This window comes from Rathayibacter sp. AY1D5 (assembly GCF_002932515.1).
Taxonomy (GTDB): domain Bacteria; phylum Actinomycetota; class Actinomycetes; order Actinomycetales; family Microbacteriaceae; genus Rathayibacter.
The window spans coordinates 1-54,582 of sequence record NZ_PSVU01000018.1 but is presented as its reverse complement, the minus strand read 5'-3'; the positions used below and the strand labels follow the sequence as shown (position 1 = coordinate 54,582).

Below are 54,582 nucleotides of genomic sequence, written 5' to 3'. Positions count from 1 at the left end.
CCACCTCGGAGGCGCTGCTCGGCCTGTCCGCCTACCTCGAGGCCGCTCCCGACGACTCCGCGGTGCGCACGAGCACGGCCGAGCTCGCCGAGGGCGTCGCCGCCTACGCCCGCACCACGACCACGGAGGCGGACACCACCGCCTGGCCGTACGGCGCGATCCTGCCGTGGACGAAGTCGCGCACGCTCTGGCACTCCTGGTCGTCGCAGATGGCCGGCGGCCTGGCGGCGTCGTCCGCGGCGCTCGACGACTCCTCCCTCCTCGAGCCCGCGCTCGTCGACGGCGCCCGCTTCGCCCCGGAGCTGCTCACCGCCGGCGGCCCCGACAACGGCTGGAACCCCACTCCGACCGACCGCGTGCAGATCGCGTACGGAGCCGACTCCCGCCTGCAGAACTCGCTCGCCCTGGCCGACGCCACCGGCTCCAGCGCCTTCACCGACCTCGCGGGCGTGCAGGGCGCCTGGTTCTTCGGCCTGAACCGCAGCCGCGCTCCGGTGTACGACCCGGCCACCGGAGTCGTCTTCGACGGAGTCCAGGCCGACGGCACCGTCAACCGCAATAGCGGCGCCGAGAGCACCATCCACGGTTTGCTGGCGATGCTGGCGCTCGACGCACACCCGGACGTCGCCGACCGTGCCCGCTCTGTCGCCACCGAGCGCTCGCGCGACGGGCTGACGCTGGTCGAGGCCGAGAGCGCGCGCAGCGGCACCGTCGTGACGCCCGAGTCGTCCTGGACTGGGGAGGCCGGCTGGAGCGGCTCGTACCTCTCGCTGACCGACCCGCGCCGCGCGGTGTCGATCCCGATCGGCTCGTCCACGCAGGACCGCGTGGTGGAGGCCGTCATCGACCAGCCGCAGCGCGGCACGGAGCGCACGCCGCTGAGCGTCTGGACGTCCGGCAAGCGCCCGCTCGACCTGCTCCGCTCGACCGTCGGGTCGCAGGGGGTGACGGAGGCGTCGGGCGCGCTGCTCCCGGAGAAGCTCCGCCGCACCGTGCCGGCCGGCTCGTCGAGCGTCGAGGTCCGCCCGCTGAGCGGCGAGACGCGCCTCGACGCGCTGCTGGTGCGCCCGCTGGTGACGCGCCTCGTGGTCGGAGGAGAGGGCGGCCGCACCGAACTGATCCGCAACTCCACCGACGGGGTGCGCACCACGGCGATCGGCGTCTCGGGCGGCTCCGGCACCCTGCGCGTCTACTCGCAGGACGGCGCGCTCGTGAGCGAGACGTCGCCGTCCGGAGCCGTCTCCGTGCAGCTGCCCGCGCAGGGCTTCGCGGTGCTGGTGGGCTGAGGTCGGCCTGCTGGTCGAGTAGCCGCTACTCGATCGGCAGGGGGCGGTGAGTCCATGGAAGTCGCGGTACTCGCGTTCGAGTACCGCGACTTCTGCGTTCTCGTGGGGCGAGGGCGGCGGGGAGGCGCGCGGCTGGGCGCGGACCATCAAATCGATGAGAGCGCTCTCTCGAAAACGCTTGACCTCTCCGCGGGGGCGTGCGTAAGCTCGCCGCACACCTCGTGAGAGCGCTCTCACATACGCGGAACAGCACGCGTGAGAGCGCTCCCAGGGGTGCCCCACCACCATCACGAAGGAGTGACCGTGCCCTATTCACGACGCACCAGGATCGCCGCGGCGATCGCCGGCGCCTCGGCCCTCGCCCTGATCGTCACCGGATGCTCGTCGGGATCCGACGCCTCCGAGGGCGGCGAGATCGAGCTGACCGTCACCACGTTCAACGCCATGGGCTTCGACGAGCTCTACGGCGAGTACGAGGACGCCAACCCGGGGATCACCATCGTCCCGAACAACATCGACACCGGCGGCAACGCGCGGACCGACGCGTTCACCAAGCTCGCCGCCGGGTCCGGACTCGCCGACGTCGTCGCCATCGAGGAGGGCTGGCTCGGCTCCGTCATGGAGGTCTCGGACCAGTTCGTCGACCTGCGCGACCACGGCATCGAGGACCGCAAGGCCGACTGGGTCGACTGGAAGTACGAGCAGGCGACCGACCCCGAGGGACGCGTCATCGGCTACGGCACCGACATCGGACCCGAGGGCCTCTGCTACAACACCGCCGCCTTCGAGGCAGCGGGCATGCCCACCGACCGCGCCGCAGTCGCCGAGATGCTCGGCGGACCGGACGCGACCTGGGACGACTACTTCGCCGCCGGCCAGAAGTACCACGACGCGACCGGCAAGGCCTGGTTCGACCACTCCGGATTCGTCTGGAACGCCATGGTCAACCAGCTGCCCGAGGGGTACTACACCTCCGACGGCGAGCTGAACGTCGAGGGCAACCCGGAGCTCGAGGAGCGCTGGGGCCAGCTGACCGACGCCACCGCCTCCGGCCTCTCGGCCGCGCAGAAGGCGTGGGACTGGAACAAGGGCAAGTCGTTCACCGACCAGACCTTCGCCACCTTCGTCTGCCCGGGCTGGATGTTCGGCACGCTGAAGAGCAACGTCGAGGCCGGCGGCGGGAAGGCCGAGGCCACCGGCTGGGACTTCGCCGACGTCTTCCCCGGCGGCCCCGCCAACTGGGGCGGCTCGTTCCTCTCGGTTCCGACCCAGTCGAAGCACCCCGCCGAGGCCGCCGCGCTGGCGTCGTGGCTCAGTGAGCCGGAGCAGCAGCTGAAGGCGTTCGAGGCGGCCGGACCGTTCCCGAGCACCCTCGACGCGCAGAAGGAGCTCGCCTCGGCGGCCGCTCCCGACCCCGGCATGAACGACTCCCCGACCGGCGCGATCCTCGCGCAGCGCGCCGAGGGCGTCGTCGCCCAGTACAAGGGCCCGGACGACTCGCTGATCCAGGAGAACGTCTTCGGACCGGTCCTGCAGAAGGTCGACCGCGGCGAGATCGACGGCAAGGAGGGCTGGAACGAGGCGCTCCAGCTCCTCGGTGAGCTCGTCGACTGATCCTTTCGGGCCGACGCCCGGGGGCTGACGCCTCCGGGCCGACGCCCGGGGGCTGACGCCTCCGGGCCGACGCCCACCCGATCCGGGAGGTCCGGTCGCCACCGGACCTCCCGGTCCCCGTGCGGCCGGGCCGTCCGCATCCCGGGCCACCTCGCCGCCGGGAGAAACGCTGCCGCCCGCCGGCCGAGGCCTCTCCGGCCCCGCTGCCCGCGACTCCTCCCGGCCGGCCCCGCCGCACGAGAGACTCCGGCCCCGCCGCATCCCCTCCGACTCCGACTCGACCTCGAAGAGAGCGCCATGACGAGCACACTCACCCCGCCGACCACGGCGACGCCCCCCGCGGGGAAGCGGCGCCCGGCGCCCCGACTCCCGCTGACCTTCCGCCAGCGCGCGAGCCGCTTCGACGTGAAGGCCTCGCCCTACCTCTACATCTCGCCGTTCTTCCTGCTCTTCGCGCTCACCGGAGCGTTCCCGCTGGTTTACACGCTCGTCGTGTCGCTCTACGACTGGCAGCTGCTGCAGGGCCAGGGCGACTTCGTCGGGTTCGCGAACTTCGCGGCCGTGCTCGGCGACCGCTTCTTCTGGAACTCGATCGTCAACACGCTGAGCATCTTCCTGCTCTCCACGATCCCGCAGCTCGCCGTCGCGCTGCTGCTCGCAGCCGCCCTCGACCAGGCGCTGCGGGCCAGCACCTTCTGGCGGATGAGCGTCCTGCTGCCGTACATCGTCTCGCCGGTCGCGGTCGCGCTGATCTTCTCGAGCGTGTTCAGCGACCAGGAGGGCCTGATCAACAACCTGATCGGCCTGGTGGGCATCAGCCCGATCGAGTGGACGAACGACCGCCTCGCCAGCCACGTCGCGATCGCGACGATGGTCAACTGGCGCTGGACCGGCTACAACGCCCTCATCCTCCTCGCCGCCATGCAGGCCGTGCCGCGCGAGCTGCACGAGTCGGCCGCGATCGACGGAGCGAACGCGTTCCGCCGCTTCCGCTCGATCACGATCCCCAGCATCCGGCCGACCCTGATCTTCGTGATCATCACCGCCACCATCGGCGGCCTGCAGATCTTCGCGGAGCCGCGCCTGTTCGACGTGTCGAACGCGGGCGGCATCGGCGGCTCGGACCGGCAGTTCCAGACCACCGTCCTCTACCTCTGGGAGATGGCGTTCTTCCGCCAGAACTTCGGTGAGGCGGCCGCGATCGCGTGGCTGCTGTTCCTCCTGATCGTGCTGATCGGCCTGCTGAACTTCGCGATCTCGCGGCGGATCGCCTCCGTCGAGAACCGGATCTCGCAGCGCTCGAAGCGGCGCTCCGCCCGCCCCGCGACCGCCGACGAGATCGCCGCCGCGGACCCCCTGCTCACCACCACCGGCCTCGGCCAGAACGAGAGCGAGCGATGACCACCTCCGCCGCCTTCCCGGTGCGCCGCGTCCGCGCCTCCCGCGCCGGCCGCGTCGACCGGCCCGGCTTCCTCACGTACGGGCTGCTGAGCGCCTTCATCCTCGGCTCGACCTATCCGCTGTGGTGGTCGTTCGTCGTGGCGAGCGGCTCGAACGCGACCCGCAGCGAGACCCTGCCGCTCGTCCCCGGCGGCAACTTCCTCGCCAACGCCTCGCAGGTGCTGACGGCGATCCCGTTCTGGACGGCGCTGCTGAACAGCGTCATCGTCTCGGGGATCATCACGCTGTCGGTCGTGTCGTTCTCGACGCTCGCCGGCTACGCCTTCGCGAAGCTGCGGTTCCGCGGGCGCGACGGCCTGATGATCGGAGTGGTCGCGACCATGGCGATCCCGACGCAGCTGGGCATCATCCCGCTGTTCATCCTGATGCGGCAGCTCGGCTGGACGGGCTCGCTCGGCGCCGTGATCGTGCCGACGCTGGTCACCGCGTTCGGCGTGTTCTTCATGCGGCAGTACCTGGTCGACGTGATCCCGGACGAGCTGATCGAGGCGGCGCGCGTGGACGGAGCGAACCAGTTCCGGACGTTCCTCACCGTCGCCGTCCCGGCGGCACGACCGGCGATGGCGATCCTCGGGCTCTTCACGTTCATGATGGCGTGGACCGACTTCCTCTGGCCGCTGATCGTCCTCAGCCCCACGAATCCGACCCTGCAGACGGCGCTCGCGCAGCTGCAGTCGGGCTACTACGTCGACTACTCGATCGTGCTGGCCGGCGCCGTGCTCTCGGTGATCCCGCTGCTGGTGCTGTTCCTGCTCGCCGGACGCCAGCTCATCGCGGGCATCATGAGCGGAGCGGTGAAGGGCTGAGGCCCGGAGACTCCCGCGGGACCGGGTCGGGGGACATCGGACCGCGGGACGGGGGCCTCGGGCCCGGGGCCGTGGTGCTCCGGGTCCGGGGGTCGGGAGCTGCGGGGAGGGATCGGGCCGTGGACTGAGCGGTCGGCGGGTTCTCGACCCGGCCGGTCGTCGTGCTCGGAGCATCCCGACCACTGCCGCGCAGGATTCCGCCGATCACGCCCCGTTCGGGCCTCCTGGCCCGACCTGCCGCCACCTAGGCTGGCGCGGAGGAGGCGACATGGAGCCGAAGGACCGGCGCGACGAGGACCCCTCGAGCGGGCCGTCGGAGCCGCGTCCGGGGGACGGGCCGACGCCGTCGGAGCAGGCGCTGCGCGCCATCCGCGATGTCGCGAACGGGGCGGACCCGACGAACGAGGCGTTCCGGCTGTCGAACGACTTCACCGACCGGCAGGCCGAGCGGCTCCGGAGCCTCCTCGCGCGCTTTAGCCGCGGGCGCTGACCGTCACGGGGGCGGCCTGCTGCCGGTGGCGGGCGATCGATCGCTGCGCGCCGGTCGTGTCGGCCATCGCCGAGGCGGCGCCCCCGACCGCCCGGCGTCACCCCGGACGGTCGCTATCCGAGCCCTCGCACGCCGCGGACTCGCTCCGCCGGCCCGGTCCGCCGCCCCGCATCACCCCCGAATGGCCGCGATCCGCGCCCCTTCACGCCGCGGACGCCCCGCACGAGCCCGCTCCTCCGGCGCTCGGCTAGCCTCGGAGGCACCCGCGAGGAAGGCCTGCATGACCCACGACACCGCCTCGGCCGCCCCGACCCTCGAAGCCGTCGCCGCGCTGGCCGGAGTCTCCCGCGCCACGGTCAGCCGGGTCGTCAACGACTCCCCGCGCGTGAAGGACGGCGCCCGGACGGCCGTGCTCGCCGCGATCGAGCAGCTCGGCTACGTGCCCAACCGCGCCGCGCGCTCCCTCGCCAGCCGCCGCACGCAGACCGTCGCGCTCGTGGTGCCGGAGTCGGCGGCGAAGGTGTTCGCGGATCCGTTCCTCGCCTCGGTCGTGCAGGGCGCCGCGATGGCCTTCGCCGGCACCGAGTACACGCTCACCATCGTGATCGCGTCGGAGGCGGCGCCCGAGAAGACGCGGCGCTACCTGCTCGGCGGCAACGTCGACGGCGCGCTCGTCGTCTCGCACCACAGCGGCGACCACTCCTACGCGCAGCTCGGCGCCTCGCTCCCCGTGGTCTTCGGCGGGCGGCCGCTGACGGAGGAGGGCGGCAGCTACTTCGTCGACGTCGACAACACCGGAGCGGCGCGCACGGTCACCGAGCACCTCCTGGGCCTCGGCCGCACGGCCCCCGCGATGATCGCGAGCCGCCAGGACATGCCCGCCGCGATCGACCGCCTGTCCGGCTGGCGCTCGGCCGTCACCGCCGCGGGCCTCGACGACTCGCTCGTCGAGTACGGCGACTACTCGCCCGAGGACGGCGCGACCGCGATGCGCCGCCTGCTCGACTCCGGCCGGCCGATCGACGCGGTCTTCGCCTCCAACGACCAGATGGCGTCGGGCGCCCTGACGGCGCTGCGCGAGCGCGGCCTCACGGTGCCGGGCGACATCGCGCTCGCGGGATTCGACGGCGACTACTTCGCCGAGGCGAGCGAGCCGCGCCTCACCACGGTGCGCCAGCCCTCCACGGGCCTCGGCGAGGCGATGGCGGACGTGCTGGTGCGCCTCCTGGCCGGCGAGGAGGTGCAGCGCGTGACGCTGCTGCCGACCGAGCTGCTGGTGCGCGGCTCCACGGTCGCGGGCGCCTGAACCCGGGCCGAGTGCGCTGACCCGTTCGCTGAGTCACGCGGATCGGCTCCCCGCTGCGGTGTGTCGCGAGCCGATCCGGGCGACTCAGCGCGGGACGGGGTCGTCGGGGATCTCGAGCAGGTGGAAGGGGCCCCGGGGGAGCGGGCCTGTGCTCCACAGCGCGACGACGGCCCAGCCGAGGTCGGCGTGCGCGACGGCGCCCTCGGGCAGAGTCCGGGTGAACAGGGCGTAGTCGATCCCGTCGAGGGGGAGGGCGCTCACGTCCCACGCGGGCCGGTCGGCGGCCAGCTCCTGGGCCCGCGCCTCCGCCGCCACCATCGCCGCTCGCGTCCGGTCCCCGGGCAGGCCGGCGGGGATGGCCGAGAGGAGGAGCGAGCCGATCGCCAGCGCGGCCGTCGCGACCGGGTCGGTGACCACTCCGTGCACCGAGCCGCGCGGCCCGAGGCGGACACCGGTCAGCCGCAGCGTGCGGACCGAGTACGAGCGGCCGTCCCGCTCAGCGCGGACCGAGAGGTCATCGACCGGCCCGTCGTCCGTCCGCCCGCTCCCGTCGACGGACCACGGATCGGAGACGGGGACCAGCGCGCGCACGCCCTCATCCGACTCCCTGCTGCGCCGCCGGTCAAGAGGCGCAGCTGGAATGCGGCCCCGGCAGGCCAGCCGGTCGGTGGGGACGCGTCAGGCGCGGAGCGCTCGCAGGACCCGGTCGACGTGCCGCTCGACCCACGTGCCGGTGAAGGGGCCGCTCCGCAGGAGCCATCGGTGGAGGATCGGGCCGAGCAGGAGCTCCGCCGCGCCGGAGGGGTCGGCCGCTCCTCCACTCGCGAGACGCGCGGCGATCGCGCTCAGCTGGGGCTCGAGCAGCAGGGTGCGGTACTGCGCGGCGAGCTCGGTGTCGGTCTGGATCGCAGCGGTCACCGCGCGCAGGAGCGGCTCGGCCACTGGGTCGCTCAGCTCGGCGGCAGTGCCGGTGACCAGGAGGAGCAGGTCGGCGCGCAGATCTCCGGAGTCCGGGACGGCGACGGCCCCGTCAGGAGTCAGGCTCCGCGCGAGGAGTGCGTCGAAGAGGATCGCACCGGTGGAGGGCCAGCTGCGGTAGAGGGTCTGCTTCCCGACTCCGGCGCGGGCGGCGACGCCCTCCATCGTCAGGCGCGGAAGCCCCTCGGTCCCGACGAGGTCGAGCACGGCGGCGTGCACGCGCTGCCGTGTCCTGCTGGTGGCCATTCTCCGATCCTACTGCGAAACGAGACGGAGCGTCTTGTTCGGAGTAGCGTGCAGGCATGACCACTCGACAGACCTGGCTGATCACCGGAGCCTCCCGCGGGCTGGGGCGTGCGCTCGTCCTCGCGGCGCTCGCCGAGGGCCACTGCGTCCTGGCCGCGGTCCGGGGCGCGCACTCCCTGCCCGAGCACGAGCGGCTGCAGGTCCACCGGCTCGACGTCGCGGACTCCTCCGCAGCCGCCGGCGCCGTCGACGCGGCCACGGCGATCGAGGGGCGCCTCGACGTCCTCGTCGACAACGCGGGCTACGGGCTCATCGGCACGGCGGAGGAGGTGGGCGAGGACGAGGTGAGGGAGCTGCTGGACGTCGACCTGCTCGGTCCGCTCTGGCTCTGCCGGGCCGCGCTGCCTGTGATGCGGCGGCAGGGGTCCGGACACATCGTGCAGATCTCGACCGTCGGCGCGGTGGGGACGATGCCGACGCTCGGGGTCTACAACGCGGCGAAGTGGGGCCTCGAGGGCTGGACGGAGGCGATGGCCGCAGAGGTCGCCCCCTTCGGCGTCCGCGTGACGCTCGTGCAGCCCGGGGAGATCGCCACCGACTGGGCCGGCGGCAGCATGCGGTTCGCGGCGCCGATGCCGGAGTACGACGACCTGCGGCGGGAGCTCTTCGGAGCGGCCGAGGTCCCCTGGCCGACCGACGGTCCGCAGGGAGGCACGCCTCCGGCCGAGGTGGCGGCGGAGATCCTCGCGCACGTCGCTGATCGGAGCGACGCCCGGTTCCGTCTGCTCGTGGGCGACGACGCTCCCGGTCAGGTGCGCGCCGCGCTCGAGAAGCGCCTCGCGGACTACGCCCTCGACCCGCGCTGGGCTGCGTCCGCGCTCTGAGGGACGGCCGCTGAGGTGCCGGATCGGCTGGCCGCTCCGGCGTGTCGTGAGCAGATCCGGGCACCTCAGTGCGGAGGCGTGAAGGCCCGCAGGCGCGGCTCAGAACTCCTCGTAGTTGTAGGGCTCCGGGTCCTCGTCGATCACGGGGCGCGCGATCGTGGCGCGGTTGCTCTTGATGCGGGAGCGGATGTCCTCGACGGCGGCCTCGACGGCGCCGGTGGTCGACTCCTCGTCCTTGATGGAGACCTCGACGGGGACGGCGACGAGCTCGCTGCTCGCGTCGAGCGTCATCTTCGCCTCGATGAGCTCGCCGTCCTCGGTGAACGCCGGGACCGTGACCGCCTCGGAGTGCTCCTGGCGGTCGATCGCGGTCACCAGGTCGAGGAGGGCCTCGGTCACGGCGTCGGTCGTCACGAAGCTCTTGGAGGCGTAGGTCAGCTGCTGCATGCCTCCACTCTCCCGAACGGGAGCGCCCCTCGCGCGGGGTTGCGCCTCGTCGGCCCAGCCCGTAGCGGAGGGGCAGCACGACCGGCGCGGGCGCGAGGAGTCAACCCTCTAGGCCGCGATCCGGGCGTCCGCTTCCCTGGTGGCGGGGCCTCGGGAGGAGGCGCGGGGGTCTCGGGATCCCGGGGCCCCGGCACTCGATCGGGAGGGGACCGGATGCGGCGTCGGGGACTCCGCGGCGACCGGGCGTTCCAGGGCGGCCTCCTGATCGGAGTCGGCCTCATGGCGGCCGTCGACGAGATCGTCTTCCACCAGATCCTCGCCTGGCACCACTTCTACGACCGCTCCACTCCGGCGATCGGCCTGCTCTCGGACGGGCTGCTGCACGCGGCCGAGATCCTCGCGCTCGTCGGCGGCGGCTTCCTGCTCGCCGACGCCCGGCGCCGATCCGCTCTGCGTCCGCGCACGGCGTGGGCCGCGGGGCTCACGGGGGCGGGGCTGTTCCAGCTGTGGGACGGAGTCGTCGACCACAAGCTGCTCCGGGTGCACCAGGTCCGCTACGACGTCGACCTGCTGCTCTACGACTCCGCCTGGATCGCCTCGGGAGCGGTGCTGCTCGCGGCGGGGCTCCTCCTCCTGCCTCGGCGACGGCGCGCGACGGCGTGACCCCGCACGCCGACCACTCCCTGCTCGACCCGGGCCTGCTGCTCCTGGTCCCGCTGGCCGCGGTGGCGGCGCTCGGAGGGGGCGCCGCGGCCCTCGAGCGGCGGCGCGGACGGCCGTGGCCGCTGCACCGGACCGCCCTGCTCCTCGGCGGGCTCGTGACCGCGGCGCTCTGCTTCACGGGTCCGCTCGCGGAGTGGTCGCACGCGGATCCGCGCGGGGCGATGCTGACGCACCTGGTCCTCGGGATGCTCGCGCCGCTCCTCCTGGTGCTCTCGGCCCCCGTCACCCTGGCCCTGCGCGCGCTCGACGTCACCGCGGTCCGACGGCTCTCGCGGCTGCTCCGGAGCCGCCCGGCCCGTCTCCTCGCCCACCCGATGACGGCGCTCCTGCTCTCGACGGGCTCCCTCTGGCTCGTGCACGCGACCGGGCTGCTCGCCGCCGCGCACGCCGACCCGCTGCTGCACCTCGCACTCGGCCTGCACTTCCTGCTCAGCGGCTGCCTGCTGACGGCGGCGCTCGCCGGAGTCGATCCGAACCCGCACCGCGCCCCGTTCGGCCTGCGCCTGGGCGTGCTCGGAGCGGGCATCGCCACGCACGCGCTGATCGCGACCGTGCTCTACGCGGAGGCGCCGGACGAGACCGGACGCCAGGCGGCGCTCCTGCTGTTCTACGGAGGCGACCTGCTCGAGACGGCGCTCGCCGTGGTCGTCTGCGCCCGGCGCTACGCGGCGACGGCGCCCCGGCAACCCCCTCCGTCGAGCGCGCCCTGCTCCCTACGCTCGGACGCATGCTCCTCATCTTCGGGACCCGAGCCGTCGAGGACCTCCTCCGGACGCTCGTCTTCGTCTGCCGCGTCTGCGGGCAGCGCGACGAGCAGCGGATCCTCCGCCGCCGGACGCGCCTCTCGCTCTTCTTCGTCCCCGTCCTGACCGTCTCGACCCGCTACCTGCTCGAGTGCTCGCACTGCCGCACAGTGTCCCCGATCAGCAAGGAGGAGGCGCAGGGCTCCGTCCGCTGGGCCGGCAACTCCGACCAGTGACCGCCCCGAGCGGGAGGCTCCCGCGGTGCGCTCAGCGCACCGGAGCCGGCACCGCCGCGGGACGCGCGGCGACCGCGGCCGCGCGCCGCGTCGCCCAGTTGTTGAGCAGCAGCGCCGTCACGACGATGGCCGCGCCGAGCAGGGCGACGGGCCCCGGTCGGTAGCCGCCCGCCATGCTGATCGCGAAGGTCGTGACCGGGACGAGGTTCTGGAAGAGCGTGCCGTTGAGGGCGCCGAGCAGCTTGATGCCGGCGTTCCACAGCAGCACGGCGACGACGCCGGCCAGGAGGATCAGGTAGGCCAGCTGCGGCCAGGCCGCGAGCACCTCGGCTCCGGTCGGCGGGTGCGCGGAGCCGGTGGCCGTCGCCACGGCGACCGCGACGGCGATCGAGGGGCAGCCGAGCGCGGTGGTGAGCGTCGAGTACCGCAGCGCCGACCAGCCGGGGAACGCCGCGGCTCCGCGCGTGTAGACGACCCAGCAGATCGCGCCGAGCAGGGCGAGCAGCTCGCCGAACCCCAGCTCGCCGTCGAGGAGGAGGGCGACGTCGCCGCGGGTGACGACGAGTGCGACTCCGGCGAGCGCGAGCAGGATGCAGCCGACGGTGGCGGCCGGCGGCAGGCGACGCGCGCCGATGCTCGCGAGCACTGCGCCGATCGCGGGCATCATCCCCATCATCAGGCTGACGTTCGGGGCCGAGGTGAACCGCAGGGCCGTGAAGGCGAGCAGGCCGAAGCCGGCGAATCCGGAGGCGCCGAGCAGCGCCAGCCGCCACCCGCGGCCGTCGAGCCGGAAGGCGCGGAGCCCCTCTGCCCGGGCGAGCAGCGCGGCCAGGACGACCGCGGCGGCGGTGTAGCGGATGAGGGTCATGAAGAAGGAGTCGACCGTCGCCGCGATGCTGTCCGCGACCGGGAGCATGCCGCCCCAGAGGATCGGCGGGATCAGGCAGAAGAGCAGACCTCGCGACCGCATGGCGCCCCTGACCCGTCGGGTGCGGCCGCCCCGGGCGGGGGCCGTCGCTCGATGGTGGACCCCGGCGGCTCGACGCACAAGAGCGCCGCCGACCCCCGAACGGCCCGCCGCGGGGCCGAGCGGAGAGGGGTGCGCCGGGTGTGGAGGAGGCTCGGCGAGCCGACTGACCTGCTACGACGAAGACGACGGAGCCGCAAGGACCTTGCATGGCCCCTTTAGGGTGACAAAATTCACTTGCTTCCATCATCTCCGTGCCCCTAGGTTGATCGCAGCACCCCCCGATGCTGTCCTCTGTCAGGCCCTGCTCCGATCCCCCCGTCGGACGCCGTTCCTCACTCGGGTCGCGCCCACCCCGGCGACGACCTCCGTTCCGCGCGGGCGCACATCGGCCCCCGGCCGCGGAGAGGAACAGTCATGACGACACAGCCCGGCCACGGCGCGGACGAGCCGACGGCTCCCCGTCGCCGGGCGACCTGGGAGGCGCACGACGAGACGGCCTCGCGCCCGCTCTCGGGACGCCGTGCCGCCCGCTCCGGGCGCGAACGGGTCTCCGCACCGCGCCGCCTCGCGTCCGCGACGCCTGCCGGAGCGGTGACGGTCCCCGCTGGAGCGGTGACGATCCCAGCCGCCCCGACCGCGGTGCTGGAGCGTCGGGTCGCGATGAACGAGCGTCCGGCCGCGCCGACCGCCGTGGTCGAGCGTTCGTCCGCCGCTACCGCCGTCCCGGAGCGTAAGGCCGCCCCGACCGCGCTCCTGGAGCGCTCGGCCGCCCCGACCGCGCTCCTGGAGCGCTCGGCCGCCCCGACCGCGCTGCTCGAGCGTCCGCCGGCCCCCACTGCGGTCCTCGAGCGCACCGCGCTCCCCTCCGTCGACGCCGACCGACTCCCTCCGGCATCCACCCCGATCGCCGGCACGCGCCCCCGCAGCGGCCGCCGCGCCTCGTCGCGCATCGGCGACCTGGTCGCCGCCCTCCCCGCCCACAACGAGGAGGCCGGGATCGCCGCGGCGATCGAGGGCCTGCGCCGGCAGACCTGGCCGCCGGACCGGATCGTCGTCATCGCCGACAACTGCACCGACGCCACGGTCGAGATCGCTCTCGCGCACGGCGCCGAGGTGTTCGTCACCGTCGGGAACAGCCACAAGAAGGCGGGCGGCCTCAACCAGTTCCTCGCCGAGGTCCTCCCGGGGCTGCAGGACGACGACCTGGTGCTCGTGCAGGACGCCGACTCCGCGCTCGACCCCGGGTTCCTCGAGATCGCCCGCGGCAGGCTGCACGGCGGCATCGGCGCGGTCGGAGGAGTGTTCCGCGGCGGCGAGGGCGGCGGCTTCGTCGGCCACCTCCAGCGCAACGAGTACGCGCGCTACGCCCGCGACGTGCGCCGGCTGAACGGGAAGTGCCTCGTCGTCACGGGCACCGCGGCCGTGCTCCAGGTCGCCGTGATGCGCCGCATCAGCGCGGCCCGCCTGGCCGGCTCCCTCCCCTCCGGAGACGGCATCGGCGGCATCTACGACACCACCGTCCTCACCGAGGACAACGAGCTCACGTTCGCGATCCGCCACCTCGGCTACGACGTGCTGAGCCCCGCCGGCTGCACCCTCGTCACCGAGGTCATGCCGACCTGGGGAGACCTCTGGCGTCAGCGCCTGCGCTGGAAGCGCGGAGCGGTCGAGAACTGCGTGCAGTACGGCTTCACGCGGGTCACGGCTCCCTACTGGGGGCGCCAGCTGCTCACGATGCTCGGCTGCATCATCACCTACGTCTACCTGGCCACGATCGTCTACGCGGTCGGCTGGGGCGAGCTGAGCCTCCAGCCGTTCTGGCTGGCCGTCAGCGCGATCTTCGTCGTCGAGCGGATCGTGACGGTCCGCGACCGCGGCTGGCGGTACATGCTCGCCGCCGCGTCGATGTACGAGCTCGTCGTCGACCTGTTCCTGCAGGTCGTCCACACCAAGGCCTACCTGGATGCGCTGACACGCCGTCGGCGCGACTGGTGAAACAGAGAGAGAGACATGTACAACCACATCGGAACAGCCGCCGGAGCCGGAGTCGGTGCCGGAACGCTCGCCATGACCGGGTTCGACTCGGTCTGGCTCGCCCTCGCGGCCTTCGCCCTCATCGCTGCGGGGACCGCCGTCCTGCGCATCGCTCCTCGCCGCAAGCGCGAGGTCTGAGACACGGTGGCGGGCGGGGGACAGCCCGCGCCCGTCACCGTCCCACGACCGCCGTCGCCGCGGAGGTCCGGCTCGCGGTGGTGTACCCGGTCTTCGTCCCGGTGACGGTCAGCGTGATCCGCTTCCCCGCCTGAGCCTTCGTGAGCGTGAACCGCGGCGACGTCGCTCCCGCGATGGCCGCGCCGTCCGCCTTCCACCGGTAGGTGAGGTTGACGGGGGTCGGCGTCCACGGACCCGGGGCTGCCGTGAGCACCGCTCCGACCCGGGCCGTGCCCGTGACGGTCGGCGTCGCGGCGCCGAGGGTGCCGGCGGCGACCGGTGCGGTCGGCTGCGAGGTCGTCGGGCCGGAGCCGTCGGCGGCGCTCACTGTCACAGTCACCCGCTTGCCGACCGCGGAGGAGGGGACCACGAGATCCGGACCCGTCACACCCGCGATGTCGACGCCTCCCGCCGCCCAGCGATGCACGAGCGGTCCCGTCCGGCCGGCGGAGGAGGACAGGGTCGCGCCCACCGCGGCGGTCCCGACGACGACCGGAGCCGGCGCCGCGTCGGACCGGTAGACCGCGACGTGGTCGACGAGCATCGTCCCGCCGGAGCTCTTCGGAGCGGCCGCGCTGTCGCACCCGCACACGCCGTTCGGCAGCCCGCCCCCGATGGCGAGGTTCAGGATCAGCAGCACGTCGTTCGGGACCGCGGCCTGCCACGCGGCCGTCCCCACCTCCGACTCCCGCACCACGTACCGGGTGACGCCGTCGACGAGGAACTCCACGCGCTCGTCGCCGGGCACGGTCCGGTCGAGCAGGGCGGAGTAGCGGTGGAACCCCGTCACGCAGGACGCGCAGTCCAGCATCCCGCTCGTCCGGCCGGCGGGCTCGTCGCAGGGGCCGCCGTCCGGCGCTCCGCAGTGCAGCGTCTGGATCACCTGGGCGGTGCCGTTGACGGCCTCGAGCATGTCGAACTCGCCGGTCGCGGGCCAGTCGATGACGGCGTTCGCGTCCCGCCCGAGAGCCCAGAAAGCGGGCCAGTAGCCGGTGGCCTGCGCGACGTCCGGCAGCTGGATCGAGGCGGTCATCAGCAGTCGGCCGCCCGCCGGTGCCGAGAACGACTTGTCGGCGGTGACGATCCGCCCGGAGGTCCAGGCTCCGGCGGAGTCGCGGAGGGCGCGGATGCCCAGAGCGCCACCGCCCGTGAGGAAGACGTTCGCCGTCGACGCGGTCGTCCGGTCGACCGCCCCGGTGCCCCAGGTGCCGACCTCGTGCTCCCACTGGCTCCCGACCGGCGCCCCCGCCGGCCCGGTGAAGTCGTCGCGCAGGAGCGTGGTCCAGCCCGGGGCGTCGGCGGGTGCCGCCGTGACGGCCTGGCCGGCGGACGAGGCGGTCGGAGTCGTGGACGCCGGTGCGAGGGCGGCGACCGCCTGCGGGGGTGTCGCCGCCAGCACTCCGAGGCACAGGGCCGCGAGGGCGAGGGCGAGTCGCGGCCGGTCGAGGAGTCGTGAAGGCATGGCGAGTCCTCTGCGTCGAAGGGGCGCGCAGCTGCACGCGCCTCGACGCTAGTAAGGAGTACTCGCTCTCCCCCACCCTCCAGGCGGGGTGATCTCCGGCACGAAAGCTCACGACCGGGCTCGGCCGGGCCGGGTCCAGGGTGCTGGCAGAGGGGCGGCCGCCGTCGCCTCCGATCGCCCGTTCGAAGGAGAACACCATGCACCGTCGTCTCACGGCCACGCTCGCCGCGATCGCCCTCGCCCTCGGAGGGGCCGTCGCCGTCGCGACCCCCGCCTCCGCCGGGCAGCTCGTCTACCAGAACGGCGGCCCGGGCAACTGCTACGAGGTCCGCTCGCAGCGCGACTCCCTGGGTCGCGCGCAGGTCACGGTGTGGTGGCACTGCGACCAGGCGAGCAACGTCAAGGTCATCTGGAGGAACGGCCCGGACAGCGGCTGCAACACGATGAGCGTCATCAACCGCAAGTTCAGCGACAGCTCGGGCGTCGCGTCCCGCTTCGACCGCCTCGTCTCCTGCTGACCCGGGCTGCCCCTGATCCCTTCCGCGAGACGCCGCTCCGGTACGCGGCACGCCGCAGAGGCGTACCCGAGCGGCCTCTCGCGGGAGGGAGGCGGCGGCGCTCAGTGCTCGGCGCGCCCCGAGTCCTCGATGAGGCGCACCTTCACGTTCACGGCGAGCGGCCCCGAGACCGACGGGTCGGCGGCGAGCAGCGCGTGCATCCGCTCGCCCACCAGGCGGAGCGTCTCGGGGGCCGGCAGTGCGGCGGACGCGGCGATGTGCGCGCTCACCGTGGTGAACCCCTCCGACCGGTCGATGTCGACCAGCACGTCGGGCTGCCGCAGGTCCAGCTTCACGGCGAGCGCGTCGGCCGCGGCCTCGACGATCGGCTGGGCGGGGTAGACCCCCGCGACTCCCTCGATGTCGCGGATCTCGGCGGTCAGCCGCTGCGAGAGCTCGGTGTCGTCGGTCATTCCCGCTCCTCCCGGTGGGGGTACACGTCGTCGACGGTCACGTCGATCGCGCCGACGGTCAGCTCGGTGTGGCGCTCCAGGGCGTAGCGGATGCGCTCGCGCAGGCGGTCGGCGGCCACGGCGACCGGCAGGCCGAACTCGAGGGCGCAGGTCACGTCGATCCGCACCACCGCGCCGGGAGCCGAGACGTCGCCGTCGAGGGTGCAGCGGCCCATGATGACGCCGCCCATCGTGTCGCCGGCGCGGCGGATCATCCCGCGCACGGCCGCCTCCGTGAGCGCCAGGCGGAGGGTCGGGTCGGGGTGGCGGACGGGGATGTCGCGGCCGGAGCGCACCTCGGAGCGGATCGCGTCGAGCAGGCCTGCGATCCAGACCTCGTCGCGGTCGGGCTCGCGGTCGGCCTCCTGGCGCAGCGCCCGCGCCGAGAGCTCGGTGAGGCGGGTGAGGTTCGCGAGAGCGAGCCGGCACGCGGCGGAGTTCTCGATCGAGGGGTCGCGCGGCTCGCGACCGCGGTCGAGGTACTCGCCCAGCTCCTCGAGCGTGTGGCCGTCGAGGTCGTCCTCGGGCACGGCGGCGTCGTCGGTCATCGCCATGCCTCCAATTCGTGGAGCAGGAATCGACGGGCCCGGGCGAGGAGGCCGCGGACCGTCGAGACGGGGAGTTCGAGAGCGTCGGCGATCTCCTGGTAGCTGTAGCCGGCGGTCTCGCGGAGTAGCCAACAGCGTCGCTGATCAGCAGGCAATCGGTCCAGCGCTTCCCAGACCGCGTCCAGCTGGAGTCGCGCCTCGACGATGCGCTCGGGGGAGTGCTCGGGCGGCGCGGGCGGGTCCCAGTCGTCGATGTCGTCGTGGCGGCGGCGGACGCGGATCCGGTCGATCGCCTTGTGGGTGACGATGCGCATCAGCCAGTTGCGGATGTGCGCCGGGCTGTCGAGATCGGCCAGACGCCGCCAACCGGTGAGGAACGCCTCCTGCACGACATCCTCGGACTCCGCCTCGGAGCCGAGGAGCTTCGCGGCGTAGACGCGCATGAGGGCGCCGTGGCGGCGGGCGAGCTGCTCGAACGCCTGCACGTCGCCGTCGACGGCGCGCGCGGCGAGGGTCGCGTCGGACGCGTTCAGGAGGGGGTCGTCGTCGATGAGCGCCTCCTCCGCGGTCCCGCGCGCGGTGTCCCCGCGCGCCGATGCCCTCAGTGTGGGGCGCCGTCCGGCATGACTACCAGCCTTGACAACGGGCCGCCGAATCCGCTGGCCGGATTGCGAGTGCCGCCGATGGGGGACGGCTCGAGACGGGATTCGTGACATTCCGGCTCCTCGACACGTCTTGATTCCGTACCCCTCGTGCGTCCCCCCGAGCGCACGGACCCCGAACCCGGAAGAAGCCCCCCATGCACTTCTCCCTCCGCCGCCGCCCCGGGCGGACGTCATGAGCGAGTCGACCTTCACTCTCGGCAGCCCGTTCGCGGGCGACGAGCGGGCCGACCGGCGCTACGAAGCCTCCGGCGACGATCCGTCCGCCGCGTCCGCCGTCTACTCCGAGGCGTACGGCGGAGGCGAGTTCCGCGTCGCTCCGTTGCAGCGCGGCTTCTCCTACCGCTACGCCGTCCGCGGCAGCGACCGGGTGACCCTGCGCACCTCCGACTGCTCCGGCGCCCTCACCGGCCAGGTCCCCCACCTGAAGGAGTACGTCGTCGGCTGGTTCCGCGCCGGAGGCGGACGCCTGAACCTCCCGCCGTTCACCCGGACCGGCGCGCTCTCAGCCCCGTTCCTGTTCCCCGCGGAGCGCCAGTTCGGGCTCGAGTTCGAGCCGCACCGGCAGAACCTCATCCACTTCGCCCCCGGGTTCCTCGAGGACGTCGCGACCGAGACGCACGCCGGCCCCCGCCAGCCCGTCTCCTTCGACCACGGGGCGGACGCCGACCCCGGCGTCCTCGCCCGCTGGCGCGCCGCGGTGACGGAGGCGAGCGCCGCGCTCGCGACGGCCGCGATCACTCCGCTCGTGCGCTTCACCGCCGAGCTCGACCTCGCCCGGGTGCTGCTCCTGCTGTTCCCGTGGCGCGCGTGGGACGTGCCGGCCGTGCTGCGGCGCCCGTCCGCCTCCCGCACCCGGGTGGCGCTCGACTTCCTCCAGCACCACGCCCACGAGCCGATCACCCCGGCCGACGCCGCCCGCGCGGCCGGTCTGCACACCCGCACACTGCAGCAGGCGACGAAGCGGCACCTCGGGGTGTCGCCGTCGGTCTACCTGCGCGACGTGCGCCTGGACCGCGCCCACTCCGACCTGGTCGCCGGCGACCCCTGCTCGACCACCGTCGCCGCGGTCGCCCGCGAGTGGGGCTTCGGCAACCTCGGCCGCTTCGCGAGCGCGTACCAGGTGCGCTTCGACGAGAAGCCGAGCCACACGCTGCGCCGCTGACGCGCAGACCCTGCGTGCCCGAGGGCCCGGACCGTCTCACGGCAGTGCCGGCCCTCGTCGTCTCCGGGTGCGTCCCGAGGGGCCGTTTCGGAGGATGTTTCATCGTGTCCTCCGACCGGTCTTCCGGACACGGACCTCGTGACACTCGGCGCCGGCTCAGCCCGGCTGATGCACGTGGATGTCGCTGCTCGACGTCACGCCGTTGAACTCGAGATACAGCTGCCCCTCGACGACCGACACGGTCAGCGTGTTGCGGCGCTCGAGTACCGCGACCGCGGCATCCAGGAACCCCTGGTCGAAGCTCTGCACGGTGATCTGCTCGAGCCGGTGGACGCGCTTGCCGGACCACGCCGCGATCACCTTGTCCGGGTTGCGATGCGTGTAGACCGTCGTGCGGTCGGCCAGTCTGCTCCCGAAGTGCAGTCGCTCGGCGTCCGGCGCGCCCACCTCGATCCACGTGGTCAGCCTGCCGGTGAGATCGCGGACCAGCACCGCCGGCTCGGTCGCTGTCGACGAGATCCCCTCGCTGAAGGTGATCCCCTCCACGTATTCGAGGCAGTACGCGAGCACGCGCGTCATCATGTACGCGTCGGTCTCGGAGGGGTGCCGAGCGGCTCGCAACGTGATGTCCTCGTAGACACCGCGGTCCACATCAGCCAGCTGTATCGCGAAGTTGTACATCACTGCGCCGGCTGCCACGTGTGCGAGCTTATGTCCTCTCGCTCATCGAGGAGCGCGAGGCTTCTCCGGCGCCGGTGGGGGCATCAGGTTCGCGCGCCTACTGGGGGGCGCCTCCGCGACCAGGAGCTCGAGGCCTGGCTCGGGGTCAGCCGGACGCCGATCCGGGAGGCGCTGCTCCGGCTGGCCCGCGTCGGCCTCGTCTCGGCCAAGCCCGGCCGGGCGACGATCGTGACCCCCGCCACGGCCGAGAGCATCAGCGACGCCCAGCAGATCGCCGCCGCCATGCACGAGCTCGCCACGCGCCTCGCCGGCCCGGCCGTCACTGCGGAGGCGCTCGCCGCGATGGAGTCGGCGAACGACGACTTCGCCCGGGCGCTGGCAGACGGCGACGTCGAGTTGGCGCTGCGCTCCGACGACGCGTTCCACGCGGTGCTCACCGGGCTCAGCGGCAACGGGATGATCGAGGACGTGCTCGAGCAGGCCACTCCGCTCATCCGCCGTGCCGAGCGCCAGCGCTTCGCCTCCCTCGGGGCCCGCGGATCCGTGGAGCAGCACCGCGCGATCGTGGAGTCCCTCCGCGCGGGCGACACCGACGGCGCCGCCCGCCTCAGCCGCGAGAACTGGATGACGCTCGACCGTCACCTGCACGAGGCCTGACGCGCTGCTCCTCCGCGGGGAGGAGCCCGCGCTCGGTCATGCGCGAGGCCGACGCGATCGCATCCGCGACGAACCGCTCGGTCAGGTCGGCATGCCCTCGCCCGCGCGCTCCGCATCCGTCCCGAGAGCTGAGCGCCGCCCTCCCCGCGCCTCCGCCGCCGGGATGCGGGTCGAGGCGGGTGCCGGGCGCGGCGCGGAACGACGGACGGCCGACGCGCGGGCGGCCGGAGCGCTCTGGAACACTCGAGCGAGGGGCGGGGGCTCCGGAGCGGGGGAGCCGTGGCGTCACGCTTCGTCGAGCTCGACGGTCTGCGCGGCCTCGCCGCCCTCGGCGTGGTCGTCTACCACTTCACCACCGCGTTCTCGCTCGATCATCCCGATGCACCGCCGGGATCCTTCGCGCTCCCGTTCGGCGAGTTCGGCGTCCAGCTCTTCTTCGTCATCAGCGGCTTCGTGATCCTGATGTCCGCGGACCGCGCGCGGCGGCCGTCGGACTTCGCGATCTCCCGCGTCAGCCGCCTCTACCCGGCCTACTGGATCGCGGTGGTCGTCTCCATCGTCGTCGGCGCTCTCGCCCGCGTCCCCGGCACCGACCTCACGCCGCTGGAGCTGCTGCTCAACTTCACCATGGTGCAGCGGTTGCTGCTGGTACCCAACGTGAACGGCGCGTTCTGGACGCTGGCCGTCGAGATGCAGTTCTACCTGCTGGTGCTGCTCGTGCTCGTCCTCACGAGGTGTCGGTTCACGGATCGGCTGGTCCGCGTGCTGGTGGTCGTCTGGCTCGGCGTCGCCGCGACCGCCTCCGTCGCCGCCCACCTCGTCTCGGGAGGCGTCGACGTCGTCTCGGCGCCGGTCGCCGTCCGGGTCCTGGCGAACCTGACGCTGGCCGAGTACGGACCCCTCTTCTGCGTCGGAATGCTGCTGTTCCTCTCGCGACGGCAGGGGCGCTTCGAGCTCCTCGCCGTGCCGGCGGCTCTGATCGCGGCACTGAACGCCCAGCTCCTCCACGGCGGGCCGGACGGAGCGGTCGTCCTCGGCGTCTGCGCGGCCGTCACGGTCGTCGCGATGCGGCGCCGGACCGCCGTGCTGAGATGGGCGCCGCTGCTCTGGCTCGGGCGGATCAGCTACTCGCTCTACATCCTCCATCTGGTCGTGGGCAGCGCGATCGTCAGCGCGCTCTGGCCGCTGATCGGCCGCGACGGAGCCGGACTCGTCGCCTTCCTCGTCGTCCTCCTGCTGTCGTGGGGCGTCAACGCGGTCGCCGAGGAGCGGTGGAGCCCCGCCTGGCGCCGCGCCCTCACCCGTCGGCGCGACCGTCGGCTCCTCGCGGGGACGGCGACCTCGGCCTGAAGCGGCCTGTGCAGTCCGCTGGCCGCTCAGTGAGTGCGCCGCGGGGGCCTGTGGACGCCGGTGGCCGCGAAACGCATCTCCGCTCGACGTTCCCTGCACCTTTGCTGAACCACCGGGACGTCCGGGCCGCGGGTCACGTCTTCATCATGTGCCACGGATCGTGAGCACCGCGGCCCCGGCCACGACCTCTGACCATCTGGAGAAGATCATGACCAACGTCACCCCCACCAGCCTCGCCAACGCCTCCTCGGCCAAGCACGGCACCGCCACCTCGGCCGGCAAGAACACGATCGCCGACGGCGTCGTCGAGAAGGTCGCCGGCATCGCGGCCCGCGAGGTCCCCGGCGTGCACGACCTGGGCAACGGCGCCGCCCGCGCCATCGGCGCCATCCGCAACGCGATCAACGCGCAGGACCGCGGCCAGGGCATCTCCGTCGAGGTCGGCGAGAAGCAGGTCGCCGCAGACATCACCGTCGTCGCCGAGTACCCCGTCGCGCTGCAGAAGCTCGCCGACAGCATCCGCTCCGCCGTCTCCGAGGCCATCTCCTCGGTCGTCGGCATGGAGGTCGCCGAGGTGAACGTCACCATCTCCGACGTCTTCATCCCCTCGGACGACAAGGACGACGAGACCGAGAGCCGCGTCAAGTGACTCCGTCCCACATCGGCCTGGTCCTCGGCGCGGTCCTCGCGCTGACCGCCCTCGTCTTCGGCTTCTGGGCGCTCCTCTGGGTCGCGCTCGCCATGGCGATCGGCTACGGCGTCGGGCGGGTCGTCGAGGGCAAGCTCGACCTGCGCTCCCTCGGCGACACCCTCCGCGGGCGGCGGTCCTCGTGACCGCGGCGGTGATGGCCGACGAGGCCAGCCACGGCCGCACGACGATCAGCTCGCGCGCCGTGCGCCGAGTCGTGTCGGCCGTCACCGCGGAGGCGCTGGACGTGAACTCGTCCGACGTGTCCGTCGAGCTCGACGACGAGGGAGGACGCCTCCACGTCGTCGCGCACGCCCCCATCCACGTCACGCCCCTGGGCGAGACGGGCCGCCGCTCCTCCGGGACGCTGCTGGACCGACTCAGCCGGGCGCAGACGACCATCCGCTCGCGCTGCCTCGAACTGACGGGCTCCACGATCGGCCGGGTCGACCTCCGGATCACCGGTGCCGACCTCCGAGAACGAAGGAGGGTGTCGTGACGACTCCCACCACTGCCGGCCGGGCGCTCTACCCGCGCCTGGTGCGGCGCGAGACGCACTCGTCCCGCTCCGGATCGGCGATCGTCCTCGCCGTCCTGCTCATCCTCCTGTTCGCGTGGCTGGGCACGGAGGCGGTCCTCGCCGTCCTCGGCCAGCCCGCGCTGCTCGTGGCCCCGCAGGACGGAGCGTCCTCGCTGCTCAACGCGGCCGCGGCGCCCATCGCGCTGACCGCCGCCGCCGGCGCCGTGCTCGCGCTGATCGGGCTCGTCCTGATCGTCGTGTCGCTCAAGCCCGGCCGTCGCGGCCGTCGCGCCGTCAGCACCGACCGCACCGCGGCGATCGTCGACGACCGCGTCATCGCGCAGGCCGTCGCCCGCACCGCCGGCTACGCCGGTGACGTCGACCCGGACAACGTGTCGGTGTCGGTCGGATCCCGCGTCGTCGACGTGACGGTCTCCCGCACCTCCGGCCGCAGCGTCGACGTCACGCCGATCCGCGAGGCCGTCGACGCCGAGCTCGCCACGTTCGACTGCACCCCGCGCCTGCGCTCCAAGGTGCGCCTGTCCGAGAAGGGAACGGTCCGCTGATGACCACCACGAACCGATTCCTCAACCGGCTGCTCCTGTTCGTCGTGGGCCTCGTCCTCCTCCTCGCCGGCGGCGCCGTCGCGGTGGGGTCGCTGCTCCCGCAGGTGCAGGAGAACGTGTCCACCGCCGCGCAGGACGCGGCCGACCCCACGAGCCAGGCCCTCTCGGGCGGCACCCCGTGGATCCTCTGGGCCATCGCGGTCGTCGCGCTCGTCCTCATCCTGCTGCTGGTGCGCTTCATCGTGCGCCAGGGCCGCGGCCGCACCTCCACGCTGCTGCGCGTCGGCTCCGGAGAGGGAGCGGGGACGCCCACGGGCGGCTCCGTCACCATCGACGCGAAGGTCGCCGAGCAGGTCCTCGAGGAGGCCCTGTCGCAGGAGCCGTCCATCGTCGCGGTCGACGTGACCGCGTTCGAGATCAAGCACCAGAAGGTGCTGCGCGTCACCGCGCACACCCGCCGCGGCGCCTCGCCCGCCCGCACCCGGCAGACGGTCGACCAGGCCGTCCGCCAGTGGGACGCCCTCCTCGGCGAGGAGACGCCCGTCGTCATCCAGATCGTCAGCGGTCTGCGGACGAAGATGAGCGGCACCGCCCGCGTGCAGTAGCCGCCGGCACCACCGTCCGGCCCTCCCGATCGGGAGGGCCGGAGAGCCCCGCTCAGGCGGGATGGAAGTCTTTCTGAAGGAGCACCCATGTCCGATCCGATGGAGCCCGGCACCGTCGAGCGCATCCGCACCCATGAGCAGCCGACCCCGAACGAGCAGAGCCGGCGCGAGTCCGCTCGCCGCGACGGGAAGCCGTCCGAGCCCGAGTCGACCGAGAGCCGGGTCGCGACCGCCGCCGGCGAGAGCGCCCAGCGCGTGTCCGGCGTCCACCACCTCGGTGGAGCCGTCGCCCGCGGCCTCGACCGCGCCTCTCGCCGCGTGCTGGGCACCAGCACCGTCCCCGGAGTCACGGTCTCGAAGGCCGACGGCGTCACCACCGTCGACATCGACCTCGTCGTCGAGTACCCCCACCCCGTCCGCGAGGTCCTGGACGCCGTGCGCGATCAGGTGCAGCGCGTGGCGGAGCCGGTCGCCGGCGGTCACGTCGTCGTCAACGTCGAGGCGACCGACGTCCACGGCCCGTTCGACCCGATCGAGAAGCCGGAGGAGGATAAGGAGCCGCTCGTCGACACCGCCAAGCGCGCCGCGTCCGATGCCCGCGACTCCGCCAAGGAGGCCGCCGGGAACGCCCGCGACGCCGTCTCCGGTGCCGTCGACTCCGCCCGCGGACGCCTGGCGGACGCCGCCGACGACGCCGCGGACGCGATGGACCGTGCGGCCGACGAGCGCGACGAGCGCGCAGCCGCCCAGAAGACGGCCGACGCCGAGCGCGCCGCCGAGCGCGACGAGGACGACCCCCGCGTCGAGACGCACGCGGCCCCGGCCGTCGTCGAGACCGCGGAGTTCGTGGTCCGCGTCCAGGTCGAGCCGGTCGACGACGACGGCGACCCCCGCACCGCGACCGTCGAGGTCGCTCCGGCGGAGGAGCCCGAGCACGTCGAGCGCGACGAGGCCGCGGCCGATCGCGACGACGCGTCCGACGACGCCGACGCCCACCGCTCCGAGGACGACCGCGCGTCGTCCGCCGCCGGTCGGGAGTAGTCCCGTGCGCACCCGCTCGTACGGCGCGCGACGCAAGCCGCGTGCGGCCTGGATCGCGCTCGGCACGGGCGTCGTGCTCTCGTTCGTGGTCGTCGTCGCCGTGCTGCTGCCCGTCCTCGGGCTGATCGGCGCGGCGGACGGCACCACGGCCGGGGCGCTCGACGTCCCGGTCGGCGCGATCGTCCTCTCGATCGTCCTCAGCTACGCGGTCGGCCTGGCCTGCCTCGCGGTCGCGTTCCTCTCCCGCAACGCGGCCCTCGCCTGGGTCGCCGCGGTGGCCGCCGTGATCGCGACGCTCATCGGCTCGATCTGGCCGCTCGTCGCCACCGGATTCGCCAGCGTCGACCAGGCGAAGGACGTCATCCCCTTCATCCAGGACCTGATCGCCCGGGTCCGGGGGTAGCGTCGGGGCGATGAGCTCCGACTACCTCCGCGCCTACGACGACCAGCTCCGCTCCGACGCCGAGACCCCGAGCGCCGTCTCCGTGACGCGCGAGGGGCCTCTGCGTCTGGTGACCTTCGCCGGCGGACGCGGCTTCGTCACCTACCGCGACCTCGCCGGCGCCTCCTCCGCGGAGATCGCCCGCCTGGTCGCCGCGGCCTGCGCGCACTTCGACGCCGATCCCGGCATCACCCGCGTCGAGTGGAAGACCCGCAGCCACGACGAGGCCCCCGGCCTGCACGACGCCCTCGTCGCGAACGGATTCGCGCCGGACGAGGCCGAGTCGATCATGATCGGCCCGGTCGAGGCGCTGCTCTCGGACCGGCCGGTCCCGGAGGGGGTCGTGCTGCGGCGGGTCGTCGACGAGCCGGACGTCCGCGCGTTCAGCGCCATGATCGACGCCGCCTTCGAGGAGGAGGTCGACGTGTCGATCGCCGATTCGCTCGTCGCCCGCCTGGCGCGCGGCGACGGCATGGAGCTGTGGGTCGCCGAGGTCGACGGGCGGATGGCGTCCGGCGGCCGGCTCGAGCCCGTCCCGGGCACCGCCTTCGCCGGCATCTGGGGCGGAGCGACGCTGCCGGAGTACCGCGGACGCGGGCTCTACGGCCTGGTCACGGCCGCCCGCGCCGCCTCCGCACAGGCACTCGGGAAGACCCTCGTGCACAGCGACTCGACCGAGTACTCGCGGCCCATCCTGGAGCGCGCGGGCCTGGTCCGGGTGTCGACGACGACTCCGTACCGTCGACGTCGTCCGTAATCCGCGCTTCGTGGGTTCGCGGGGATCCCGAGACGCGCGCTGAGCGCGCTACTCGATCAGCACGGCGGGGACCCTTGCTGGTCGAGTAGCGGCGCAACGGCGGATCGAGACCCGCCCCTTCGAGCGTGGGGGATCTCGATACGCGCGCTACTCGATCAGCGTGGAGGCCGGGTGAGACCCGCCCGATCGTGCGCGCGCAGCTCCGATCAGCTCGGGGACGTGATCTCGAGCGCGATGTTGTCGGGGTCGCGGAACTCGAGGAGGCTCATGCCGCCGGCGTCCTTGATCGGCTCGTGCGCGATGCCGAGGTCGTCGAGCACGGCCGCGGCGGCCTTCAGCGCGTCGAGGTCGGGGACGGTGAAGCTGACGTGGTCGAGTCCGACCCGGTCCTCGTCGAAGCGGTCGTCGCCGGGCGCGACGGGGCGCAGGCCGAGCAGTCCGCCCGGGAACTGGTAGATCACCCCGCCGAACACGAACGCCAGCTGCTCCTTCTCCTCCGGCGACGCGTCGGCCGGCGGCGCCTCGAAGGCGACGTCGAAGCCGAAGACGGAGTCGTAGAAGGGGCGCGAGACGGCGATGTCGCGGACGGTGAGTCGGACGTGGTTGTAGTCGACAGCGGGGATCGGCACAGGGGTTCCTCTCGGCGGGGCGGGCGGAGTGCCCGTCTCCAGTGGTTCGGAGGCGGCGGGCCGCCGGTTCGGGGCTGGCGCCGCCTCCGAGAATCGGGTAGCGCGTCAGTCCAGCTCGGTCGGGCGCGCCGGCTCGGCCAGCAGGGCGCGCGCCGCCATCCCGATCACCGCGCTGTAGGTGGGGTAGGCGAAGCGGACGTTCGCGAGGGTCGCGAGGTCGACTCCGGCCGCCATCGCCGTGGTCACCGACTGCACGACCTCGATCGCGTTCTCGCCGACCGCGTGCGCGCCGAGCAGCAGCTCGCGGCGCCGGTCGGCGATCAGCGTGAGGAACCCGTTCTCGCGGTCGTCGATGACGGCGCGGTCCAGGTGCGAGAACGGCACCGAGGCGACGACGCACTGCGGGTCGCGCTCGCGGGCCTGCTCCTGGGTGAAGCCGACGCCCGCGTAGTCCGGGTCCGTGAATCCGCCCGCGGGCAGGAGGAACTGGGGCGTGCGCCGGTTCGCACCGAGCACCGCGTTCTCGGCGGCGGCCTCCGCCTCGAACTGCGCCGCCTGGACGAGCATGTCGCGCCCGTTCGCGTCGCCGACCGCGAAGATGTGCGGCACGACGGTGCGGAAGTACTGGTCGGCGGGGATCGCCGAGCGGACGACCTCGATGCCCGCGTTCTCGAGTCCGAGGTCGTCGACGTCGGCGGGCCAGCCGGTGGCCATGATCACCACGTCGACCTCGGCCGTCCGGTCCTCGCCGCCCTCGCGCCACGCGATCGCGAGCGAGCCGTCGTCCTGCCGCTCGATGCCCGACACCGTCTCGATCCCTGTGCGGACGCGGACGCCCTGGCGCTCGAAGGCGGCGCCGACGTGCTCGGAGATGCTGGAGTCGGAGGTCATCAGGATCCGCGGGGCGACGTCGAGGAGCGTCACCTCCGAGCCGAAGGCGTTGAAGACGGTGACGAGCTGGGCGCCCGTGTTGCCGCCGCCGATCACGGCGACGCGGCGCGGCAGCTGGGTCAGCCCGAGCACGTCCTCCGGCACGGTCGCGAGCTCGGCGCCCGGGATCGGCAGCCGCCGCGAGTGCCCGCCGACGCAGACCATGATCGAGCGCGCGCGGATCCGCCGCCCGCTGTCGAGCACGAGGGTGCTCTCGTCGACGAAACGGGCGCGGCCCTCGTGGATCAGGTCGACCCCCGCCTCCTCGAACCGCTGCGCCTCGCGCTTGATCGAGCGCACCAGGTCGACGCGCTCGTGCACGTGGCGCACGGTCGCGGCCCAGTCGAGGACGGGAGTGCCGATCTCGATCCCGTAGTCGCCGGCGGAGCGGGTCTCGCGCATCATCCGCGCCGTCTTCGCCAGGACGCGGGTGGGCACGCATCCGGTGTTGACGCAGGTGCCGCCGACGCGCGCGGCCTCGAGCACGACGACGCGCGCTCCCAGCTCCGCGGCGCGGAGGGCGGCGGCCGTCCCCGCGGGTCCTGCGCCGATGACGGCGACGTCGTACTCGGCCTGCTCGGGAGTGCTGTCGGGCACGGGGACCTCCGGTTCTGGGTGTGCTCCGATCCTGCCGCTCCGCGCCCGGCAGCACCCGGCCTTGACAGCCCGCCCGCGGACCGGCGTCGCAGGCGTCCCGACGCTGAACATCGGCCGAGGACGGTTGCCCGGCGGGCGCCCGGCACGGTGGGATGATCGGGTGGGCTGCGGCGGGGGACTCGAGCGGAAGGCGCTCCGGTGAGCGCCCGCACCTTCGGGGTGGAGGAGGAGTACCTCCTCGTCGACGCCGGTACGTTCCTCCCGACGCCCGCGGCGCCGCTGCTGCTCGGCTCCGTGCGCGGCTCCGTGGCGGTCGCCCTCGCCGCCGAGCTCAAGGCGGAGCAGATCGAGGCGGTCGGCGCTCCCGCCCGCACGCACGACGCGCTGCTGGCCGGGCTCCGCGAGGGCCGCCGCCTGGCCGACGACGCCGCCCGCGAGGTCGGCGCCCGCGCCGTCGCGGTCGCGACCAGCCCCGCCGCGTTCGAGCCGCACCTCTCGGCCGACGAGCGCTACGACCGGATGGCCGAGCGCTTCGGCCTCGTCGCCCGCGAGCAGTTCACCTGCGGCCTGCACGTCCATGTCGGGATCGGGTCGCCGGAGGAGGGGATCGCGGTCCTCGACCGGTTGCGCGGCTGGCTGCCCGCCCTCCTCGCCCTGAGCACCAACTCCCCGCTGAGCGCCGGCGTCGACACCGGCTTCGCCAGCTGGCGCTACCAGTCGTGGGGGCGCTGGCCCACCGCCGGCCCGGTCGGGATCTGGGGCGACCTCGAGCAGTACCGGAGCGTCGTCGCCTCCCTCACCTCCTGCGGCGTGCTGCTGGACGAGGGCATGCTCTACTTCGACGCCCGTCTCTCCCGCGCGCACCCGACCGTCGAGGTGCGCATCGCCGACGTCCCGCTGCACGCGGAGGACTCGGCGCTGATCGCCGTCCTGATCCGGGCAATCGCCGAGACGGCCGTGCGCGACGCGGGCGCCGGGGTCCCGCCCGTGCCGCTGCCGACTCCGGTGATCGCCGTCTCCTCCTGGCTGGCGAGCCGCCACGGCACGACCGGCGACCTCATCGATCCGGTCGACGGCTGCCCGGCCCCCGCCTCCGCGGTGCTGGCGCGCCTGCTCGACCACGCGGGTCGGGCGCTGGCGGAGTCGGGCGACGAGGAGGTCGCGGCGTGCGGTGTCGAGCGGGTCCTGACGCGGGGCACGGGCGCCGAGCGGCAGCGCGCGGTGTGGGAGCGGACGGCGTCCGCGGCCGAGGTGATCGCGGACGCGGCGGAGGCGACGCGCGCCTAGCGGCTCGCTGGTCGCGGGCTCACGGCTCGCTGGTCGCGGGCCCGGCGGTTCAGGGCTCGCTGGTCGCGGGGTCCGGTGACCCGGACTCCACCGTTCCGGACTCCTCCGCCTCGGGCTGCGGCGGCTCCGGCACCAGCTGGTAGCCGCCCTCGATCGTCCCGTCCGGGCGGAGCAGGATCTGCGTGTACACCGGGGCGCCGCTGCGGAGCGTCGTGCCGCTGACCCGGAGGGGCTCCCCGGCGAAGAACGCCTCCGAGCCGGTGCACCCGGCGAAGAAGGACGCGTCCGGGCGCTGCACGGCGAGGCACACCGTGGTGCCGTTCGGCTCGGTGATCAGCAGGCGGTCGTTCTCGGCGGTGTCGAACCCGGAGCCGTAGACCGTGGCCTCCCCGGCGAGCAGAGCGAGGCCCGGCGGGACGTCGGTGGTCGGCTCCCAGCCCTCGACGAGCGCGGCGAAGCGGTCGGCGGGATCCGCGGAGGCGGTCGGCGGGGCGACGGGGTCCGCGGGCGGAGGGAGGAGGAGCGCGGTGGGGACGATCGCGCCGACCGCGGCTCCGCCGACGATCGCGGCGGCGAGCACGAGGCGGCGGCGGCGGGGGTGCGGCGTCCGCGGGGCCGGCCCGTCGGGGTGCTCGGCGGGCGACTCCGCAGTCTCGGAGCCGACGGTCGCCGACAGCGGGAGTGCGGTCGCGGGCAGGGGGAGAAGCGAGTCGGTCGCCGTCCCGGGATGCGCCGCGCCCGGCTGTGCCACGGACGGCGTGGCGCCGGTCTGCGCGCCGGACCGCGTCACTCCGGGAGGAGCGTCCTCCGCCTCCAGCTCGCCGAGCCGTCGCAGCGCCTCGCGCCGCTCGTCCCGGTCGGCGCCGTCGTCGCGGGGTCGGGCCGACAGGATCCGCTCGAGATCCCTGCGCTCATCGTCCTCGGCCTGCACTCCGTCAGTATGGCGGCGCCGGACACGGGAACGGCCCGCGACCCCCGGGACTCCGCCTTCTCAGCGGTGTCCCGGTGGCCGCGGGCCGTTCCGGTGCGGGCGTCAGCCCGACGGGTTCTCGACCGGGTCGCCGTCGGGGTCGGTGGCCGTCTCGGGGTCGACGTGCTCGGGGTCGGTGGTCTGCGGGTCCTCGGGAGTGTTCTTCTCGGTCATCGGATCCTCCTTGTCGCTGGGTGCGGAACGTGCGGACAGGTTCCACGCTACGGCGGGAGCTCCGTGGAGCGCGCCCGGTCGACTCCGCCGCCCGGTGTCCGGAACCGAGGTCAGGAGCGGCGGATCCGCCCGAGCGGCCCGTCACGCTGCTTCCGGCCTCGGCTCCGGACGCCGCTCGCCTCAGCCGGCCACTTCACCCGTGGCAGCCGCGGGCGTCCACCGCAAGGCCTGGCAGCGCTCTGTCGCGATTCGTACGCTGAACCCATCGAGCCGAGGAGCAGCAGCGCCACATGATCCGCACCACCGTCACCATCGAGGGCAAGACCTACGGGCTGTCCCAGGGGACCGACGTCGCCGAGCTGAAGCGGTCGGCGACCGAGGCGACGCAGGCCGGAGGAGGCCTCGTCGACTTCGTGATCGTGGGCAACCGCCAGGTCAGCGTCCTGATCTCGACAGGTGTTCCGGTGATCTTCGAGGAGCTCGAAGTGCTGGACGACGACCGCGACACCGGTGACGTCCACCAGCCGTGGGACGACATCGACTACCTCGACTGACCCCGTCCTCCCGGTCGCGCCGAGTCGCGGCCGGGTCCCAGACGCCTGAGGGGCGCCGCCGGCTGGACCCGGCGTCTCTCGGGCACCTCGTGCCGCGCTACTCCGCGGACTCGCTCTCGGCCAGCTCGCCCTCGACCAGCGTGCGGGCGGCCGAGGCGAGGGCCGAGCGGATGCGCTCCGCCGGCTCCTGCAGCATCGCCGCGATCGCGTCGACGTCGTGGCCGCCGGTGTGCCGGAGCAGCCAGGCCTGGCGCTCGAGCGTCGGCAGGGCGTGCAGGCGGCGGTGGAAGCCCGAGCGCAGCAGGTCGTCCTCGCGGATCGCCGCGGGGGCCTGCTCGGCGCGCTCCATCGCGGAGCCGCCGCGCTGCACGCTCGCGCGCCCGACCTCGGAGCGCATCAGGTCGAGGGCGCCCGTGTCGTCGAGTCCCTGCGGCCGTCCGCTGCGGACGGTGACCGCCGCGTGGCGGAGGGCGGCGCTCGCCGCGGAGTCCGACAGCGTGAGTCGGTAGGCGTACGCGTAGAGGCCGAAGGCGCGGTTCTCGAGGGCGCGGCCGGCGAGCAGCTCGCCCTGCTGCTGCGACTGCGTCATGCCGACGGCGGCGACGGGTCTGTCGTAGGTGGTCACGGTGACTCCTCGGCTCCGCGCGCTCCCGGTCGGGAAACGCGTCGGAGGCGATGCTAGGGAGTCGAGAACGATCGTTCTACCCTTGACATTTCAAAATCTTTTTCGATGCATGCGCATGGAAGCGCTTTCCCGACAACCGTCCTGGAAAGTGGAAGCGCTCTCACTCCCGCGCCGAGAGGATGCAGAACTCGTTGCCCTCCGGGTCGGCGAGCACGACCCAGGACTGCTCGCCCTGCCCGACGTCGGACCGTGTCGCCCCCAGGCCGACCAGCCGCGCGACCTCCGCCTCCTGGTCGTCCGGCACGAAATCCAGGTGCAGGCGGTTCTTCACGGTCTTGCGCTCGGGTACGTCGAGGAAGAGGAGGCTCGGCCCGCGGCCCGATGGGGCGAGCAGCTCGATGCCGTCCTCATCCTCGTCCACGACGTCCCAGCCGAGCGCCTCCTGCCACCAGTGCCCGAGGGTCCGGAAGTCGGTGCAGTCGACGATGATCTCTTCGAGTCGGAGGGCCATGCACCGACGCTAATCGGCGCGGGGCGTGTCGGGGAAGTGCGTCCGGCGGGTCCGCGCGGCGCCGCGGCTCCGTCCGGCCGTGTCGTCCGCGGGGACGGGTGCCCGTGCCGCTTCGGCACGAGCGCTGGCGGCCGGAGCGGCGGCGCGGCATCCTCGACGCGGGTGCCCCTGCGCCCGGGGACGAGGAGCAGCATGAGCACCGCACGCGAGCAGTGGGAGGCGCGCTACGCCGACTCCGATCGGATCTGGTCGGGCCGCCCGAACGCGACGCTGGTCGGGCTGGTCGGCTCGCTGCCGCCGGGCCGCGCCCTCGACCTCGGCGCCGGCGAGGGGGCGGACGCGCTGTGGCTGGCGTCTCTCGGCTGGCGCGTCACCGGGCTCGACCTCTCCGAGACGGCGCTGGGCCGGGCGCGCGCGGCCGCGGCCGAGCGGGGCGCCGACGTGGACTTCGTGCAGGCCGACCTCGCCGAGGACTGGCCGGTCGTGGGGGAGTTCGATCTGGTGACGGCGAGCTTCCTGCACTCGATGGCCGAGTTCCCGCGGATCGACGTGCTGCGGCGGGCGGCCTCCGTCGTCGCTCCCGGCGGCCGCCTCGCCGTCGTCTCGCACGCCGCGCCCCCGCCGTGGGCGAGCGGCGACGACCACCGCCACGGAGCGATGCACCTCGTCGGCCCCGAGGAGGAGCTCGCCGAGCTGGCCCTCGACCCGGCCGAGTGGACCGCGGAGCTCGTCGAGACGCGGGAGCGCGCCGTGACCGCTCCCGACGGCACGGCCGCCGTGCTCCTGGACGGCGTGCTGCTCCAGCGGCGACGCGGCTGAGCAAGCGCCGCTCGAGGACCCGCGGCCGGGCTAGCGTGGTCCGCGATCCCGACCCCGCAGGAGGCGCCGATGCCGCTCGATCCGTACCTCGCCGCTCGGCTGCCTCTCCTGGCCGGCCTCGCGTATCCGCTCGACGCCGAGCAGGCCGCCCGCATGGCCGCGTTCGAGGAGGATCCGGGGCCCTGGTCGCTGCCGGAGGGGATCGACGTCGTCGCGGAGACGGCGTCCGGCCCGCACGGACCGGTCCCGCTGCGCGTGTACTCGCCCGCCGCGCCCGAGCGCGCTCTGCTCTGGGTGCACGGAGGAGGATTCGCCGCCGGCAGCGTCGACATGCGCGAGTCGCACGTCGTCGCGGCGGAGCTCGCGCACCGGGCGCGGGCCCGGGTCGTCTCCGTCGACTACCGGCTCGCCGGCTCCGACGTCCGCTACCCCGTCCCGCTCGACGACGTGCACGCCGCCTGGCGGCACCTCCGCAGCACGGAGTCCGGATCCACGCCCGTCGCGATCGGCGGCGCGAGCGCGGGAGCGGCCCTGGCACTCGGCGCGGTCCTCCGCGAGCGCGACGCCGGTGCGCGGCTGCCGGAGCACGTGCTCCTGGCCTACCCCTTCGCCCACTTCCCCAACCCCGCCGTCGACGACGCGATCGCGGCCGAGCTGCGTGAGCTGCCGCCCGTCCTCCGCTTTCCTCCGTCGAGCATCGAGGGCATGGTGCGCACCTACCTCGGGCGGATCTCCGACCTCCCCGTCGAGGCGCTGCCCGGCTCCGCGCCGCTGGCGGGTCTGCCTCCGGTCACGGTCCTCGTGAACGAGTACGACGAGCTGCGGGGGTCGGCCGAGCTGCTCCTGCGCCAGCTCGCGGAGGCGGGCGTCGCCGTGACCGGGCACCTGGCCGTAGGCATGCCCCACGGGCACCTCAACCGGACGCCGGCGCTGCCCGAGGTCGACCGCTCGCTGCACCTCTTCGCCGCCCAGCTGCGCGCGATGGGCTGAGGCGCTCTGCCCCGTCCCGTCCCGCTCTGCCCCGCTCAGCTCAGGCGCGGTCCGCACCGTCCCGCTCAGGCGCGGTCGTGCAGGGTGACGTGGTAGCCGTCCGGGTCGGCGAAGGTGAAGGTGCGCCCGAACGGGCCGTCGATCGGAGCCGCGACGACGGGGTGCCCGTCGGCGACGAGCGCGTCGTGGATCTCCTGCACGCCGGTCGCGTGCAGCCAGATCGCGGCGCCCACACCGGGGCGGGAGGCGGAGTCGAGGTCGGTGCCGGGCGCGAGGTCGCGCAGGGCGAAGGCGATCGGAGTCGTCGCGAAGACGACGGCGTGCGGCGGGCCGGCGGGCGAGCGGACCAGGCCGAGGTACTGCTCGTAGAACGCCTGGGACGCCGCGAGGTCGCGGACCTGGAGCGAGACGAAGTCGGGGCCGGTGACGGGCATGGGGTTCCTCCTCGGTTGTGTCAGATTTCTGACACACAGGAGCGTATGTCAGAATACTGACATGAGTCAAGACGGCATCGACCTCGAGACCTCGCTCGGCTACCTCCTCAAGGAGGCGTCGAGCGCCCTGCGCGCGGCGATGGAGGCCGTGCTCCGCCCGCTCGGGATGACGGTCACCCACTACTCCTGCCTCGAGCTCCTCGCCCAGCGGCCGGGCCTCTCGAACTCGGAGCTCGCGCGGGGCGCCTTCGTCACCCGGCAGTCGATGAACGTCCTGCTGCAGACTCTGGAGCGCGACGGCGTCGTCACCCGCCCCGACGCGGCTCCCGTCGGCAAGGCGCTCCCCGCCCGACTCACCGAGCGCGGACGCCGGAGCCTCGCCGAGGCGTCCGCCGCCGTCCGCGGGGTGGAGCTGCGGATGCTGGAGGGGCTCGCGGAGGAGGAGCGGCAGGCGGCGGCGCGCCTGCTCCGCGGGATGATCCGGTCGCTGCGGGTGGACGACCGCACTTGAGGGGGCCGGCGATACGGCGTACGGGATCTTTGTCGGCGTGTTCGCGGGCGCTCTGGTGTTCCCGATCGTTCGCGGCGATGATCAGCCAGGACACAGGTGTCAGCAGAGACATTCGGAGCACCCCCTTGAGTGCGGATAACGCTTGAACGGCGCACGCGAGAACCGCCGAGGTCTCTCCCTCTTCGTCACCGTCTCGAACGAGCCGTCCGCCGACACTCTCGCGCTCGCTGCTTCCTGCCCGCGAAGGATGCGGTGGGCGCACGGGCGTCTTCGACCGCTTGTTCGATACTGATCGCCTGGGGACGGCTGCTCTCACTAGAGTCGTGGCGTGGGACGCGAGCTGCAGCTGGGTGAGGCTCTTGCGCGGGTGGAGGCTCTCGGATCGTCGCTGGTGCGGCTCACCAGTGAGCAGGCCGTCAGGGCTGAGATCCAGTCGACCGCTCAAGAACTCTGGTCACAGCTCGCCCCTCGCGATCGTGCCGCGCATCGGAAACTCGGCGCGAGGGTACTGGTAGAAGCGGCGGTCGCGTCCTGGAAGACGAACAGTCGACTCGTGGCGCTGTCGTTGCTCCGGCAACCGGTGCGTCAAGGTCCGCCTCCGCTCAGTTTCGTGGGGATGTCGGATTCCGAGGCGAGGAGTCACCTCGGGGAGCGTCACCGCGAGAAGGAGCGATCTGCCGAGGTTGTTCCGCGACCGCCCAAGCTCTTGATCATGTCCGCTGGGGAGAAACTGGCCTTCGGCTCGTTGGTCGAACCCACGACCCCGCCGAGGTCGGATGGACCGGTCTGGCACCGCGGTCCGGACTCAGGACCCGGCGGCAACTACGGCTATCCGCGGAGTCTGGCAGCATCCACGAACCAGGACCGGCCTTGGAGAGAGGCTGAGCGGGAGGTCTGGCGCTGGCTGATCCGCCAAGGCGTTGCACGTGCCCGGTTGGGACGCGGATCCAGGGACGGAGGGATCGATATCGAGTCCGTCGATCTCATCGTGCAGGTGAAGTATCAGACGCGACCGATTTCCGAACCCGCGGTGCGAGATCTGTGCGGCGCATCGATGATCGATCAGAAAAAACCAGTCATTGTTTCCAAGTCCGGCTTCACCAGGTCTGCTTTCGCGTTTGCAGATCGGTCGGGAACCGCACTCTTCCGCTACGAGCCGGATTCACCCGAACCGATGAATGCCCATGCGAAGACCCTTCTGATCCGTCTAGGTGAGAGAGCTGTGCAGTGATGGTCGCTGAGTTCGCGAGGCACGGCTGTCCAAGGTTCTCCGGATCTCCGGGCTGATGCGTCCTGAGGCCGCGCTGTTCCGCCCTCTGTAGGAACGAGGGCCGCCCGCTCGCCGGTACGGTCGCGCTCATTGCAGCAGGAGGAGCGGTGCGCCCGCTCGACGTCGGGATCGTCGGCGGCTCGATCGGCGGACTGTTCGCCGCGGCCCTGCTCGTCCGCGACGGGCACCGCGTGACGGTCCTCGAGCGGTCGGCGACGGGCCTGTCGCGGCGGGGTGCCGGGCTGGTGGCCCAGCAGGACCTGATCGACCTCCTGCACGCGATCGGCCGCGACGACGAGGCGCGGGTCGGCGTCGTCGCGCACGAGCGGATCACCCTCGACCGCTCCGGGCGCGTGATCGGCCGCGACCCCTCCCCGCAGACGCAGGTGTCGTGGGACCACCTCTACGACTCGCTCCGCTCGCGGATCCCCGCCGACCGCTACCTCCTCGGTCACGCCGTCGCCGGGGTGCGCCCCTCGACCGGGACGGACCCGGTCGTCGTCGAGCTGTGCGACGGGAGCGGCGTGGAGTTCGACGTCGTCATCGGAGCCGACGGCCTCGGATCCGTCGTGCGCGCGGCGGTCGCGCCCGAGGCGCCGGGGAACCGCTACGCCGGCTACTCGACCTGGCGCGGGCTGATCCCGGGGTCGGCGCTCCCCGCCGAGGCCGCGGCGACTCTCCTCGGGCGTTTCGCCTTCTACACCGCGCCCGGCGAGCACATCCTCGGCTACCTCGTCCCCGGACCCGCCGGCGAGGTGGAGCCCGGCCGCCGACGCTACAACTGGGTCTGGTACCGGCCCCTCTCCGAGGACGCCCTCCGCGGAGTGATGACGGCGTCCGGCCGTCCGCCGGAGAGCGTGTCCCTCGCGCCCGGCGACCTCGCTCCCGATCTCCGCCGCCGGCTCGAGGAGGACGCGGTCGACCGCCTGCCGCCGCCCTTCGCGGCTGCCGTCCTCGCCGAGCCGCAGCCCTTCCTGCAGGCGATCGTCGACTACGTCCCGCCGCGGACGGTGCGCGGCCGGGTCGCCCTCCTCGGTGACGCCGCCGTGATGGTGCGGCCGCACACGGCCATGGGCGCGGCCAAGGCGGCGGGCGACGCGCTGGCCCTCGCCGCCTCCCTCGCGCGGCACCCGGTCGACGAGGCGCTCGAGCGCTACGAGGCCGAGCGGCTCCCCGTCGGCCGCGCCATCGCCGAGTACGGCAGGCGCCTGGGCCGCTCGATCCCGCTGCTGTCCGAGTGACCGCAGTACCGCGCTCCTGATCGATCCCGGACGCCCGCAGTGACCACCGCCTTCCCGGTGACGAGGCGCCACTGCGAAAGAGTGCGATCGGGAGCGAAGAAGAGGTCTCCGCTGGAAGTCCTCAGCTGAGCCGAGGTCCGTGCCCGTCACGAGTTCATCCGCCGCCCCCGCCTGGCCGCTCCCCGCCGTCCGCCGCGCGTCCCTTGCTCCTCGACCGCGGAGACGGCACCCTCGGGTGACGGCCCACGGCGAAGGAGACGCATGGACGACGACGGACTCCTGGCTGCGCTGCTGCGGGGACGGCCGGCGACGCTGGCCGACGCGGCGGAGCTGACCCACATCGACGAGGCCGAGGTCGCCGCGGCGATCGAGCGGCTCCGCGGCCGGGGGCTCATGGGCGGCGAGGGCGAGCAGCTCGACTTCCCGGCGCCGATGGAGTGGGCGGCCGCGGCCATCGCCCGGCACACGGAGTCGGCGCGGCGGGCGGGAAGGGAGTCGCTGGACGGGATCGAGCGCGTCGTCGCCGGCCTGCCGATGCTGCTAGGCGCCTGGCGGGTCGGCGAGGACGCGACGGATCCGGTGCCGACCCTCCTCCGTCACGGGCCGCACGCGTCCGAGGACCTCTGGTTCGACCTCGTCCGCCGCGACTCCGGCTCGCTCGTGGCGGTGCTCCCGAACGTGGAGCGGTTCCTCGATCCGCCGACGGAGCGGGCGATCCGCTTCGGGCACGCGCTCGCGGCGAAGGACCGGGTGCGCGTCATCATGCCGGCCGCCGGCGCGCGCGACCCGCGGGTGCTCGCCCGGGTGGAGGCGTACCAGGCGGCGGGCGTCGAGTACCGGCTCCTCGAGAGCCCGCCGAGCTGGTTCTGGGTCGACGGCGACCACCTCGCCGTCCCGTTCGAGCGGGGCGAGACGAAGCCGACCAGCGTGCTCGGCGTGCGCCATGCGGCGCTGGCGGGGCTGGTCGAGTCGTACTTCGAGGTCCTGTGGCGGCAGGCCGCTCCGATCGGCGCCGTCGACCAGAGCTGGCTGCCGCTGCTCCGGCTGATGCGCCAGGGCGTCACGCTCGAGACCGCGTCGCACCGGCTCGGCATGAATCCGCGGACCGGCCGCCGCCGCGTGGCCGCCGCGATGGAGCACTACGGAGTGGCGACGCTCTTCGCGCTCGGCACGGCGTGGGCGGCGGACTCGCGCACCCGCGACGGCGACGCCGGTGCCGGAGAGCCGGTGCTCGACGATCCGGAGGCGCTCGAGCCGGGAGTGCTGGACGACGGCGAGATCGACCTCGCCGAGACGGTGCCGCGCGATTGAGCTCCCGCGGGACCGAGCCGTGCGGCCGACCCCTCGACGCCTTCGGGTGGCCCTGAGGAGTCGGCCGATGCGCCCGCCCGGGCACCCCTCCAGTGTCCGGACGTGACCACGGCGGGGACAAGAGCCTGTAGCGGACACGTCCGGAAGAGGACACCGCACCCGGGAGCGGATCGCCGGCGCTCCCGCTCCGGGGCGGGCGCGTGCCAGGCTTGCCGCATGGATCTCGAGGTGCGGCCGGGGCTCGTCGTCCCCGCATCGGAGCTGCAGTGGCGGTTCTCGCGCTCCTCCGGGCCCGGCGGGCAGCACGTGAACACCTCCGACAGCCGCGTGCAGCTCACCTGGAGCGTCGAGGAGTCGACGGCCCTCTCGGATGAGCAGCGCTCGCGTCTGCTCGAGCGCCTCGGGCGGCGGCTCTTCTCCGGAGCGGTCACCGTCACGGTGGCGCAGGAGCGCTCGCAGCTGCGCAACCGCGAGACGGCCCTCGAGATGCTCCGCGGGATCATCACCGCGGCCCTCGCGCCGCCCTCCGCCCCGCGGCGCCCGACCCGGCCCACGCGCGGCTCCACCCGCCGCCGGCTCGCCGCGAAGCAGCAGCGCTCCGAGACGAAGCAGCAGCGCCGGCGGCCGCCCGGCGACTGAGCGGAGCCGGGGGTCCGTCCGGCGGGTGCGCCAGGCCGCGGTGCCCCGATCGCGCCGGACCCGGCTCAGGGAGTGAAGAACGCCTCGATCGCCGCGGTCAGGGCGACCAGGTCGTCCACGTGGGCGAGCTCGCGCGCCGAGTGCATCGAGAGCAGCGGCACTCCCACGTCGACCGTGGAGATGCCGAGCCGGGTCGCGGTCAGCGGGCCGATCGTGGATCCGCACGGCACCGAGTTGTTCGAGACGAACTCCTGGTACCCGACCCCGGCGCGCTCGCAGACGCCCGCCCACAGCGCCGCACCGCGCGCATCCGTCGCGTAGCGCTGCGTCGCGTTGATCTTGAGCAGCGGCCCCTTCCCGGCGACCGGCTGGTTCGACGGGTCGTGCTTCTCGGAGTAGTTGGGGTGCACGGAGTGGCCGGCGTCGGCCGAGAGGCACCAGGAGGCGGCGATCGCCCGGGCGCGCTCGTCGACACCGGCGCCGAGGGCCGTGCCGATGCGCGAGAGGACGTCCTCGAGGAACGGCCCGCTCGCTCCGGACCGGCTCGCCGAGCCGAGCTCCTCGTGGTCGAAGGCGGCGAGCACGCTGATGTGCGCGGGCGGCGCCGCTAGATCGGCGCTCGCCGCGAGGAGCGCGACGAGGCCGGCATGCACGGAGCTGAGGTCGTCCATCCGCCCGGCGGCGAGGAACATCTCGTCGAGGCCGAAGCGGCGCGGCGCCTGCGTGTCGGCGGTGAGCAGGTCGTAGCCGGCGACGTCGGAGGCGTCGTCGAGCCCGGCGTGCGCGGCGAGCAGCTGGAGCAGGTCGACCTCGGAGGCGTCGCCGATGCCGAACACGGGGACGGTGTGCTTCTGGCGGTCGAGGGTGAGTCCCTCGTTCGCCGTGCGGTCGAGGTGGATCGCGAGCTGCGGGATCCGCAGCAGCGGGCCGGTCCGGAGCAGGCGCGTCGAGCCGTCGCGGGTGACCACGCGCCCGGCCAGCTCGAGCTCGCGGTCGAGCCAGGAGTTGAGCAGCGGGCCGCCGTAGATCTCGACGCCGGCCTGCAGCCAGCCCTTCGAACCGATCGTCGGCCGGGGCTTGAGCATGAAGCCGGGGGAGTCGGTGTGGGCGCCCAGGATGCGGAAGGGCGTGGTCGCCCCGGAGCCCTCGGGCAGGTGCCAGGCGATGATCGCGCCGTCGCGGACGACGTAGTACCGGCCGGGCCCCGCGGGCCACGCCTGCGTCTCGTCCAGCCCCGTGAATCCGGCTCCCTCGAGGCGCCGTGCCGCCTCGGCGGCCGCGTGGTACGAGGAGGGGGAGGCGGTCAGGAACTCGGCGAAGTCGGCGATGTGGTCGTCACGCGTGGTCATCCCTCCAGTGAAGCACGCGGCGCGGCCGGGACGGGGAGGGTGCCGGGGGAGCCCCTGCGGCGGCCGTCACGGCCGGGCAGGGGCGCCCCGGGGCGGAGGGTCAGCGCCGGGTCAGGTCGACGTCGGCCTCGGCGGCGATCGCCTTGATCAGCGCCGAGGCGTTCTCCCCGCCGAAGCCGGCGGCCATCGCCTCGTCGATGTAGTGGCGGGCCGTCGCGACGCCGGGGACGGGCGCGCCGACGCTCTCCGCGTAGGCCTGGATCAGCCCCGCGTCCTTCTGCATCAGCGCGAGGGCGAAGGACGGCGAGTAGTCGCCGGCGAGGACGGACGGACCGACGCCGTCGAAGATCGGCGACTTGAAGTCGGTGACGGCGAGCACCTCCAGCACCTTGTGCAGGTCGAGCCCGCCCTTCTCGGCGAGGGTGAGCGCCTGGCCGAGCGCGAGCAGCTGCGACGCGACGATCAGGTTGCCGACCAGCTTCATCCGCGCACCGGAGCCGCCGGGGCCGATGTGGTGGACGGTCTCGCTGATCGCCTCGAGCACGGGCCGCGCCTCGGCGAAGACCTCGGCGTCGCCTCCCACGACGACCCAGAGCCCGCCCGCCGCGGCCTCGCCCTTCGAGCCGAACACCGGGGCGTCCAGGAAGCGGACGCCGCGGGCGTCGAACGCCGCGCGCTCCTCGTCGCTGCCCTCGGGGCTGATCGTGGACAGGTCGACGACGATCGTCGACGGGTCGACGAGGCCGGCGAGCCCGCCCTCGGCGAGCACGACCTCGCGCACGGCCGTGTCGTCGGCGAAGCAGGAGAGGACGAAGTCCGCGCCCTCCGCCGCGTCGGCGACGGACCCGGCCGTCGCCGCTCCCGCGACCTCGGGGACCGCGCTGCGGTTCCAGACGGTGACGTCGTGCCCCGCCTTCACGAGGTTGTCCGCCATCCCGCGTCCCATGGTCCCCAGTCCGAGGAATCCGATTCTCGCCATCTCAGTGCACCTTCATCTCTGTGTCGGAGGTCGTCTCCGCGGGGAGCTCCGCCCCCTGGTCGGAATTGGCGGCCTTCCAGGACTGGAGGAACCGCAGGTAGGCGGTGGCTCCGGGGTCCTGCAGGCCGATGCTGCGGTCCTGCAGCCACGACGCACGGCCGCGGCGGGACTGCAGCTCCTTCGAGCTGATCACGCCCTGCTCGGCGGCCGCGATCGCCGCGTCGAGGGCGGCGGGGCCGGGCTCCGACGTGCGCAGCGCCTCCGCCGCGGGGAACATCGCGTCGAGGATCGTCTTGTCGCCCACCTGCGACTTGCCCCGCTGGCTGATCGACTCGGCGGCCGCGAGCGCGAAGGCGCTGACGTCGTCGGAGCCGATGGTGGCGGCGTCGCCCCAGACCCGGGAGCCGGCGAGCAGCGCGCCCGCGACGAGCGCGGCCATCGTCGACGGGTTCGCATTGGCGAAGGCCTTGGCGCAGGCGAGCACGACCTCGGTCGGCGTCGCCGTGTCCGGGAGCAGCGCGAGCGCCTCGCGGGCGGCCTTGGCGCCGAGCGACACCGTGATGCCCAGGTCGCCGTCGCCGAGCGCCTGGTCCAGGTCCCCGAGCTCGTCGGCGTGCTCGGGGAAGACGACCAGGCACTTCGCGATCGCGGAGCTGAGTTCGGTTCCGTTCATCGTGATCAGACCTCTCGGAAGAAGGGGGACTGGGCGGGGGCGTTCAGCAGCTCGAGACGCGCGTCGTCGAGGGCGAGGAGCGAGATCGACGCTCCGGCCATCTCGAGGCTGGTCGCGTACTCGCCGATGTAGTTCTTCGCGACGGTGACGCCGCGCTCGGCGAGGAGCCCGTGGACCCGCCGGTAGAGCAGGTACAGCTCCTCGAGGGGAGTGGCGCCCATGCCGTTGACGAGCACGGCCACGCGGTCGCCCTCGCCGATGCCGAGGTCGGCGACGAGCCGCTCCGTGAGGTGCTCGGCGATGCTGTCCGCCGACTCGAGGGCGCCGCGGTGGATGCCGGGCTCGCCGTGGATCCCGATCCCGATCTCCATCTCGTCCTCGGCCAGCTCGAAGCTCGGCTTGGCCGTCATCGGGAGGATCGTCGGGGAGAGGCCCACTCCCATGGTCGCCGTGTGCTCGATGACGTCCTCGGCGACGGCCGCGACCTCGTCGAGCGAGTCCCCGCGCTCGGCGGCGGCGCCGGCCGCCTTGAACGCGAAGAAGATCCCGGCGACTCCGCGGCGGTCCGCGGCGCGCTCCTTCGGCTGGCTCGCGACGTCGTCGCGTCCGAGGGCGGTCAGCGTGCGGATCCCCTCGAGCTCGGCCATGTCGACCGAGAGGTCGAAGTTGAAGACGTCGCCGCCGTAGTTGCCGTACAGGTAGAGGACGCCGGCGCCGCCGTCGACGGCCTTGGTCGCCTCCAGGATCTGCGCGGACGACGGCGAGGAGAACACGTTGCCGATGGCGACCGCGTCGCACAGCCCCGTGCCGACGTAGCCCTTGAACAGCGGCAGGTGGCCGGAGCCGCCGCCCGTGACGATCCCGACCTTCCCCGCGACGGGGGCGTCGGCGCGGGCGAGGATCCGCAGGTCGGTGCCCGGCGTCTTCACCAGGGTCGGGTGGGCGAGCAGGATGCCCTCGACGAACTCGTCGACGAAGTCCTTCGGCTCGTTGATGATCTTCTTCACTGGTGCTCCGTTCTGGTGGACGCGTCCACGGTGGGCCGCGCGGGCGCGGGAGGGGTCGGGGCCGTCGCCCGCTGCCGGCGCGGCCGGTTCGCGGTGACGGAGTCGAGGACCATGACGGCGATGAGGAGGACGCCCTGGGCGATGGCGTACTCGTAGGAGGTCAGCCGCAGAGCGGTGAATCCGCTCGAGACGACCTGGAGGGTGAGCGTGGCGAGCACGACTCCGGCGACCGAGGCGAAGCCGCCCGACGGGTTCGTCCCTCCCAGCACCGCGATGACGATGACGAGCAGCACGTACGAGGAGCCGTAATCGGCGGACGCGGTGGGATTGCGGGCGAGGAACAGCACCCCGGCGCCGCCGGCGAGCAGCCCGCCGATCATGTAGCTGCGCGAGAGGACGCTGACGCTGCGGATGCCCGAGAAGCGCGCGGCCTCGGGGTTCGCTCCCTCCAGCTGCACCTTGCGGCCGAGGGAGGTCGTGTTGATCAGCAGGGCGACCGCGACGGCCACCACGAGCAGCACGAGGAACAGCACCGGGACGGGCCCGACGGCCATCATGCCGAAGGTCGTCAGGGCCGACGGTGCTCCGTAGAGCGTGGTCCCGCCGGTCCACACCACCGCGATGCCGTTGAGGATCTGCATGGTGCCGAGGGTCGCCAGGATCGGGGTGATCCCGACGACGCTCACGAGGAATCCGTTGAGGGCGCCGCAGAGGACTCCGACGACCAGGCCCGCGAGGACGATCGGCACGGTCATCGCCTCCGCGGCGGCGGGGTCGGCGGCGGCGACCTGGGAGTAGATCGTCGCCATCGTCACCGCCGACAGGTTGGCGATCGCCACGAGGGAGAGGTCGATGCCGCCCGTGAGCATGGCGAGCATCATCGCGATGGCGATCACGCCGATCTCGGGAGCCGCGACGCCGATGTTCTGCAGGTTGAGCGGGCTGAGGAACACGCGGGGGTTGGCGATCGCGAAGATCGCGACCGCGACGACGAGCGCGATGAGCATCCGGCCCGTCCCGCGGTTGCCCGCGGCGCGTCCGACGACACCGCGGGTGAACGCGTCGAGGCGGTCGTTCATGCGCCGAGCCGGGTGCTCGGAGGTGGTCCGGGATCCGTCGGTCATGATGCGACCCTCGCGCTCTCTCGTTCGTGGCTCACGTCGTCGTCGACGGGCCGGACCCGCTTCGCCTTGCGGCGCGCGGCGATCGCCTGCACGCCGACTCCGACGATCAGCAGGACTCCGACCGCGGCGCGCAGCCAGGCGCTGGGGACGCCGGCGAGCAGCAGGCTGTTGTTGATCACCTGGATCAGGACGACGCCCAGCACCGTGCCGAGCACCGACCCGCGGCCGCCGAAGATCGACGCGCCGCCGAGGACGACCGCGGCGATGATGTCGAGCTCGTCGCCCACCAGGTCCTGCGGGTTCGCGCTGCGGCCGAGGACCATGTGCGCGATCCCGGCCAGGGCGGCGAGGACGCCGACGAGGACGTAGACCGAGAGCTGGGTCCTGACCACGCGGAAGCCCGCCCGGCGGGCGGCCTCGATGTCGCCGCCGATCGCGTAGAGCGAGCGTCCGAACATCGTGCGCGTCAGCATCAGCCAGACCACGACCGCGAGCACGACGGCGAGCAGCGTCATCAGGTGGAGGGCCGCGCGGCCGCCCGAGGTCGCCACGTCGACGACGTTGACCGAGGAGAGCGCCGCGAGCGACGGGGGCAGCTGCGCGTAGTACTGGGCGCCGACGAAGGTGTACATCACCCCGACGAACACACCCTGCGTGCCGAGCGTGACGATCAGCGTGGGAAGCCGGAACCGCGCGATCACGAAGCCGTTGACCAGGCCGAGCACCGCGCCGATCACCACGGCCATCGCGATGATCGCGAGCGCGGGGAGGTCCTGCCCGGTGGCGAGGGTGACGCTGACCGCCGTGTAGGCCGAGAAGATCGCGACGGCCGCGAACGAGACGTCGATGCCTCCGGAGACGATGACGATCAGGACCGCGAGCGCGAAGATCAGCGGCACGGTGGCGCTGCGGAGGATCGACAGACCCGTCGTCGCGCTGAAGAAGACCGGGTTCACGGCCGTCATGACGATCACGAGGGCGACCAGGACCAGGGCGAGGACGCCCTCGTTGTTCGCGCCTCGGAGGGATCGGAGCGTGGACACGTCAGACCGCCATTCTGTTCTGGAGGTTCTCGGCGGTGATCTCGTCGCCGCGGAGCTCGTGGGCGATGCGGCCGCGGGCGACGACCAGCACGCGATGGCAGCAGGCGACCAGCTCGGGGGCGTCGTCCGAGATCACGACGACGGCCATCCCGCGGGCGGCCTCGCGCCGCAGCAGCTCGAGGATCTGCGACTTGGAGCCGACGTCGACTCCGACCGTGGGTCCGTTGAGGATCAGCACCTTCGGGTCGGTCGCCAGCCACTTCGCGATCACCACGCGCTGCGCGTTCCCTCCCGAGAGGGAGCGGACGGGCGCCTGGGGGTTCGGGGCCTTGATGGACAGCTCGGCGAAGAGCCGGTCGATGGTCGCGCGGATCCTCCGCTTGTCGAGCGAGCGCCACGGCGTGCGGTGCGCGTCGAGGGAGCCCGCGATGATGTTGTCCGCGATCGGCTTCTCTAGGAAGAGGCCCTGCGAGAGGCGGTCCTCCGGCACGTAGCCGATCCCGGCGCGGACGGCGTCGCGGATGCTCCGCACCGCGGTGGGCGCTCCGTCCACGGCGATGATCCCGGAGGCGGCGGGCTGGGAGCCGAAGACGGCCTCCGCGATCTCGGTGCGGCCCGAGCCCAGGAGCCCGGTGATGCCGAGGATCTCGCCCGGGCGCACCGAGAACGAGACGTCGTGGAAGGCGCCGGGGCGGGAGAGGCCGACGACCTCGAGCATCGGGGGCGCCGACTCGTCGAGCGTGCTCACGATCCGCGACTCGTCGAGCTCGCGGCCGGTCATGTGCTCGGCGATGGAGCGGCGGTCGAAGTCGGCGACGGGGCCGCTGGTGACCACGCGGCCGGAGCGCATGATCGTCACCCGCTGCGAGATCTCGAGGACCTCCTCGAGCTTGTGCGAGACGAACGCGAGCGCGACGCCGCGGCTGCGCAGCCGCTCCACGATCGTGAACAGCCGCGCCACCTCGGTGTGCGTCAGCGCGGTGGTGGGCTCGTCCATGATGATGACGCGCGCGTCGTTGACGAGGGCGCGGCAGATCGCGGTGAGCTGCTTGTCGGCGACCGAGAGGTCGGCGACGTCGGCGTCGAGGTCCAGGTCGAGCTGCAGCTCGTCGACGATGGCCTTCGCCCGGGGGCGCGCGGTGCCGGCGCGGTAGAGGCGGTGCTTCGCCGCGACGGCCGAGGTCAGCACGATGTTCTCGGCGACCGTGAGGTTGGGGAAGAGCGAGAAGTCCTGATAGATGACCTGGATCCCGCTCGTGATCGCGGACGTGGTGTCCATCCGGGAGCGGGTGTCCCCGTCGATGGAGATCTCGCCCGCATCGGGGCGCTCGGCCCCGGAGATGATCTTGATCAGGGTGGACTTGCCGCAGCCGTTCTCGCCGGCGAGGCAGTGCACCTCGCCGGGGATCAGGTCGAGCGAGACGCCGTCGAGGGCGGTGACGCCGCCGAATCGCTTGGTGATGCCGCGGGCGCTGAGGATCGGGGCAATGGTGCCGGGGGGAGCGTCGGTCATCGTCGACCTTCCTGAGGGTGCTCCGGGGCGCGCGGGCGGCGCGCCCCGGAGCGGGGGTGGAGGGGGATCAGAAGTCGTACTGCGCGGCGGTCTCCGCGTCGGCCGCGACGGACGCGTTCCCGACGAAGACGTTGTCGAACCCGTCGAGCTTCTTGAGCGAGTCGTAGCCCTCGACGCCGAGGTCGGTGCCCTCGGTGATCTCGCCGCCGTCGGCGAGGATCTTCGCGATCGACAGCTGGGCCTCACCGGCGAGGGCCGGGTCCCAGAAGAAGATCTTGTCGATGGAGCCGTCGGCCAGGTACTGGTTGGCCACCGACGGGATCGAGGTGCCCATCACGCACACCTGGTCCTGGAGGCCCGCCTCCTGCACCGCGCGCGCGATGCCGGGGACGTCGTTGCCGGCGGAGCCCTGGAAGCCCGCGATGTCGGGGTACTTCGCGAGGATCTCCTTCGCGCGCTCGTACGCGGTCTCCTGGTTGTCGGTGCTCTCGATGGGGGTCTCGACGCGGGTCATGCCGGGGGAGTCGGCCTGCTGCGTCTCGTACGCCGCCTCGACCCACTCCATGTGCGTCTTCGCGGTCAGCCCGCCGACGAACTGGACGTACTTCCCCTCGCCGCCCATGCACTCCGAGAGGTTGTCCATGATCTCGGAGCCGTAGGACGCGTTGTCGAAGGCCTCGATGTCGACGTCGACGTTCTCGATGCCGGACGCCTCGTGCGAGACGACGATGATGCCCTGCTGGCGGGCCTGGGCGAGCACGTTGCTGAGCGACTCGGGCGAGTTCGGGACGACCGTGATGGCCGTCGGGCGCTGCGCGATCAGGTCCTGCACGATCGCGGTCTGCTTCTCGGGGCTGACGTCGTCGGCGCCCTCCTGGCGGGCGTCGATCCCGGTCTCGTCGGCGAAGTCCTGCACGCCGACGGCCATGCGCTGGAACCACGGGATGGTCTGCGCCTTGACGACGGTCACCATGACCATCTCGCCGGGGGCGGCCGAGCCTCCGCTGCCGGCGGCGGTGTCGGAGCCGGCGCCGACGGTCGTGCATCCGGTGAGGAGGATTGCGGCGCCCGCTGCGAGCGTCATGCCTCGGAAAAGTCGAGAGCGGTCCATTCGTTGACTCCTTCGTGAACGAGAGGATGGTGGCCGTTCGGCCCTCATCCGGTGCGGTGTTCTGACGCTGCTGTGTCGGAATCCGTCGCAGGAGCCCGACGCTAATCGCTGATCGAGCACTCCGTCAAGCGATAACGCGCAGATGGCTGCACTCTTTCGCGCATGGGGCGTGGGAAGCGCGCGAATCGCGCATCCAGGGCGCAGACGGTGCGTTCGACCGCGTAGATCCGCCGCGCACCCGGCGGTCGGGACGCGCAGCCGCCCGCGCATGCGCGCAATCTGCGCGTTTCCGCGCGCCGTCTGCGCCTCCTCCCCGCTCCGCCCCGTAGCCTCGACGGAGGCGAGACCAGGATCGAGGTGTGGGATGTCCCGTCAAGCAGAGATCGTCGACGCCCTCCAGGACGGCGGCTTCCAGTCGGTGCGAGACCTCGCGGAGCGGTTCGACGTCACTCCGTCGACCATCCGTCGCGACCTCGAGCGGCTCGAGGCGATGGACCTGGTCAAGCGCACGCACGGAGGCGCGATCCCGGTGAAGCAGTCCGAGACTCCGCACCACTTCAAGGAGGAGCTGCACCGCAGCGAGAAGGCGGCGATCGGGCGGGCGATGGCCGAGCGCGTCCTCGAGGGGCAGACGATCCTCCTCGACGGGGGCACCACGACGCTCGAGGTCGCGCGACACCTCGAGAACCAGCGCCTCACCGTCGTGACCGGCGACCTGCGGGTCGCCCTCGCCGTCGCCCGCAAGCAGACGATCCACCTCGTCTTCATCGGCGGCGAGCTCCTGCCGAACGCCTTCTCGATGTGGGGGCCGACCTCGGTGCAGCAGCTCTCGAACCTGCGGGTGGACGTCGCGATCTTCGGCGCCGACACCGTGGGCGACGACGGCATCTACAGCACCACGAGCTACGAGCTCGAGCTCAAGCGGCTGATGATGGCGTCCGCGCGCGAGGCGTTCTTCGTCGCCGACAGCTCGAAGTTCGGGCGGGAGGCGCTGTTCAAGGTCTTCGGCACGGAGGACTTCACCGCGGGGATCACCGACAGCCTGCTCGACCCGCTGCGGGCGTCGCACTTCCCCGTGCCGCTCATCCAGGCGTCGATCCTCCCGCCCGACGGGAGACGCGCCTAGCCGCGAGGCCCGCGTCTCTGCGGGACGGAGGCGCCGTCGTCCCCGCGGCGGGACGGCGCCCGTCACTCCTGTGGTGGAAGCGCGGCCGTCACTCCTGCTCGCCCGTCACTCCTGCGCGCCCGTCACTCCTGCGCGGCCGCCGCGAGGGCGCGGTCGAGCCAGTCCGCGAGCAGCAGGCGCTCCGCGGGCGTGAGGCCGGCGAGCTCCGGTGCGAGGGCCCGGACGCCGACGAGGGCGGTGAGCCGCCCGCCGTCGCCGGGGGAGGGCGGGTCGGCGAGGATCCCCGCGAGCACGCTGTCGAGCGCGGCATCGGCGAGACCGGGGTCGCGGTCGGCGGCGGGGGTGGAGAGCAGGGTGGTGACCACGCCGGTGCCCGCCGCCTGGATGAGGCCGACGGCGCGCTCCTCCGGCACGCGGAGGCGGCCCTCGGCGGCCACGCGCTGCACGCGGGCGGCGAGGACCCGCCGCCCGGAGAGGGCGGCCGGCGATCCGGAGGCGCGGCCCGGATCGCTGAGGAGGCGGAAGAGCGCGGGGTTGGCCAGGCCGAACTCCACCTGCGCGGCCCAGCCCGCGCGCAGGTCCTCGACCGGGTCGACGCCCCCGGCGACGGCCGCCTCGACCGTCCGCGCTTTGGAGTCGACCCAGGTGGCCAGCACGTGCTCCGCGACCGCCTCGAGCAGGCCGTCCTTGTCGCCGAAGAGGCGGTAGATCGCCGGGGCCTGCAGCCCGGCCGCCTGGGCGACCGCTCGCGTGGTGACGGCGGCGGGGCCCTCGTCGCGGAGGAGGCCGGCGGCCGCCTCGACGATGCGCAGGCGCGTGTCGGTCGGAGGAGTGGGGCTGGTCACGTATCGACGGTAGCGCACGGTTGCTATCGGCGGAATTCCGTGGTTATCTTCCTCGTGGTATCGCTGATACCCCTCATCGGAAGGCTCTCCCCATGATCATCGTGACCGGTGCCACCGGCGCTCTGAACGGCTCCACCGTCGACCACCTCCTCGACTCCGTCCCCGCCTCCGGGATCGCCGTCGTCGCCCGCGACGCCTCGAAGACCGCCCGCTTCACGGAGCGCGGAGTGGAGGTGCGCGTCGGCGACTACGCCGACCCCGCCTCCCTCCCGGCCGCCTTCGACGGAGCGGATCAGCTGCTCCTCGTCTCCTCGAGCGATCCGCGGGCCGACGCCGTCGCCCTGCACCGCACCGCCATCGAGGCGGCCGTCGCGGTCGGAGTCGGACGGGTCCTCTACACGAGCCACCAGGGCGCCGCCGCCGACACCCCCTTCGGCCCGGGCCGGGACCACGCGGCGACCGAGCGCCTGCTCGCCGAGTCCGGACTCGCCTGGACGTCGCTCCGCAACGGCTTCTACGCGCACAGCCTGGGCCTCTTCCTCGGACCGTGGCGGGAGATCGGCGTGATCGAGGTCCCCTCGGACGGTCGCGTCTCGTGGACGGCCCGCGAGGACGAGTCGGAGGCGGCCGCCCGGCTCCTCCTCTCGGGGAGCCCGCAGGACGGGCCGATCATGCTGACCGCGACGGAGGCTCCGACGTTCGAGGAGATCGCCGGGATCGCGGCCGAGGTCGGCGGGCGACCCGTCGAGCTGCGCGTCCTCGGCGACGACGAGTGGGTCGCCGCGCGCGTCGCGGCGGGTCAGCCCGAGTTCCTCGTGCGCTTCACCCTCGGGATGCACCAGGCGGCCGAGCGCGGCTTCTTCGCGGGCACCGGCCCCGAGCTCGGGCGCCTCCTCGGACGCGAGCCGCGCAGCGTCCGCGACCTGCTCGAAGCCGGACCGGCAGCCGTCACCGGATGACGCCGGGCGGGCCGTCCCGGGCCCGCCCGCGCGCCGCGGCACCGCGCCGTCCGCCGAGGCGCCGCCGAGGGAGCGGTGCCTCGGCGTCAGGGCGGTGTCCCGACTCCCTCCGCACGACGACGGGAGCCCGCCGCACCGGTGAGGTGCGACGGGCTCCCGGGGAGTGCCGTGCGTCAGCCGCAGCTGCGCGCGCTGTACGGCGCGGTGGCCGTGGCCGTGACGGTCTTGCCGCCGACCGTGGCCGTGCCGGTGACCGTCGCCTCGCCCGCGGCGAGCTGCGTCGAGCGCACCGTGAACGCGGCGGAGCCGGAGGCGCCCGGCTTCACGCCGGCGATCGTCTTCACGCCCTCGGGGGTGCTGATCGAGACGTCCATGGGCACCGTGTCGCCGTTCCTGCCGACGACCGTCAGCACGACCTTGCCGGCGACGCAGCGCGACGTGGCGGTCGCGCTCACCTTCAGCGAGGACTGCACGGTGACCGTGACCTGCACCGGCATGCGCGACGCGTCCTGCGCGACGCCCGAGACCGTGAAGGTCCCGGCCGTGGCGTAGGCGGCGGGCGCGACGGCGTCCCAGGCCACGTCGACCGTGCTGGTGGTGCCGGCGGCGGTCCTGATCGTGGCGCGGGGCAGGACCGGCGCGGTGCCGGCCGTGGTCGTCGCGGTCAGCGGAGCGACCGAGGCGACGGCCAGGCCGGGGGCGTAGCCCTCGAGCACCTTCTGGTACTCGGAGCGCGTCACCGGGATGACCGTGCCGTGGCGCGGCTTGCCGCCGTCGGCGTTCTGCGGCAGGCCCGTGCGGAGCTTCGCTCCGAGCGGCTGCCAGGAGTCGCCGTTCGCGAGGTCGTCGGTGCCGAACGGGATGTAGTGGTTCGGCCCGTCGTGGTAGTTCGGCTGGTCGATGAAGAGGAACCAGTCGAGGCCGTTCACGTCGCCCTCGTTGGCGGGGAAGACGTTGGGGCCCTCACCGCTGGTGAAGGTCTTCCCGGGCTCGCCGTTGGGCAGGCCCGAGGCCACCTTCTCCTTGACCAGCGACCACTCGTCCGCCGGTCCACCGGTGCCGGGCAGCGAGCCCGAGACGGTGGCCAGCAGGTCGGTGCTCTTCTCCTCGCGGAGGGTCATCGACGCCTCGTCCTTGGTGAAGCGGTAGTAGGTGTCGCCGTCCTTCGCGACCGTCGAGTCGATGGTGCCCTTGCCGGCGCCGCGCTTGACGTCGATCCACGGCTTCGCCTCCGAGAAGGAGGTGAAGTCCTCGGTCGTCGCGTACATCATCTGGTTGTAGGTGACGGAGGCGCGGTCGGCCGTGTTCGTGGTCGGGTACATGTTCGAGGCCCAGAACACGACGTAGGTCTGGAGCTCGTCGTCCCAGTACGCCTCGGGGGCCCAGGTGTTGCCGGCGAAGTCGGTGGAGACCTTGACGTGGCGCTGAGCGGACCAGTTCACCAGGTCGGTCGACTCCCAGACCTCGATGTACTTCGAGCCCGACTTCTGCGCGGTGTCGAAGCCGCCGGGGAGCCCGTCGATCTTCAGGTCGGTGGCGAGCATGAAGAACTTGTCGCCCTCGTGCGAGCGGATGATGAACGGGTCGCGCAGGCCCATCGTCCCCAGGTTCGAGGTGAAGACCGGCTTGCCGCCGTTCAGCGTGTTCCAGCTCAGCGCGTCGTTGCCCTTCGAGGCGGCGAGGCTGATGCGCTCGGCGCCGTCGCCCTCTCCGGTGAAGAACGCCCAGACGTACGCCTCGGTGTCGTCGGTGCCGGCGGGGAGCGGCTGCACCCGGAGGGTGAAGTCGCGGGTCCGGGTGGTGGATCCGCTGGTCGCGGTCGCGCGGACGACCACGTCGATCGCGGGGCTCCCGGTCGCGGGGCGGTCGACGTCGATGGTGCGGGTGCCGGCGGCGCTGCCGTCGCGGACGGTCGCTCCGCTCGGGCTGACGACGCTCCAGGCGATGCTCGAGCCGAGCGTGCCGGTGGTGGGCACCGAGACGTTCGTCCGGATGTCGCCGACGTTCGGGATGGCGATCGCGGCGAGGTCGCGCTGGACCTTCGTCGCGTCGTCCAGCTGCGCGGCGACGCGCACCGCGTAGTCGACCGAGCGGGTCTCGGTGCCGACCCTGTAGGTGGCGGTGAGGGTGGCGGTGGCGTCCGGCTGCCCCGCGGCGGGGCGCGTGACGGTCGCGGTGCCGCCGGTGATGGCCACGGCCGCGCTGTTCGACGTCCAGGTGATGCCGACGCCGCTGGCGGTGGTGGGCACCGTGAAGCCGGCGGTCGCCTCCGTGGGCACCGTGACCGACGCGACGGCGCGGTCGAGGGCCTGCGAGGAGTAGAGCGCCTGCACGGAGCTGCTGCTGAGGGCGCTGTCGTAGACGGCGAAGTCGTCCATCTCGCCGTTCCAGCCCGGGTCGTTGTAGGTCGAGCGCGCGATGTACGCGACGAGCGACGGGCCGAACGAGGAGACGTCGCGGGCGATCGTGCTCTGCGAGATCTGCGCGCCGTTGACGTACACGGTGAGCTTGCCGGTCGAGCCGTCGATGACGGTCGTGTAGAGCGAGAGGCCCGAGGGGGTGCGCGCGCCGACGGTCGGGGTGCCCGTCGCTCCGGCGCCGACCTCGGTGTTGTAGGGAGCGCCCGCGCTGACCGAGTTGGTGACGACCGACTTGGTGTAGCCGGAGAGGTTGCTCGGGTTGAGCAGCCAGTAGCCGGAGGAGAACGAGGCGCCGGAGGCGACGGGCGCTCCGACGAACGCGGCGGCGACGTTGCCGGTCCCGCCCTTGTGGGCGAGCCAGGTCGAGAAGGTCAGGTCCTTCTTGCC

The 54,582-nt window shown here is 73.1% G+C and carries 60 protein-coding genes and 1 pseudogene (1 of these 61 only partly in view); 36 read left to right on the top strand and 25 right to left on the bottom strand.

The annotated features are described in order from the left end of the window. The 6 genes from C5C82_RS07570 to C5C82_RS07545 form a co-directional block, all read left to right on the top strand. Positions 1-1,286, top strand: the 3' portion of a protein-coding gene (locus C5C82_RS07570; protein WP_104354874.1) for a hypothetical protein. It extends 742 nt beyond the left edge of the window; 1,286 of the gene's 2,028 nt are visible here — the last part of the coding sequence; its start codon lies off the left edge, out of view; its stop codon occupies positions 1,284-1,286. A gap of 303 nt (positions 1,287-1,589) precedes the next feature. Further along, a complete protein-coding gene (locus tag C5C82_RS07565) occupies positions 1,590-2,900 on the top strand; it encodes an ABC transporter substrate-binding protein (protein ID WP_104291903.1) in 1,311 nt (436 codons plus the stop codon). Positions 2,901-3,197: 297 nt separating this feature from the next. Continuing rightward, the gene (locus C5C82_RS07560; RefSeq protein WP_104247219.1) at positions 3,198-4,301 is read left to right on the top strand and encodes a carbohydrate ABC transporter permease; all 1,104 of its coding nucleotides are present in this window, start codon (positions 3,198-3,200) and stop codon (positions 4,299-4,301) included. Further along, on the top strand, positions 4,298-5,167 hold the full coding sequence (locus C5C82_RS07555) for a carbohydrate ABC transporter permease (protein WP_104291902.1): 870 nt from the start codon (positions 4,298-4,300) through the stop codon (positions 5,165-5,167). Before C5C82_RS07560 ends, C5C82_RS07555 begins: the two co-directional genes overlap by 4 nt. Positions 5,168-5,435: 268 nt before the next feature. Continuing rightward, the gene (locus C5C82_RS07550) at positions 5,436-5,657 is read left to right on the top strand and encodes a hypothetical protein (RefSeq protein ID WP_104291901.1); all 222 of its coding nucleotides are present in this window, start codon (positions 5,436-5,438) and stop codon (positions 5,655-5,657) included. Between the two features lie 280 nt (positions 5,658-5,937). After that, positions 5,938-6,963, top strand: coding sequence for a LacI family DNA-binding transcriptional regulator (locus C5C82_RS07545; RefSeq protein WP_104250504.1), 1,026 nt, complete (start codon positions 5,938-5,940; stop codon positions 6,961-6,963). Positions 6,964-7,047: 84 nt separating this feature from the next. Here the strand turns inward: C5C82_RS07545 and C5C82_RS07540 are convergent, their stop codons facing one another. Both C5C82_RS07540 and C5C82_RS07535 read right to left on the bottom strand, forming a co-directional pair. After that, positions 7,048-7,554: a hypothetical protein gene (locus C5C82_RS07540; RefSeq protein ID WP_104291900.1), complete on the bottom strand. Its 507-nt coding sequence runs from the start codon at positions 7,552-7,554 to the stop codon at positions 7,048-7,050. Positions 7,555-7,641: 87 nt separating this feature from the next. After that, positions 7,642-8,187, bottom strand: a complete 546-nt coding sequence (locus tag C5C82_RS07535; RefSeq protein WP_104232939.1) for a TetR/AcrR family transcriptional regulator — start codon at positions 8,185-8,187, stop codon at positions 7,642-7,644. 56 nt (positions 8,188-8,243) lie between these two features. Here C5C82_RS07535 and C5C82_RS07530 point away from each other — a divergent pair, with 56 nt between their 5' ends. Continuing rightward, positions 8,244-9,071 carry an SDR family NAD(P)-dependent oxidoreductase gene (locus C5C82_RS07530; protein ID WP_258059797.1) on the top strand — a complete coding sequence of 276 codons (828 nt, stop codon included), beginning with the start codon at positions 8,244-8,246 and terminating at the stop codon, positions 9,069-9,071. 99 nt (positions 9,072-9,170) lie between these two features. Here the strand turns inward: C5C82_RS07530 and C5C82_RS07525 are convergent, their stop codons facing one another. Next, positions 9,171-9,518, bottom strand: coding sequence for a hypothetical protein (locus C5C82_RS07525; protein ID WP_104223965.1), 348 nt, complete (start codon positions 9,516-9,518; stop codon positions 9,171-9,173). 213 nt (positions 9,519-9,731) lie between these two features. On the opposite strand from C5C82_RS07525, the gene C5C82_RS07520 reads away from it, so the two are divergent. Genes C5C82_RS07520 through C5C82_RS18240 form a run of 3 tightly spaced genes read left to right on the top strand, consistent with a single transcriptional unit; the run spans position 9,732 to position 11,220 of the window. Then, positions 9,732-10,181, top strand: a complete 450-nt coding sequence (locus C5C82_RS07520; RefSeq protein WP_104268776.1) for a DUF2243 domain-containing protein — start codon at positions 9,732-9,734, stop codon at positions 10,179-10,181. Further along, positions 10,178-11,110: a cytochrome c oxidase assembly protein gene (locus C5C82_RS07515; RefSeq protein WP_181134416.1), complete on the top strand. Its 933-nt coding sequence runs from the start codon at positions 10,178-10,180 to the stop codon at positions 11,108-11,110. The genes C5C82_RS07520 and C5C82_RS07515 overlap by 4 nt, the downstream gene beginning before the upstream one ends. After that, positions 11,062-11,220, top strand: a complete 159-nt coding sequence (locus C5C82_RS18240) for a hypothetical protein (RefSeq protein WP_374953052.1) — start codon at positions 11,062-11,064, stop codon at positions 11,218-11,220. The genes C5C82_RS07515 and C5C82_RS18240 overlap by 49 nt, the downstream gene beginning before the upstream one ends. Positions 11,221-11,251: 31 nt before the next feature. On the opposite strand, the gene C5C82_RS07505 is transcribed toward C5C82_RS18240, so the two are convergent. Beyond that, on the bottom strand, positions 11,252-12,190 hold the full coding sequence (locus C5C82_RS07505) for a DMT family transporter (RefSeq protein WP_104232937.1): 939 nt from the start codon (positions 12,188-12,190) through the stop codon (positions 11,252-11,254). Positions 12,191-12,604: 414 nt separating this feature from the next. Between C5C82_RS07505 and C5C82_RS07500 the strand changes: the two genes are divergently transcribed. Next, positions 12,605-14,185: a glycosyltransferase family 2 protein gene (locus tag C5C82_RS07500; RefSeq protein WP_258066018.1), complete on the top strand. Its 1,581-nt coding sequence runs from the start codon at positions 12,605-12,607 to the stop codon at positions 14,183-14,185. Between the two features lie 15 nt (positions 14,186-14,200). Beyond that, on the top strand, positions 14,201-14,362 hold the full coding sequence (locus C5C82_RS17480) for a hypothetical protein (RefSeq protein ID WP_167305255.1): 162 nt from the start codon (positions 14,201-14,203) through the stop codon (positions 14,360-14,362). A gap of 34 nt (positions 14,363-14,396) precedes the next feature. Here the strand turns inward: C5C82_RS17480 and C5C82_RS07495 are convergent, their stop codons facing one another. Further along, positions 14,397-15,863 (bottom strand): family 16 glycosylhydrolase, encoded by a 1,467-nt coding sequence (locus tag C5C82_RS07495; RefSeq protein WP_104354872.1) that lies wholly within the window; start codon positions 15,861-15,863, stop codon positions 14,397-14,399. Positions 15,864-16,060: 197 nt separating this feature from the next. On the opposite strand from C5C82_RS07495, the gene C5C82_RS07490 reads away from it, so the two are divergent. Next, the gene (locus C5C82_RS07490; RefSeq protein ID WP_104309183.1) at positions 16,061-16,381 is read left to right on the top strand and encodes a hypothetical protein; all 321 of its coding nucleotides are present in this window, start codon (positions 16,061-16,063) and stop codon (positions 16,379-16,381) included. 101 nt (positions 16,382-16,482) lie between these two features. On the opposite strand, the gene C5C82_RS07485 is transcribed toward C5C82_RS07490, so the two are convergent. Genes C5C82_RS07485 through C5C82_RS07475 form a run of 3 tightly spaced genes read right to left on the bottom strand, consistent with a single transcriptional unit; the run spans position 16,483 to position 18,136 of the window. Next, on the bottom strand, positions 16,483-16,833 hold the full coding sequence (locus C5C82_RS07485) for a hypothetical protein (RefSeq protein ID WP_104223972.1): 351 nt from the start codon (positions 16,831-16,833) through the stop codon (positions 16,483-16,485). Then, positions 16,830-17,420, bottom strand: coding sequence for an Asp23/Gls24 family envelope stress response protein (locus C5C82_RS07480; protein WP_146076902.1), 591 nt, complete (start codon positions 17,418-17,420; stop codon positions 16,830-16,832). Before C5C82_RS07480 ends, C5C82_RS07485 begins: the two co-directional genes overlap by 4 nt. Then, positions 17,417-18,136 carry an RNA polymerase sigma factor gene (locus C5C82_RS07475; RefSeq protein WP_104354871.1) on the bottom strand — a complete coding sequence of 240 codons (720 nt, stop codon included), beginning with the start codon at positions 18,134-18,136 and terminating at the stop codon, positions 17,417-17,419. Before C5C82_RS07475 ends, C5C82_RS07480 begins: the two co-directional genes overlap by 4 nt. A gap of 121 nt (positions 18,137-18,257) precedes the next feature. Here C5C82_RS07475 and C5C82_RS07470 point away from each other — a divergent pair, with 121 nt between their 5' ends. Next, the gene (locus tag C5C82_RS07470) at positions 18,258-19,247 is read left to right on the top strand and encodes a helix-turn-helix transcriptional regulator (RefSeq protein ID WP_104255209.1); all 990 of its coding nucleotides are present in this window, start codon (positions 18,258-18,260) and stop codon (positions 19,245-19,247) included. A 156-nt stretch (positions 19,248-19,403) separates the two neighbouring features. Here C5C82_RS07470 and C5C82_RS07465 read toward each other — a convergent pair whose 3' ends face one another. Then, entirely contained in the window at positions 19,404-19,946 is a 543-nt protein-coding gene (locus C5C82_RS07465; protein WP_104354870.1) for a YaeQ family protein, read from the bottom strand. 12 nt (positions 19,947-19,958) lie between these two features. Between C5C82_RS07465 and C5C82_RS18235 the strand changes: the two are divergent. From C5C82_RS18235 to C5C82_RS07415, 11 genes and pseudogenes are all read left to right on the top strand, one after another. Further along, positions 19,959-20,147: pseudogene (locus C5C82_RS18235) on the top strand (GntR family transcriptional regulator); the annotation flags it as partial. Between the two features lie 9 nt (positions 20,148-20,156). Continuing rightward, complete coding sequence (locus tag C5C82_RS07460) at positions 20,157-20,585, top strand: GntR family transcriptional regulator (RefSeq protein WP_258066016.1); 429 nt, start codon at positions 20,157-20,159, stop codon at positions 20,583-20,585. 279 nt (positions 20,586-20,864) lie between these two features. Further along, entirely contained in the window at positions 20,865-21,935 is a 1,071-nt protein-coding gene (locus tag C5C82_RS07455) for an acyltransferase (RefSeq protein ID WP_181134415.1), read from the top strand. A 208-nt stretch (positions 21,936-22,143) separates the two neighbouring features. Continuing rightward, positions 22,144-22,584, top strand: a complete 441-nt coding sequence (locus tag C5C82_RS07450; RefSeq protein ID WP_104223989.1) for an Asp23/Gls24 family envelope stress response protein — start codon at positions 22,144-22,146, stop codon at positions 22,582-22,584. After that, positions 22,581-22,769 (top strand): DUF2273 domain-containing protein, encoded by a 189-nt coding sequence (locus tag C5C82_RS07445; RefSeq protein WP_104223990.1) that lies wholly within the window; start codon positions 22,581-22,583, stop codon positions 22,767-22,769. Before C5C82_RS07450 ends, C5C82_RS07445 begins: the two co-directional genes overlap by 4 nt. Beyond that, positions 22,766-23,122 carry a hypothetical protein gene (locus C5C82_RS07440; RefSeq protein WP_244230558.1) on the top strand — a complete coding sequence of 119 codons (357 nt, stop codon included), beginning with the start codon at positions 22,766-22,768 and terminating at the stop codon, positions 23,120-23,122. The genes C5C82_RS07445 and C5C82_RS07440 overlap by 4 nt, the downstream gene beginning before the upstream one ends. Further along, on the top strand, positions 23,119-23,709 hold the full coding sequence (locus C5C82_RS07435) for a DUF6286 domain-containing protein (RefSeq protein WP_104269574.1): 591 nt from the start codon (positions 23,119-23,121) through the stop codon (positions 23,707-23,709). The genes C5C82_RS07440 and C5C82_RS07435 overlap by 4 nt, the downstream gene beginning before the upstream one ends. Then, complete coding sequence (locus C5C82_RS07430) at positions 23,709-24,314, top strand: hypothetical protein (RefSeq protein ID WP_104250494.1); 606 nt, start codon at positions 23,709-23,711, stop codon at positions 24,312-24,314. Before C5C82_RS07435 ends, C5C82_RS07430 begins: the two co-directional genes overlap by 1 nt. 87 nt (positions 24,315-24,401) lie before the next feature. Beyond that, complete coding sequence (locus C5C82_RS07425) at positions 24,402-25,355, top strand: Asp23/Gls24 family envelope stress response protein (protein WP_104295122.1); 954 nt, start codon at positions 24,402-24,404, stop codon at positions 25,353-25,355. A gap of 4 nt (positions 25,356-25,359) precedes the next feature. Further along, the gene (locus tag C5C82_RS07420; protein ID WP_104223994.1) at positions 25,360-25,758 is read left to right on the top strand and encodes a hypothetical protein; all 399 of its coding nucleotides are present in this window, start codon (positions 25,360-25,362) and stop codon (positions 25,756-25,758) included. 10 nt (positions 25,759-25,768) lie between these two features. Continuing rightward, positions 25,769-26,554, top strand: a complete 786-nt coding sequence (locus C5C82_RS07415; RefSeq protein ID WP_104295123.1) for a GNAT family N-acetyltransferase — start codon at positions 25,769-25,771, stop codon at positions 26,552-26,554. A 206-nt stretch (positions 26,555-26,760) separates the two neighbouring features. Here C5C82_RS07415 and C5C82_RS07410 read toward each other — a convergent pair whose 3' ends face one another. Both C5C82_RS07410 and C5C82_RS07405 read right to left on the bottom strand, forming a co-directional pair. Further along, positions 26,761-27,183, bottom strand: coding sequence for a VOC family protein (locus C5C82_RS07410; RefSeq protein ID WP_104223996.1), 423 nt, complete (start codon positions 27,181-27,183; stop codon positions 26,761-26,763). 105 nt (positions 27,184-27,288) lie between these two features. After that, positions 27,289-28,710, bottom strand: a complete 1,422-nt coding sequence (locus C5C82_RS07405) for an NAD(P)/FAD-dependent oxidoreductase (protein WP_258066014.1) — start codon at positions 28,708-28,710, stop codon at positions 27,289-27,291. Between the two features lie 198 nt (positions 28,711-28,908). Here C5C82_RS07405 and C5C82_RS07400 point away from each other — a divergent pair, with 198 nt between their 5' ends. Then, positions 28,909-29,997 (top strand): glutamate--cysteine ligase, encoded by a 1,089-nt coding sequence (locus tag C5C82_RS07400; protein WP_181072744.1) that lies wholly within the window; start codon positions 28,909-28,911, stop codon positions 29,995-29,997. Positions 29,998-30,046: 49 nt separating this feature from the next. On the opposite strand, the gene C5C82_RS07395 is transcribed toward C5C82_RS07400, so the two are convergent. Next, positions 30,047-30,928, bottom strand: a complete 882-nt coding sequence (locus C5C82_RS07395; RefSeq protein ID WP_104354866.1) for a hypothetical protein — start codon at positions 30,926-30,928, stop codon at positions 30,047-30,049. 503 nt (positions 30,929-31,431) lie between these two features. Between C5C82_RS07395 and C5C82_RS07390 the strand changes: the two genes are divergently transcribed. Next, positions 31,432-31,695 (top strand): hypothetical protein, encoded by a 264-nt coding sequence (locus tag C5C82_RS07390; protein WP_104354865.1) that lies wholly within the window; start codon positions 31,432-31,434, stop codon positions 31,693-31,695. Positions 31,696-31,792: 97 nt separating this feature from the next. Here C5C82_RS07390 and C5C82_RS07385 read toward each other — a convergent pair whose 3' ends face one another. Further along, complete coding sequence (locus tag C5C82_RS07385) at positions 31,793-32,320, bottom strand: hypothetical protein (RefSeq protein WP_104232920.1); 528 nt, start codon at positions 32,318-32,320, stop codon at positions 31,793-31,795. A gap of 160 nt (positions 32,321-32,480) precedes the next feature. Then, a complete protein-coding gene (locus C5C82_RS07380; RefSeq protein ID WP_104224051.1) occupies positions 32,481-32,831 on the bottom strand; it encodes a VOC family protein in 351 nt (116 codons plus the stop codon). Between the two features lie 192 nt (positions 32,832-33,023). Between C5C82_RS07380 and C5C82_RS07375 the strand changes: the two genes are divergently transcribed. Together C5C82_RS07375 and C5C82_RS07370 are read left to right on the top strand one after the other, a co-directional pair. Beyond that, a complete protein-coding gene (locus tag C5C82_RS07375; RefSeq protein WP_104354864.1) occupies positions 33,024-33,650 on the top strand; it encodes a class I SAM-dependent methyltransferase in 627 nt (208 codons plus the stop codon). A 69-nt stretch (positions 33,651-33,719) separates the two neighbouring features. Further along, complete coding sequence (locus C5C82_RS07370) at positions 33,720-34,640, top strand: alpha/beta fold hydrolase (protein ID WP_104354863.1); 921 nt, start codon at positions 33,720-33,722, stop codon at positions 34,638-34,640. A 65-nt stretch (positions 34,641-34,705) separates the two neighbouring features. Here C5C82_RS07370 and C5C82_RS07365 read toward each other — a convergent pair whose 3' ends face one another. Further along, positions 34,706-35,074 (bottom strand): VOC family protein, encoded by a 369-nt coding sequence (locus C5C82_RS07365; protein ID WP_104238135.1) that lies wholly within the window; start codon positions 35,072-35,074, stop codon positions 34,706-34,708. Positions 35,075-35,135: 61 nt separating this feature from the next. Here C5C82_RS07365 and C5C82_RS07360 point away from each other — a divergent pair, with 61 nt between their 5' ends. From C5C82_RS07360 to arfB, 5 genes are all read left to right on the top strand, one after another. Beyond that, positions 35,136-35,585, top strand: a complete 450-nt coding sequence (locus C5C82_RS07360; protein ID WP_104250484.1) for a MarR family winged helix-turn-helix transcriptional regulator — start codon at positions 35,136-35,138, stop codon at positions 35,583-35,585. Between the two features lie 328 nt (positions 35,586-35,913). Next, positions 35,914-36,816 carry a restriction endonuclease gene (locus tag C5C82_RS07355; protein WP_104295131.1) on the top strand — a complete coding sequence of 301 codons (903 nt, stop codon included), beginning with the start codon at positions 35,914-35,916 and terminating at the stop codon, positions 36,814-36,816. A gap of 146 nt (positions 36,817-36,962) precedes the next feature. Next, entirely contained in the window at positions 36,963-38,096 is a 1,134-nt protein-coding gene (locus tag C5C82_RS07350) for an FAD-dependent monooxygenase (protein ID WP_104295132.1), read from the top strand. Between the two features lie 261 nt (positions 38,097-38,357). Next, complete coding sequence (locus C5C82_RS07345) at positions 38,358-39,407, top strand: hypothetical protein (RefSeq protein WP_104295133.1); 1,050 nt, start codon at positions 38,358-38,360, stop codon at positions 39,405-39,407. Between the two features lie 216 nt (positions 39,408-39,623). Continuing rightward, on the top strand, positions 39,624-40,046 hold the full coding sequence (gene arfB / locus C5C82_RS07340; RefSeq protein WP_104295134.1) for an alternative ribosome rescue aminoacyl-tRNA hydrolase ArfB: 423 nt from the start codon (positions 39,624-39,626) through the stop codon (positions 40,044-40,046). Positions 40,047-40,111: 65 nt separating this feature from the next. Here the strand turns inward: arfB and C5C82_RS07335 are convergent, their stop codons facing one another. From C5C82_RS07335 to C5C82_RS07300, 8 genes are all read right to left on the bottom strand, one after another. After that, positions 40,112-41,395 (bottom strand): M18 family aminopeptidase, encoded by a 1,284-nt coding sequence (locus C5C82_RS07335; protein ID WP_104295135.1) that lies wholly within the window; start codon positions 41,393-41,395, stop codon positions 40,112-40,114. Positions 41,396-41,495: 100 nt separating this feature from the next. Continuing rightward, positions 41,496-42,374: an NAD(P)-dependent oxidoreductase gene (locus C5C82_RS07330; protein ID WP_104295136.1), complete on the bottom strand. Its 879-nt coding sequence runs from the start codon at positions 42,372-42,374 to the stop codon at positions 41,496-41,498. A 1-nt stretch (position 42,375) separates the two neighbouring features. Beyond that, a complete protein-coding gene (locus C5C82_RS07325) occupies positions 42,376-43,047 on the bottom strand; it encodes a DAK2 domain-containing protein (protein ID WP_104295137.1) in 672 nt (223 codons plus the stop codon). A 5-nt stretch (positions 43,048-43,052) separates the two neighbouring features. Then, positions 43,053-44,054: a dihydroxyacetone kinase subunit DhaK gene (locus C5C82_RS07320; RefSeq protein ID WP_104238142.1), complete on the bottom strand. Its 1,002-nt coding sequence runs from the start codon at positions 44,052-44,054 to the stop codon at positions 43,053-43,055. Continuing rightward, on the bottom strand, positions 44,051-45,178 hold the full coding sequence (locus C5C82_RS07315) for an ABC transporter permease (RefSeq protein ID WP_244229523.1): 1,128 nt from the start codon (positions 45,176-45,178) through the stop codon (positions 44,051-44,053). Before C5C82_RS07315 ends, C5C82_RS07320 begins: the two co-directional genes overlap by 4 nt. Beyond that, positions 45,175-46,221, bottom strand: a complete 1,047-nt coding sequence (locus tag C5C82_RS07310; RefSeq protein WP_244229522.1) for an ABC transporter permease — start codon at positions 46,219-46,221, stop codon at positions 45,175-45,177. Before C5C82_RS07310 ends, C5C82_RS07315 begins: the two co-directional genes overlap by 4 nt. 1 nt (position 46,222) lies before the next feature. Next, positions 46,223-47,734 carry a sugar ABC transporter ATP-binding protein gene (locus C5C82_RS07305; protein WP_104238143.1) on the bottom strand — a complete coding sequence of 504 codons (1,512 nt, stop codon included), beginning with the start codon at positions 47,732-47,734 and terminating at the stop codon, positions 46,223-46,225. A 67-nt stretch (positions 47,735-47,801) separates the two neighbouring features. Further along, positions 47,802-48,818, bottom strand: coding sequence for an autoinducer 2 ABC transporter substrate-binding protein (locus C5C82_RS07300; protein WP_258060406.1), 1,017 nt, complete (start codon positions 48,816-48,818; stop codon positions 47,802-47,804). Between the two features lie 391 nt (positions 48,819-49,209). On the opposite strand from C5C82_RS07300, the gene C5C82_RS07295 reads away from it, so the two are divergent. Continuing rightward, the gene (locus C5C82_RS07295; protein WP_104238145.1) at positions 49,210-49,971 is read left to right on the top strand and encodes a DeoR/GlpR family DNA-binding transcription regulator; all 762 of its coding nucleotides are present in this window, start codon (positions 49,210-49,212) and stop codon (positions 49,969-49,971) included. Positions 49,972-50,093: 122 nt separating this feature from the next. On the opposite strand, the gene C5C82_RS07290 is transcribed toward C5C82_RS07295, so the two are convergent. Continuing rightward, on the bottom strand, positions 50,094-50,816 hold the full coding sequence (locus C5C82_RS07290) for a TetR/AcrR family transcriptional regulator (protein ID WP_104238146.1): 723 nt from the start codon (positions 50,814-50,816) through the stop codon (positions 50,094-50,096). Positions 50,817-50,908: 92 nt separating this feature from the next. On the opposite strand from C5C82_RS07290, the gene C5C82_RS07285 reads away from it, so the two are divergent. Beyond that, positions 50,909-51,775, top strand: a complete 867-nt coding sequence (locus tag C5C82_RS07285) for an NAD(P)H-binding protein (RefSeq protein WP_104354862.1) — start codon at positions 50,909-50,911, stop codon at positions 51,773-51,775. 173 nt (positions 51,776-51,948) lie between these two features. On the opposite strand, the gene C5C82_RS07280 is transcribed toward C5C82_RS07285, so the two are convergent. After that, positions 51,949-54,582: immunoglobulin-like domain-containing protein (locus tag C5C82_RS07280; protein ID WP_104354861.1), on the bottom strand; the 2,634-nt coding region annotated here is incomplete at its 5' end.

Bases quoted from the DNA above. Each gene is read 5' to 3' on its own strand.
- C5C82_RS07560 (WP_104247219.1), top strand. From the start codon at position 3,198: ATGACGAGCACACTCACCCCGCCGACCACGGCGACGCCCCCCGCGGGG.
- C5C82_RS07555 (WP_104291902.1), top strand. From the start codon at position 4,298: ATGACCACCTCCGCCGCCTTCCCGGTGCGCCGCGTCCGCGCCTCCCGC.
- C5C82_RS07550 (WP_104291901.1), top strand. From the start codon at position 5,436: ATGGAGCCGAAGGACCGGCGCGACGAGGACCCCTCGAGCGGGCCGTCG.
- C5C82_RS07545 (WP_104250504.1), top strand. From the start codon at position 5,938: ATGACCCACGACACCGCCTCGGCCGCCCCGACCCTCGAAGCCGTCGCC.
- C5C82_RS07535 (WP_104232939.1), bottom strand. From the start codon at position 8,187: ATGGCCACCAGCAGGACACGGCAGCGCGTGCACGCCGCCGTGCTCGAC.
- C5C82_RS07530 (WP_258059797.1), top strand. From the start codon at position 8,244: ATGACCACTCGACAGACCTGGCTGATCACCGGAGCCTCCCGCGGGCTG.
- C5C82_RS07525 (WP_104223965.1), bottom strand. From the start codon at position 9,518: ATGCAGCAGCTGACCTACGCCTCCAAGAGCTTCGTGACGACCGACGCC.
- C5C82_RS07520 (WP_104268776.1), top strand. From the start codon at position 9,732: ATGCGGCGTCGGGGACTCCGCGGCGACCGGGCGTTCCAGGGCGGCCTC.
- C5C82_RS07505 (WP_104232937.1), bottom strand. From the start codon at position 12,190: ATGCGGTCGCGAGGTCTGCTCTTCTGCCTGATCCCGCCGATCCTCTGG.
- C5C82_RS07500 (WP_258066018.1), top strand. From the start codon at position 12,605: ATGACGACACAGCCCGGCCACGGCGCGGACGAGCCGACGGCTCCCCGT.
- C5C82_RS17480 (WP_167305255.1), top strand. From the start codon at position 14,201: ATGTACAACCACATCGGAACAGCCGCCGGAGCCGGAGTCGGTGCCGGA.
- C5C82_RS07495 (WP_104354872.1), bottom strand. From the start codon at position 15,863: ATGCCTTCACGACTCCTCGACCGGCCGCGACTCGCCCTCGCCCTCGCG.
- C5C82_RS07490 (WP_104309183.1), top strand. From the start codon at position 16,061: ATGCACCGTCGTCTCACGGCCACGCTCGCCGCGATCGCCCTCGCCCTC.
- C5C82_RS07485 (WP_104223972.1), bottom strand. From the start codon at position 16,833: ATGACCGACGACACCGAGCTCTCGCAGCGGCTGACCGCCGAGATCCGC.
- C5C82_RS07480 (WP_146076902.1), bottom strand. From the start codon at position 17,420: ATGACCGACGACGCCGCCGTGCCCGAGGACGACCTCGACGGCCACACG.
- C5C82_RS07475 (WP_104354871.1), bottom strand. From the start codon at position 18,136: ATGTCACGAATCCCGTCTCGAGCCGTCCCCCATCGGCGGCACTCGCAA.
- C5C82_RS07470 (WP_104255209.1), top strand. From the start codon at position 18,258: ATGAGCGAGTCGACCTTCACTCTCGGCAGCCCGTTCGCGGGCGACGAG.
- C5C82_RS07450 (WP_104223989.1), top strand. From the start codon at position 22,144: ATGACCAACGTCACCCCCACCAGCCTCGCCAACGCCTCCTCGGCCAAG.
- C5C82_RS07430 (WP_104250494.1), top strand. From the start codon at position 23,709: ATGACCACCACGAACCGATTCCTCAACCGGCTGCTCCTGTTCGTCGTG.
- C5C82_RS07425 (WP_104295122.1), top strand. From the start codon at position 24,402: ATGTCCGATCCGATGGAGCCCGGCACCGTCGAGCGCATCCGCACCCAT.
- C5C82_RS07415 (WP_104295123.1), top strand. From the start codon at position 25,769: ATGAGCTCCGACTACCTCCGCGCCTACGACGACCAGCTCCGCTCCGAC.
- C5C82_RS07390 (WP_104354865.1), top strand. From the start codon at position 31,432: ATGATCCGCACCACCGTCACCATCGAGGGCAAGACCTACGGGCTGTCC.
- C5C82_RS07380 (WP_104224051.1), bottom strand. From the start codon at position 32,831: ATGGCCCTCCGACTCGAAGAGATCATCGTCGACTGCACCGACTTCCGG.
- C5C82_RS07375 (WP_104354864.1), top strand. From the start codon at position 33,024: ATGAGCACCGCACGCGAGCAGTGGGAGGCGCGCTACGCCGACTCCGAT.
- C5C82_RS07370 (WP_104354863.1), top strand. From the start codon at position 33,720: ATGCCGCTCGATCCGTACCTCGCCGCTCGGCTGCCTCTCCTGGCCGGC.
- C5C82_RS07365 (WP_104238135.1), bottom strand. From the start codon at position 35,074: ATGCCCGTCACCGGCCCCGACTTCGTCTCGCTCCAGGTCCGCGACCTC.
- C5C82_RS07360 (WP_104250484.1), top strand. From the start codon at position 35,136: ATGAGTCAAGACGGCATCGACCTCGAGACCTCGCTCGGCTACCTCCTC.
- C5C82_RS07345 (WP_104295133.1), top strand. From the start codon at position 38,358: ATGGACGACGACGGACTCCTGGCTGCGCTGCTGCGGGGACGGCCGGCG.
- arfB (WP_104295134.1), top strand. From the start codon at position 39,624: ATGGATCTCGAGGTGCGGCCGGGGCTCGTCGTCCCCGCATCGGAGCTG.
- C5C82_RS07335 (WP_104295135.1), bottom strand. From the start codon at position 41,395: ATGACCACGCGTGACGACCACATCGCCGACTTCGCCGAGTTCCTGACC.
- C5C82_RS07330 (WP_104295136.1), bottom strand. From the start codon at position 42,374: ATGGCGAGAATCGGATTCCTCGGACTGGGGACCATGGGACGCGGGATG.
- C5C82_RS07325 (WP_104295137.1), bottom strand. From the start codon at position 43,047: ATGAACGGAACCGAACTCAGCTCCGCGATCGCGAAGTGCCTGGTCGTC.
- C5C82_RS07315 (WP_244229523.1), bottom strand. From the start codon at position 45,178: ATGACCGACGGATCCCGGACCACCTCCGAGCACCCGGCTCGGCGCATG.
- C5C82_RS07305 (WP_104238143.1), bottom strand. From the start codon at position 47,734: ATGACCGACGCTCCCCCCGGCACCATTGCCCCGATCCTCAGCGCCCGC.
- C5C82_RS07300 (WP_258060406.1), bottom strand. From the start codon at position 48,818: ATGACGCTCGCAGCGGGCGCCGCAATCCTCCTCACCGGATGCACGACC.
- C5C82_RS07295 (WP_104238145.1), top strand. From the start codon at position 49,210: ATGTCCCGTCAAGCAGAGATCGTCGACGCCCTCCAGGACGGCGGCTTC.
- C5C82_RS07285 (WP_104354862.1), top strand. From the start codon at position 50,909: ATGATCATCGTGACCGGTGCCACCGGCGCTCTGAACGGCTCCACCGTC.